Here is a 57,671-nt window from a genome sequence, read left to right as displayed (position 1 = left end):
GCTGCATTACTTCAACCAATAGAAAGTACTGTTGAATATGATGGAATAAAAATGGAGATCGTTTCAGCAATGCAAGATGAAGATATGGCAGTAGTGTATGTGACATTGCAGGATGTTGAAGGAAACCGTATTGATGAAACATTGGATATTTATGATTATTCCATATCAAAAGGACGGTCTTTTACTGTTGAAAGAATCGGTTATGATGCTACAACGAAAACAGCCTTAGTTCGATTTATGTCATTTAATGGGAGTAGTACAGATAATTTTAAGTTAAAAATCCGTTCTTTTTTAAGTGATAAATCAGTGTTAGAGGATGTAACATTCCCTCTAGATTTACAAGATGTTAAAGAACAACAAACAGAGTTTTTGCCAGATGGGACAATTCGAGGTGGAGCATCTCCTGAAGAGGATGTATATGTACTGCCTGCAGGTAAATTGAATATTCAACCCCAACTATATGACGGAATACGAATGACAAATATAGGACTTCATAATGATAAACTCTATGTGCAAATAGAGTGGCCAGCCAATAATGCGATTGAACACGGACAATTTTATTTGGTAAATCAAGCCGGGCAGAAGATTCATCCTATAGAGAGTTATTCCTATGGGAGAGATGAACAAGGAGCACCCATTTATGCTTATAATTATGAGGAAAATATATTTGATGTTAAGGATATCGATCTAGCTGAGTATGGGTTACAGGCCAAGATTTATACAGCTGGTCAATATGTGGAGGGTGATTGGGAAGCAACCTTTAAACTAAAAGAGATGAGTGGGCAGTCAGTGCCATTTGCTAAGAATTTTGGTGACTGGAAAGCGAAAGAGCTGAAGATTTCTCCGCTGGGTTTAACAGTCATAGGGGAAGGCGATGCGACAGAAACAGAAGAATTAACGGCTACAATTGTTAATAAAGACGGAAGTCATAAGGAATTGACAAGTTTAGTTTCTTTCACGGATGAAAATCAAGTAAAACTAAAGTTAATGTCAGAGGAACCATTAAAGCCCGAACAAATTAAATCCATTATAATTAATGGATTTAAAGTGGATTTTTAACATAAGAGGACGTTTCTAGTATCGGAAATAATGAATTATAGCTTGGTATGAGGGAAGTGCCATTATAGAAAATTCTTTGGAATGGAAGTATTCAACAACGTTTACAGAGTTATTTAATTTATGATGGTTAGTGTACTCTACATTCGGAGTGTAATTGGCTACTATTTAATAAAACGCAATACTAAATGTGCAGTTGGCTTTTGGGGATTAACAGGTGGTTTATGTGTTTTACTTAGTGGTTTAAGTTTTTAATTCACCAACTAGTGGAGGGAGAATTTTTTTCGGTTAAGTATAGCAGTTACCGTTATAGTATGGTTAAGAAAGTCAAAGCATTATCTGATGGCAAAAATAAAAAATTTGTAAAGAAATGTATTTAAAGTAACGAGTGTTTTATTTCAATAGGGCTCCCCATTTTTCATCAATCCCTAAATATATTATGGAAACAAAGCATGTTAAATTAAAAAACTGCATCCACTTGGATACAGTTTTATTTTTTTCTAATCAGTGTATCCCCAAGAGGGATGCCAACCACAACAACCAAAACCGTTAGAATAAGCAGTCCTTGAAAAATAAAATACGCAACTTGATCGAACATCGTATCTCTCCTTCTTTTTTAATAATTCCGACCTATTCTGTAACTAAACGAATAAAGAACAAAATCATTTGTGCTTTTAATAATATAGTTTACTTCATTACAACGTATGTATGCAGCCGTTATTTTTTATATTTTGTGATCTTCAACAATAGGACGCGGCTCTTTGGGGACAAATGCTTATCCTAAAAATGAGATTTTGCACCAAAATTCATCATATAGGGCAGCTGTCTTGTACCCGCTAATTATAATAGGTAGAGAATTAAAAAAGGTAAGGGCTGTTAAAAGAAGGCCCTTACCAATTAATGTGTTAATCATAATAAAATGGATCCTACTCTCCATTTTATTATTTTTGTTTTTGTAGTAATTCTACAGCAATATCAGGTCGATCTGTAATAATACCTTTTGCACCGTTGTGAATTAATTTATTCATTGTTGCTGCGTCATTGATTGTCCAATAATGAACAGGAATGTTTAAATTATTCAGAAACTGGATAAACTTTGGAGATTCCAGTGTGATTACTCCTGATTTAGGCGGTATCTGGAATACGTCTACCTTTGGATGATATAAATGTCCAAATTGGCTTGAGAAAGAGGCGAATGCTTTACGAATATCTGATTCACCTGCACCGAGCGCTACTTTATTTTGTGCATATAAATTAAAGCGATCGATTTGTTCACCGTAAAAGCTTGTGACAACTACTCGATTCTCAGCACCAAGCTCTTCAATTAAACGCCATAGTTTAGATGGCATTAAACTTCCTTCATACGTATCTGGTGCATCTTTAATATCAATATTTATTAACATATTTGGATAAGCTTCTAATAGTTCACGTAATGATACAACGTCTATTTTTTCATCTCGATAAGGATATTCCCCATCTAAATCTTTAAATTGATAACCGTGGTTTAATGCATTTATTTCCGCAAAAGTCATATCTGCAACAAGTCCATAGCCATCTGTCGTACGATCGACAGTATCATCGTGGAAAACGATAATTTCCTCATCTTTGGTTAGGCGAATATCTATTTCAAAGCCGTCAACACCTAGCTGTGCGGCTTTTTCAAAAGCAGGCATTGTATGCTCAGGTGCTAAATGAGCACCGCCACGATGTGCGAGAATAATTGGGTGATCAAATTGTAATGCTTGTTTACCCTCTCGTTGTTGAGGTTTAGAAATAGCTTTACTACCTGCCCAAGCAGCTGCACTTGCCGCTGCGATTGCAAGAGCAATCTTTGTTTTCTTACCCATATTTGTCCTCCTTAACAATTAAATTAATATAAATAGTACTGGCAATTTGACTTTTTCAGAGCAAAGCATCAGCTACAATTATGCCGATGCATAATTGATTTTTCAGTGAGCAATCTAACGTAAACTAGTACTCTATAACTTGCATAAGTGAATGTAAAACGTGTAGTCAAAGTTGTATGCTTTTCCATTATAACGGAAAATTGAGCGTTCTGTCAGCTAAACTCTGTTGCTATCATTTTCCGGTCTATGGTATTCTTTTATGTAAGAAATGAGGGGAATACTATGAACGAACGCCAAGGACTAATCGTTTACGTCCATCAATTAAAACATGCGAAGTCTCTTCGAAAGTATGGTCATGTTCTTTATATTTCTCGGAGGCAAAAATATGTAGTGATTTATTGCGAGCGAGAGGAAATTGAATCGATGACAACAAAACTACAACGCCTTCCATTCGTGAAAGACGTTGTAAAGTCTTATCGTCCATTTGTTAAAACTGAGTATGAAAATGCAAAACCAGATAAAGCGAAAGAATATGACTACAAAGCGGGTCTATAATACTATGTTAACGACGGAATATAGTGATGAAGTCTCATTATTCCGATCAAGTATTGATAAAATAGTTTTGATTCCGAAAATATAGAAGAGTGCTTTATTTCTACAACAACCGCTTTTCGATCTAGTCGTTTAATACTTTCTTCAAACATTTTTTGTCGCTGCGAAGGCTGCTCTTCATTATAAGGGATGCCTTCTCGACAAATATAAATCGGCATGAATTTACTTTCACCGACTGGTTTTAAAGCGACTGCTAAAGAGGCAACCTTTTTTTCTTCTTTAGTGGATGTTAGTATAAAGGCTTGGTGGAAGCGATCTTGATTGGTTTTCACTATTTCAAGTAGCTCATAAACATCACCATAGCCTTCACCTAATTCTATAAATTGTTGTGGCATAAAAATTGCACATCCTTTCCAATACACATAGTATCATGCTGCGGGAGGTCAAGCACATGAAATTTGCAATGAGTTTTTTTTCTATTTTAGCACTAATCATTACCGGAACGTTATTTTTTCAGTACCATGCTTATTCTTCTGACTTAGAGACAGGCAATGGCGAATTCCGTTATTCACAAGAGATAGAAATTGTCTATCGAGAAAATAGCTTGGATATTCGTCAACATTTTAAAAATTTACCCAACCAAAAAGTGAAGATAGAGTGGCCAGAAAATGCGATTAATCCTAGTTGCTTTATCGATAACGAAAAAAGTTGTGATCGCCTATCAAAAGAAGTCTCGTATTTTAATAAAGGGGAGACTAAATCACAATCTGTTTCATACATAATTCCAATTAAGGGTGGCTTACAAGATAAAATGCTCATCCAAAATGCTTTCGCCACATTAACGAATGGTGAATCATCTTACTCTGTTGTACATATTTCAACAGATAGTAAAACTGTTGGTCAGTGGGTAACGGGCTTGCCTTTAGTAGGTCAGCAAAAACTATCACTTGTTAACTATACAATGTTTAGTGGATATGGTACAGTCCGTGATATTTATTGGCAAACGGGTAATTTAAAAGTACAAGAGCAAACTCCTGTATTGTCTATTTATGCCCCGGGTGCTATTTCGAAAGATTTCTTAAAAGCATTGGAGAATTTTAAGTTTTTGAATGATCAACATATCGCTATTATTCAAGAAAAGAATCCAGTGAAAGAACATGATGACCGACTTTTATTTTTACCAGAGCTAACTGAACAAGCTGTTGAACAGGAAGTTATACTGTCGCAAATAAAGTCGCAATATAAGTTTAAAGATTCACCGACATGGTTGCCGGAAGTGGTGGCATCCTATTTAGTGAAAGATACGATTGGCTCAGATAAAGCTAAGAAAATCGTGAAGACGTTAAAAGAATATATGACAGCTAATCAAGAGTCGACGTGGCAGGAAGCTTTGAATAAACTTGGGGAAGAGCCGATTTCCCCTGCATCAATGGACGAGCTTTTATCCGAGGTATTAGATGCAAAAACATCTTATTTTAAGTTAAATGCTGCCCAAGAAAATGGCACATATCCACTATTATTTGAGGATGAACGAAGTGTTTACGTGAATGATGTTTTGAAAAAAGACGTTCGTGTAATACTTTATGAAGGGCAAGTATTATATAATGCTGATAAATTGTTACCTTATTTAGGCTATACTGCTGGTGAAGGTGAAAATGGGTATTATATCAATAGTGATAATCGTACCTTCCGATTCCCGAAAGAACCAGGATTTTATGTCTTTAATCAACGTAGATATTCGACGATTTCAGCACCGATTATTAAAATTGCCAATAATTATTATGTAGAAGAAGCTTGGCTACAACGATTATTTTTAGTAGAATTACAAAAAAGTGATGGTCGTATCAATATTAAGTTATTAACACAAGAACAAGAATAAATTTTTTGCAGCGGAGGTTCGTCTTTCGCTGCAAAAATGCTTTTATCTTCAATCAGCCTGTTGTTGCTGCGGCGACAACAGGGTTTTGACTGTGTGAAAGCGAAGCGACAGCATCAGCAACACCAACAATAATTAAGTCAAGGCGAAATTGATTTATGGAAAAAGAAAGTACGGTGATTTACCTATGAGAGTTGTAGCAGGAGAACGTAAAGGGATGCCTTTAAAGGCAATTGCAGGGAACACGACGAGACCTACAACTGATAAAGTAAAGGAATCCATATTTAATATTATTGGCCCATTCTTTGATGGAGGTACGGCGCTCGATCTATTTGCAGGGAGCGGTGGCTTAGGTATCGAATCTTTAAGTAGAGGGGCTGAGCACGCCGTATTTATTGAAAAAGATGCAAAGGCGTTCCAAGTACTACAGGATAACATAAAAAAATGTCGTTACGAGGATTGCTCTGAGCTTTTTCGTATCGATGCGAAGCGTGCTGTGAAAGCGTTATTAAAACGTGATATTACGTTTAAATTAGTATTTTTAGATCCACCATATCATCATAAAGAATATTATGACTTAGTGCAGATTCTTGTTGACAATGATAAAATTCAACATGATGGCATTATTTTATGTGAGCATGCAAAAGAAGTAGAATTACCACAAATATTTGGGGACTTTGTATTAAAAAGACAAGAAACATATGGCGGAACGATTATATCCGTGTATCTTCATTCGGAGGGTGTCTAAGACCCCTTGGACATTGATCGTTGCATAGAGGAAGAGGGAGAATAAGTTGTCAGAGAAGATTGCTGTAGTTCCTGGAAGTTTTGATCCAGTGACATTTGGTCACTTAGATATTATTAAACGGGCGGCAGATGTATTTGACACAGTTTATGTTGCTGTTTTAAATAATTCATCCAAGCAGCCGTTATTTTCAGTGGAAGAGCGCATGGCATTAATGGCAGAAGTCACTAAAACATTGCCTAATGTACGTATTGAAAGTTCATCGGGGCTATTAATAGACTATGCTAAGGAAAAAAAAGCAAAAGCGATTGTCCGTGGTTTACGTGCTGTTTCGGATTTCGAATACGAAATGCAAATTACTTCGATGAACCGTTTTCTTGATGAAACTATTGAAACGTTTTTCATTATGACCAAAAATCAATATTCATTCTTAAGCTCAAGTATTGTGAAAGAGGTTGCGAAATACGGTAGTGATGTTAGCGAGCTTGTTCCTGCTTGTGTTGTAGAAGCTTTGAAGGAAAAGTACTAACTTTTTTCAGCCCGTGTTCAAACGGCTGTACCTGTTGCTAAACTTTCGGTACAAGACATCCGCTGAAATAAGGGAAATCAGTCTAAGATCGCTACGCAAGCGACAGCAACGAGGCATAATTGTTAATAAACTAAAAGAGTGAGGCTGGGACAAAAACTAAAGCCTTAAAAAGCGCGGGAAATCAATTTTAGAAACGTTGATTTCCCGCGCTTTTTTGACGTAAAATTTAAAATTGGATTTAGGAATTATCATCATACTTTCTGCGAAACTAGAGTAGGGGAAATGATTGATGTCCTCTACTGTGCTTACTCGTCCAGTCTTTACTCCTAAACCTTATCTTTACTCTAAAGAACGATTATTTATTTTAAGAAAAAAAGAGCATAAATAGTGGGTACAATGATTATGCTAAGTAGGCGGAATTTTATATATGGTCGAACGGAAAGCTTGGCTGATTTCGCAATGACGAAAATTTGTAAATGAATGCTTATACTTTGCATAGTTAACAACATAACAACTAGTAATGGTAAATATGGGAGATCTGGAAATGCTGAGACGGTCATTTTAAGTCCATTTGTAACTTCAAGAATGGCTGCTATGGAAAGCTCGGCTGTATAGGGAAGTTTAGGTAGCAGTGAATCTAAGCCTTGCTGGACGATCGTCTGGATGGTAGTGAAAAAAATTATTGTAGTGCCAACTAATAGTATTGTCGGTGCTGTTTCTTTAATACTTTCAGAAAATGGTGCTGTATGCAAAGGTGTATTGTGTATGGAGATGCTAGGAGGATCCGTTTTACGAAATAAGAAATAACCAGTTATTAAACAGCAAATATTAAAACTATGTAGTAAACATAAAAACATCCATCCGAACGTATTACTGTGTAATAAATCAAGGCTTACAAAGCCTAGTACGAAAAGAGGACTAGGTGCGTGACATACGGCTAATAAAAAATTTGCTTCTTTTGGATGTAGTTGCCCACTGTTTTTTAAGTAAACAATCGTTGTTGCTCCAGATGGATACCCTCCGAGTGCGCTAATAATGTAGGCTTGTACGTATAAAGAAGCTCTTTTTGTTTTAGTTCGCATAGGAGCTGTTAAACGAAGAAGCCATTGCGTTAAAATAAGGTAAGGTAATAAATACGGGAAAAGGGCCTCCATAAAAAGGTTTAAACCTAAATCAGTACCGTTATGAGCAGTTTGTGGGAATAACAAGAGTAATAGAATAAGAACTATGCAAATCGCTATTTGAATTATCGCATACATGTTATCATCTCGTTTCAACTTTTTGTCATTCACATAGGCAAATGCTAAAATCAATATATGTAAAAAAGGCAAAAACATGAACGTATGGTTTTGCGAGCGTCCTAGGAGGTGTTTTTCTTTGAAGAAAAAAATTAGTATTTATGCAGTGTTAATAGTCGTCATTTGTTTTTTAATGTTATACCGACTAGACGCTTATATCATGAAGCCGGGAAGTGCTTACGATGTCAGTAAATTCGTTAACGTTGAAAATAGTCACACCGATGATAAAGGATCAATGAGCTTAATGACGGTGGCTATGCAGCAAGCAACGCCTTTTTCATATTTATGGGCGAAAACTCAAAAATATCAAAAACTAATGGATATTGAGCAAGTTCGAAATCCATTAGAGGATGAAGAGGAATATAATGTTCGACAGTTTAAATTAATGTCAGATTCTCAATTTAATGCAAAGTATGTAGCTTTTCAGAGGGCTGGTCTCCAAACAAAAATTATTTTTAATGGTGTTTTTGTATTAAATGTCCTAGATGGCGGTGCTTCGGATAATTTATTAAAAGCTGGTGATGAAATTATTGAGGTTGATGGACAAAAAATTAAAAATCAACAAACACTTGTAGATCTTTTAAAGCCAAAGCAACTTGGAGATAAGGTGACAATTAAATTTAATCGTAAGACAAAAGAACAAGAGGTAACGATTACATTAAAGGAAATCCCTAAATCAGAGGAGAAAAGGGCAGGATTAGGTATTACTTATACTGAAAGTAAATCTATTGAAACAAATCCAAGTGTGTCTATGAAAACGGAGGATATTGGTGGTCCGTCTGCTGGACTAATGTTTACCTTAGAAATTTTAGATCAACTTCTCGAAGAAGATTTAACGAAAGGTTATGCTATTGCGGGGACAGGTGAAATGCTGGTAGATGGCTCTGTTGGAAGAATTGGTGGAATAGACTATAAAGTCATTGCTGCTGATCGTGATGGTATGGAAATCTTTTTTGCACCAGATGATGAAATTACGCCAGAAATGAAAGCTAAATATCCTGAACTGGAATCTAATTATGCTACAGCAGTAAAGACTGCGAAAGAAATTGGAACAAAAATGAAAATAGTTCCGGTTAAAACTGTGGATGATGCAATCGCATATTTAAAACAGTTACAGCCGAAATAGGTTTTTACTGTAACGATGGTTAGTTTCCGTTGCGGCTGGGTTCTTTCCTGGGAGTGTCCAATGAGACCTTGAGCAATTAAAGAGGTTTGTCTAGCAACAGCGGCAGTACGAAGGCGTATTACAGGGAGTAGCTCCTAGCCTTCGTTCCTCTAATCGCTTACTTACGCTATGGAAAAAATGATAAAAAAGCCCGTGCTCAAAATTAATTGAGTAACCAGGCTTTTTTTGTTTATCTTGATGTTTAAAAATTTAACTTAATTCTCTGCTACAAGTTTTATTATTTCTCCTTCTTCATTAACTACGGCAATCGCTTTTAAAGTATCTATGTTGTTAATAGCATAAATTTTTGTTCCAACTGGATAAATATTTGAAGACAATTCTTTACTGTCTTGCTCTTTGTTGAGGTCGTATTTTACTTCGCCTAACTTTTCGCCAAGTTGGTTATTTTCTAAAACTTCTTCAGTCATAATGTAATGTGTATTATTGTACTTTACGAATTGAAATGCCCAAGAAGATGAAGAATTGCATCCTATTAACAAGAAAATGATCAAAAAATAATAACAAAATAAAGAATACTTCAAAGCCATACCCCCGAAGAATTTTTTGTGGTTTTCCATTTCTTAAAAACGAATCGGTGGTGTTTGATAATCTTTAGGAAGACTTTGCCTTTTTGTTCCTTGTTCTATACTTAAATTGTATACCTCTGCTGCATGTATATCTACAGCAAGCATAGCATCATCCATAGCAGCTACACGACTGATTAAAGGTAAAGGTATATCTTTTTTATGCATGCCTAAATATCGTTGTCCCTTCGTGCTCATACCAAGTAAACGTATGCTAGATGGGGCGTCAAAGCTTTGCAACTGTTCCTTTGTAAACCCAGTATAAATGTGTGTGAGCATGCGTTGAAGTCGCGTCCAAGTGTAGCGTTTTGATTTAATTTTCTCCATAAAGCTACTGAATGAATGACTTGTTTTCGCTGCTTTAATTAGAGCGTTTTCAATGCCTTCTGTTACTTCTGCATAGCGCGTAAGTTCGTGAGGTGTGTGACGAATAAGCGTAAACTGTAACAATGGCCAAAAAGTTTCCCAACTTGCAAATTCACCATGTTTTTCGTACCAATCCGCTAAATAATCAAACGATGCTTTAGGGAGAAAATCTTCCACACTTTGAAGCGTGTTGGTTGATGCTAGAGCCTTGCGTATTCCTGTGGCACTAGCTATGGATGCCCCTTCTTGCAAAGCGTCATGGTAGCCTGCAACAATGCGAGGGATCGTAAAAGGTTTAATGTTACTACCTAGAGTCGTGGCAGCCTCAATATAATGAAAACCAAGTATATTGTTTGGTTGTCCCAAATCAATGTATGCTGCAGGGAATTTTTGAGAAAGCTGTTCATAGGCGTAATGTAGACTTTTGGGATAGCTTGCACCCGTTTTAAGGCTTTCTTTAATAAGAGTGTTATAGTCAGCGCGATGATTATTAATGAGCTGAAACGTATTCATAAAGGGTTGAATGGAACCGTCTTCGCTTCCAAAGGCAAAAGAATCGCAACCAATTGCAGATAGTAAGGAAATTGCTCCTTTTGCGAAATCAGTTGCAGGTGCGGTACTATAAACGTAGGGTAGTTCAATGACAATATCAACACCACCTGCAAGAGCCATTTTTGTACGTGTCCATTTATCAACCATGGCTGGTTCACCACGCTGCAAAAAATCTCCACTCATGACTGCAATGGCAATATCCGCTTGTGCTACTTTTTTTGCCTGCTCCAAATGATAGGCGTGTCCGTTGTGAAAAGGATTGTATTCAACAACTATTCCGACTGCTTGCAAATTTAAGCCCCCTTTACCAATGTCATTTGCTTCTCGTTCTTACTTAGAATATAGAACGGTTTGGAGCAAATACAGTTTTTATAATATTTAATTATAGGTGGGTTTTATTGTGGTGACAAGAAATTATCTTGACATCTATTTTTACACATTATATAATCAACAGTGTTGTCTCGAGGTGATTAAACGAATGAAATGGTCAATTCATCAATTATCTAAATACCGCCAAAACGGGATGCCAATCGATGCCTATGTCCAACTGGACGAGGTGATGGAGCGAAACCAGGATATTCGAGCAATTTCGCCCGTTCATGTAAAAGGGCTATGTACTTTCGGTGCATCGCAAATGACATGTCAGCTAACTGTGGCAGCGACGTTAACATTACCATGTGCACGCACATGGGAAGATGTTGAGTTTCCTATCGAAGTTGAGACAGTTGAAATTTTCAGCTGGATTGACGAGGAAAAACGAGGGGAAGATGACGGAGATATTCACTATATTAATGGTGAAGTAATCGACATGAAGCCGGTTATTGAGGAGTTAGTGCTTCTTGAAGTACCTATGCAAGTGTTCAAGGAAAATTCCGAAGGGCAAGTGCATGGTGGGAAAAATTGGACTTACGCGACGGATGAAGACGTTGAACTACACAAAAAAGCTGACGAACAAAAAGTGGATCCAAGACTTGCTAATTTAGCTAAGTATTTTGATCAAACAGACGAATAGACGATCTGTAAGGAGGTGCCATCAATGGCTGTACCATTTAGAAGAACTTCTAAAACTGCAAAAAGAAAGCGTCGTACGCATTTCAAATTATCTGTACCTGGTATGGTAGCTTGCCCAAACTGTGGTGAAGCTAAATTATCACACCGTGTTTGCAAAGCTTGCGGACAATACAAAGGTAAAGAAGTAGTAAGCAAATAATACAGTGTTTGCTCACTTAAAAGGCTAGTAGAGAGACCATGGCTCTTTACTAGCCTTTTTGTTGGTTTGAAGAGACGGAATTTTCCGGCAATAACGAAAAGATATATAGTACTATAATAATTGTATGATACAATTTATCCATCGGGACAAAGGGGGAAATAGTATGGCTTACATAATTGATAACAAAGAAGGTATTATGACGTTTACGATTAATCGAGAAGAAAAACGGAATGCGGTAAATGATGAGGTTATGGATGGGTTACAAGAAGTCATTACATATATTCGAAATCATGATGATGTTCGTTTTTTAGTCGTTACGGGAGTAGGGGATAAATCATTTTGCTCGGGAGGCGACTTATCTGAATTCCATACGCTCGAAACAGAGGATGAAGCGTTTGGGATGTTAAGTAAGATGGGCGAAATATTATACGAGCTTGCAACGTTGCCTGTGCCAACAATTGCGTTGATAAACGGAACAGCGGTTGGTGGAGGTTGTGAAATTGCAACAGCTTGCGATTTTCGTCTAGTGGCAAGTCATGCGAAGTGTGGTTTTATACAGGGGACATTAGCAATTACGAGTGGCTGGGGAGGCGGTACATACTTATTCGAACGAGGATTACGCCATGATCGTGCGATGAAGATGCTAGTCGATGCGAAGCCATATTCAGCAGAATTACTATATGAGATTGGTTGGGCAATGCGCGTTTTTGAAGGTTCAAAAGAAGAGGCATTGAATAATTTTATCGAACATATGCGTAAAATTCATCCTTCTGTTCATAAGGCTTATAAAGAAATTGAGCTTCGTAAGTGGCGTGAACGTAATATGTATGAACGTGTTATGGAGGAAGTTCGAACATGTGCGAAATTGTGGGAAAGTGAAGCTCACCACGAGGCAGTTGCTAATTTCCTAACAAAGAAAAACAATAAATAATGTATAACGGCAGTGATTATAACAAAACATAATCACTGTCTTTTTTAATTCGATGATTCTATTTTGCTTGCTCACGCATATAGTAGTAAAAAATGCGAGGGTGATAGATTATGGAATTGAAAAAAAGAAAAGATCAATGGACAAAGGAAGACGATGAAAGATTAGCAGAAATTGTGTTGCATAATGTGCAAAATGGCAAAACACAGCTAGAAGCTTTTGAATTGGCTGCTGCTGAACTAGGTCGTACAAAACAAGCTTGTGGTTTCCGTTGGAATAAAACATTACGTAGTCAATATAGTCAGTCACTACTAGCTGTCCGAAATCAGCCACAACAATCGATGCGAAGTCATTTGAAACTGGCATTAACAAGTTTTGATGAATTAACAGAAGCCTATCAAAGTCTCGAAGTAAGGCATCGTGAATTACAAAATGAGCATGATAAACTAGTGAAATGGTTGCAGCAAGGGTATTCTTTAATGAAAGATTAAATAAGGATGCTGCCAAAAGTTAAACGTGCTGTAGAGTAAGTACTTAGAAAAAATGTAAACTTGAATGAAAACATAATGCTGTGTTTCAAAAAAATATTTATCCCTCATTAACGGTCCGATTCCAATAAGTGAAGGCTGATAATTAGTGAGAAAAAACGACTGATTAAAGTTTCACTTTTTATATTATCGTAAACACTTAGTCAATCCTGTATAATAAAAGAACCTGCATAGGAGGTGCCTTAGAGATCATTCTAAGGCACCTCCTTCTGTAGAAAGGGACGACATGGATCATTTAACTTCTATCAGTAGGTGTCTTTTGTGCCGAAAGCGAACGACAGGTGCATGTGCCACAAAATAGAAGAACTCAGTTTAAGAACGCCACGTCCTGTGGCATTTATCTGTGAGAAAGCAAAGAGTCAGCAACAAATGTTTTCTGTGCGAAAGCGAAGCGACAGCAACAAATGTTTTCTGTGCGAAAGCGAAGCGACAGCATCCGTTATATCGAGGTGAAATTGATTGATGGTCTTTAGCAGCTATAATGTAATCGCAGTAGAACTGTTTAGGAGGGCGTTCTCTTATGTTAGATCGTCCATTGTAAATGTGGGAGGTGTAATGAGTTGTGGATGTAGCGATTATTGGTGCAGGTGCTGTAGGTCTGTTAACGGCAAGCTTTTTAGCTGAGTCTGGTATGTCTGTAACGTTGGTTTCAAGAAGGCGGGAACAGATAGATGAACTAAATGCGAAGTATTTAACACGAGTGAATGTTGATGGAACGAAAACTGAACAAAAAGTTGCTTCAACTACGAACTTAATGGAGTTATCGCAGCAAGATTTAATTGTAATTGCTGTTAAGTATGGTCAATTACAAGAGCTTTATGGACAATTATCTGCGTTACCAAGTACAGTTTCGTTGTTGTTTATGCAAAATGGTTTAGCGCATTTTGATGAAGCTCTTCGTTTGCCACAAAAAAATATTGCCTTTTGCTCTGTATCATTTGGTGCTCAAATGATAGATCGGGCAACCGTACAACATAGGGGTGTGGGTGTTTGTAAAATGGCGATAGAGCGAGGGAACGGTGATGCGTTTAACAATTTGCTACAATTGAATAATTCCTTGTATCCGTTTGAGTTGGTTGCTAATGCTGAACAAATGTTATTTGAGAAAGCGGTATTTAACTGCTTGATTAACCCATTAACGGCAATATTGCAAGTGAGGAATGGAGAGTTAGTAACGAATAAGCAAGCGTTTTTATTGATGCAAACTATCTATCGAGAATTAACGGATGCTTTTGAAGGCATAGAACAAGCTATCCCTTTTTCAAAAGTGATAGAGTTATGTGAAATAACAGCGAGCAATACATCATCTATGCTAGCGGATCGGTTACGTGGGAAAAAAAGTGAGATTGACACGATTGTAGGGGTAATTTTAGAAAAAGCTCTAGCGAAAGGTCATAATTTGCCTACTTTACGCACTTTATACTACCAAGTACTTGCGATAGAGGAGAGCGGTGAAAGACGTTGAAAGATTTTTTACATATAGTAATAAGTATCATTATTTTTTGTCCAATCCTCCTTTTTGTGATTGTCTATTTAATTAGTCGAAAGGTTAAAATTCGAGGCACTCATGCTTTTGGAGTCGCATCGGACGTGACAACAGTGTGTTTGTTTTTTTCAGTACCACTAGCAATTGGTGTGCTGTGGAATGTCGATGTTAGTGCACTATTAGTAACGTTTGCGATAATGATGGCGATGATTTTTACATATATTGATTGGCGGACGAAAAAGGAAATTGAAGTGAAATCGCTCCTTAGGAAAATTTGGCGCTTTCAATTTTTAGTGTTAAGTACAGCATATATTGTTATTTGTATGGTAGGTGTTATTCAATCTGTTATTGAATATTTACAAGCTGTCTAAGCATTTTCTTTTGATGTTGATGCCATAAGCGTTAAAATAATAGCATTAAAGATTGTAATAACTCTATATTGCAAATAAATTAAATAAAATTCCTATGTACGACAACGTTTGAGTATCTAACAAAAATCGTATACCGTTTTTTTTTGAATATTTGTTGGAGTTTGTCGATTTGATAAACCGTTCAAATTGCTTAGTAGTACCAAAAGGGATTTATTTTATTACAAGTTTGCTTATGAAGAGTAAGAAGATGATTTAGTGAGTAGAGGAGTTTGTGTTAAATGAAACTGGAGTCAATCCAAGTACCCATAAAAAATCGTTTGCTAGCAGATTATTGGTCGTCAAATACTGCTATCCATGAGTTTTTTGAATACGCATACAACGATAAATCTTTTGAAAAACGAGCGCAATATTTAGATCAGCATGCATATGATCAAAAAGAATTAACAGCCATCATACGTCAATTTATGGAGCCGCTCGGATTATCGAAGAAAGCGAATGAACATTTGCAGCAACTAGAGCAAGGGGCTGTTGCAGTTGTCGGTGGGCAACAAGCGGGTATCTTAACAGGCCCTCTTTACTCAGTGCATAAGGCGATTTCGGTCATTGCATTAGCGAAAGAGCAAAGTGTAAAACTTCAGCGACCGGTTGTTCCTATTTTTTGGATAGCTGGTGAAGATCATGATTTAGAGGAAATTAACCACACGTATACAGTGTGTGGTGAAGGTATTAAAAAACGTGTTTACGGTGAACGTTCAAGACGCAAAACGATGGCTTCTGAAACAAGTATAAACAAAGAATCCATGACACAATTAATCAATACGATTGCGAAGGATATGGGCGAAACAGCATTCACTGAAATGCTTGTGAAACAATTAGTAGATACTCTTAATGAGTGTGAAACATTTACGGATTTCTTTGCGCAACTTATGAATCAATTGTTTAAAGATGAAGGTTTATTGATGATTGATGCAACGGACTTTAAATTCCGCCAATATGAGCGTGATAAATTTACCCGCATCATTCATAAAAATGAAGAAATTGCTAGAGTGGTGACAGAAAAAGAAGCGGAGCTTGAACGTGCAGGCTATGGCAATCCTATTTTGGCCTCAAATGAGGCGGCCAATTTATTTTATGTAGAAGATGGGGAGCGCCATCTTTTAGAAAGAAAAAATCAGCAATTTGTAAATCTAGCTGCAAATATCAAGCTATCGCGTGAAGAAGTTTTAGAAATTGCCGAAAAACATCCTGAGCAATTAAGTAATAACGTTGTGACTCGTCCGCTAATGCAGGAAATGACATTGCCTGTGCTTGCGTTTGTTGGTGGACCAGGGGAGCTTGCGTACTGGGCGACATTGAAAGATGCGTTTACGGTATTAGGCTTACAAATGCCGATTTTTGCTCCACGTCTTCATATCACGATTGTCACTAGACATGTAGAACAACTTTTACGTGAATATCGTTTAAGTGTTGCCGATGTTTGGGGTGGAAAAGCGGTACAGCTTAAAGAACAGTTTATTGCTGAAATACAGGATGCTGAAGCGAAGCATCAAATTCAGGCGATGCAACAAGAACTTTTAGAAAAGTATGAGGCCCTTCAACTTTATTTAGAAGAGCAACAACTATTACTAGATAAAATTCTTGTGAAAAATAAAGAGAATCATCTAAAGCAATTTGAGTATTTACAGCGAAAGGTTGAACAAACAGTCCTTAACAAGCATGAAACGACAATTCGAAAATTTATGACGCTACAAAATGAGTTGTATCCGAATGAAGGATTCCAGGAAAGAACTTATAATCCTTATCAATATTTTAATGAGTTTGGACCTATGCTAATTACTGAAATGCTGAAACAAAATTACAGCATTGGCAATCACCACTATTTAATTTATTTATAATCCTAATATTTGTAACTTTATACCCAATTAACAGTTTAATACAATATTAACTTGATGAATGATGACGACATAAATAGTAAATGGAGAGCTATCCTACTAAGGGTAGCTCTTTTTTTGTGTCATTTATCATGGGTTCGAAATGTTGTTAAAGGTCTATTCACGTATTAAGTGTTAAAATGTCAAGTTTTTTTTAAAAAAAGTGGTGGAAAGTGGGGGGATGTGGTACATTATTTAATAAAGTGGGGTGAATAGCATGTTCATGGGAGAATATCAACACTCTGTTGATGCGAAAGGACGATTAATCGTGCCCGCAAAATTTCGTGACGCCTTAGGCGAAACATTTGTTGTGACGCGCGGACTTGATAATTGTTTATTTGGCTATCCTATGAATGAATGGCGAAAACTCGAAGAAAAATTAAAGGACTTACCGATGACCAAAAAGGATACACGTGCTTTTGCAAGGTTTTTCTTTTCTGGAGCAACGGAGGTAGAAATAGACAAGCAGGGGCGCATAAATATTCCTTCAACTCTTATGCAGCATGCACATCTTGTGAAAGAATGTATCGTGTTAGGCGTTTCGAATCGAATTGAAATATGGGCGAAAGATGCTTGGGAAGCTTACTTTAGTGAGTCGGAACAATCCTTTAATGAAATTGCAGAAAATATGATTGGCTTTGATTTTTAAAATTTATTTAGTTAAGGCCCGAAGGGAGCGAGTGGTATGTTCGATCATACAACCGTGTTATTAAAAGAAACTGTTGATGGGTTGAACATCGATCCTGATGGTGTATATGTGGACTGTACGTTAGGTGGAGCAGGACACAGTGAATATTTAGTACAACAATTATCTGAAAAAGGGCGTTTAATTTGCTTCGATCAAGATATGACAGCTATTAACAATGCAAAAATTCGATTGGCGCCATATATTGAGCGTGTGACATTTGTTCATTCGAATTTCCGCTATTTAAAAGAAGAGCTATTAGCGCTTGGTATTGAGCAAGTTGATGGTGTTTTATATGATTTAGGCGTATCTTCACCACAGCTAGATACACCAGAACGTGGCTTTAGTTATCACCATGATGCACCTCTAGATATGCGCATGGATCAAACAGCAACACTTACAGCATTTCATGTTGTGAATGAATGGGCATATGAAGATTTAGTACGTATATTTTTCCGTTATGGAGAAGAGAAATTTTCCAAGCAAGTTGCTCGTAAAATCGAAGAAGCACGTAAGGTGGCACCGATTGAAACAACCGGCCAACTTGTAGAACTTATTAAAGAGGGTATTCCAGCAGCGGCTCGCCGTAAAGGTGGACATCCAGCGAAGCGCATATTCCAAGCAATACGAATTGCTGTTAACGATGAGCTAGGCGCGGCAGAGGATTCGTTAGTCGATGCGATTGATATGATAAACGTAGGTGGACGCATTAGTGTCATTACGTTCCATTCATTGGAGGACCGCCTATGCAAGACTATTTTTAAGGAAGCGTCATCATTACCGGAATTACCACCGAATTTGCCAGTGATTCCAGATGACATGAAGCCAACTTTAAAGCTTATTACGAGAAAGCCGACTCTTCCTTCTGATGAAGAATTGGCAGTAAACAATCGTGCTCGTTCAGCAAAGCTTAGAGTGGTTGAGAAAATTAACGACAAAGGGCGTGAGTAAATGGCAGCAGTTCGTGTAAGGCAGCACCAGCAACAACAAGTGCAACAACCGATAACACCCCCTAGTCCACAACCCACTATTATCCGTCGTAAAAAAACGAACCAGAAGTTTGAAAAAACAATGCTAATTGTTTTAGTTAGCATTGTTGCTGTATTATCGGTACTCGTTTTGAACAAGCAAGCAGCAATTCAAACGACAAGCATGGACATTCAAAAAATCGAAACTGAAGCAGAAGAGATTGCTAAACAGAATGTTGACTTGACAGTTCGTGTAAGTGAACTTTCTACATACGATAACATATGGAAAAAAGCTAAAGAACTCGGTTTAACTCAAAATGAGAAAAATGTAAAGGTAGTGCCGGGAGAATGAAAAAAAAGAGATTTCGATTCCAATGGGGAGCCTTTCTATTATTAATTTTTTATGGAGGGCTCTTTTTTCTATTGTTTTCAAGAATGTTTATGTTACAGGTGACGGGTGAAGTGGAAGGACAAGAGCTTGCGGCAAGAGCAGCTGCAAAATATAGCAAAGAAAGTGCAATATCAGCAAGCCGTGGGAAAATTTACGATACAAATGGACAAGTCATCGCGGAAGATACACTTAGTTATCGACTAATCGCCGTCGTCAATGAACAAGCAACGACGGATGAAAAAAAACCTCGCCATGTAGTAGATGCTGAAAAAACTGCAAAAATATTAGCAGAATATATTCCTATGGACGAAGAGAAAATCTATAAACAGCTTACTAGGGTAAATAATAAGGGCAAAAAGCCTTATCAAGTTGAATTTGGAAGTGCAGGCCGTGGGATAAGTCATGATACTATGAGTAAAATCAAAGCGGAGAAATTACCAGGGATTGTATTTATCAACGATTTAAAACGTTATTATCCAAATGGTATCTTTGCCTCGCACTTAATTGGTTTCGCACTAAAAGAGGAAAATAAGGATGGTACGTTCACGACAAAAGGAAAAATGGGTCTTGAGCTTACTTATAACAAAGAACTAACCGGAAAAGACGGTAAGGTTGAATATGAGACAGATGCATTCCATTATTTATTGCCGAGTAGTGAAAAAATGGTGACGCCTGCGAAAAATGGTGATGACATTTATTTAACATTAGATAAAACAATTCAAAGCTTTTTAGAGGAAGCAATGACAGCGGTTGAAAAGGAATATAATCCTGAATCGATGACAGCTATCGTAGCAGATCCGAAAACTGGTAAAATCCTAGGGATGTCACAACGACCTACGTTTAATCCTGATACACGAGAAGGCAATAATATGAAATGGCTGAACGAAGCTATTGAAGAGACTATTGAACCAGGGTCAACGATGAAAACGTTCACGCTCGCCTCGGCTATTGATACAGGTGCGTGGTATCCAAATGAAAGTTATATGTCAGGAACATACTGGGTTTTTGGCGAGCCTATTAGAGACCATAATGGTGGGAGAGGTTGGGGTCCAATTACTTATTTAGACGGTTTCCAACGTTCATCCAATACAGGGATGGCTCACCTTTTAAAGAAAATTGGTAACGATGTATTTTTTGATTATTTAGATCGATTTGGATTTGGTAAGAAAACAGGCATTGATTTACCAAATGAAGCGTCGGGTACACTTTTATCGAAATATCCAGTAGAACGAGTGACAACAACGTTCGGTCAAGGTTCTACGGTAACACCGATTCAGTTAATTCAAGCAATGACAGCGATCGCGAATGGTGGAAAGATGATGCAACCTTACGTTATTGATCGAATTGTCGATTCCTCAACAGGGGAGGTTATCCAAAATCATGAGCCCGTTGTCAAGGGACAACCAGTTTCAGCCGACACGGCGAAGCAAGTAAAAGAAATCCTTGCATCTACGTTAACAGCTAAGAATGGTACAGCGAAGGATTTTATCCTTGATGAATATGAAGTTGCAGGGAAAACAGGTACTGCCCAAATCCCGCTAGGAAATGGTAACTATTCATGGGGAGCAAATGAATTTTTATATTCTTTCTTAGGGATGGCTCCTGCTGATGACCCTCAGCTCATTATGTATGTTTCTGTAAAAAGGCCAAAGCTAAAGAATGAACTTGGTTCTGTACCAGTTTCAAAAGTATTTAACCCCGTTATGTTAAATAGCTTAAAGTATTTAAATGTTAATCCGGAAGATGTAAAGCATGTTGACGAGACTAAAATACAAGATTATACAGGTCAAAGTGCTGAGGCTGTACAAGTAGAGCTTGCGAACGATGGTTTAAAGCCTGTTATTGTTGGTAATGGCGGTAAAATTATTGACCAATATCCAAAAGGTCCTCAAAAACTAGTAAAAGGTAATTTTGTATTTTTAAAGACTGAGGGTAATATAACGTTACCAGATTTCACTAATTGGTCGTTACGTAATGTACTTGCTTTTAAGACGATGGCAAATTTAGAAATTGAAGTAGTCGGAGAGGGCTTTGTAGCTAGTCAGAGCGTTTCGGCAGGAACGGTAATTTCAGATAGTTCACCGATTGTCGTGAAGCTGAAAACGCCAGCTGAAAGCTTTAAGCAAGATGTAGAGACCCCGCCCGAGGGTGAAACAACTGAATAAACCCTGAATAGAAACCCACTTTTTTTCATACGTTGTAAAAAACAAGGTGTGATGTCGAATGAAGTGGATTTCTATCCATTCCAAAAAGCGATTGCGTATATTATACGTATTGTTTATGTTTGTAGCGATTGCGGTTGTTATTAGGCTTGTCTTCTTGCAAGTATTAGATCAAAAAGATCTGACAAAGAAAGCCGAAGAGAATTGGGACCGAGAAATTCCTTTTGCCAATGAGCGAGGGCATATTACTGACCGTAAGGGGAAAAATATTGTCACAAATAAGCTTGCGCCAACTTTGTATTTCATGCCTTCGCAAAGTAAGGATATTGAAGGAGCAGCAGCGAAAATTGCGCAAGTTTTGGGAGCAGATGAACAGAAGCTGTTGAAAAAAATGAAGGAAAAAGCATACTTAGTAAAGCTGGCACCTGAAGGGAAAAATATTTCGTATGAAAAAGCAGTGGAGTTACAAGGTATGCAGATTGAGGGATTATATAGCGGTGTCGATTATTCAAGGGATTACCCATACGGTACCCTACTATCTCGTTTTTTAGGCTTCACAGGTTATGATGCTCAAGGTTTAGCAGGAATTGAATATGAATACGATAAGTTGTTAAAGGCTAATTCTTCTGCAATACGGATCTTTACAGATGCGAAAGGGAATAATTTACCGAACGTAAAGAGCGCCTGGAAGGCTGGTGAAGATGGCGCAACGATCGAGCTAACGGTAGACGTAGATGTACAACAGGTCGTCGAGCGTGAACTGTCACAGGCAATGAAGCGTTATGATGCTGACCAAGCAATGGCGATTGCTATGAATCCGAATACTGGCGAGATTTTAGCGTTATCCTCATATCCAACCTTCGATCCGGCAGCATATCAAACGGTAGAGCCTGCTATCTACAATCGGAATTTACCAGTTTGGATGACATATGAGCCAGGGTCAACGTTCAAAATTATAACGCTTAGTGCTGCTTTAGAAGAAAATGTAGTGGATTTAGAGAAGGATACTTTTTATGATCCAGGCTATTCAATGGTTGCAGGAGCAAGATTGCGCTGTTGGAAGCGTGAAGGTCATGGCTCTGAAACCTTCCTTGAAGTTGTAGAAAATTCTTGTAACCCTGGCTTTATTGAATTAGGTCAACGAATAGGGAATGAAAAACTACTACAATATGTTAAAGATTTTGGTTTTGGCAAAAAAACAGGTTCTAACATCGCTGGCGAAGCTTCAGGGATTTTATTTTCCAAAGATTCTTTTGGACCTGTTGAGCAGGCCACAACTTCATTTGGCCAAGGTGTTGCCGTTACACCAATTCAGCAAGTGCAAGCAGTAGCCGCAGCAGTAAATGGGGGCAAGCTTTATACGCCATATGTTGTGAAGAAAATTATTAATCCTAATACTGGAGAAGTTATAGAACAGACTAAACCAGAAGTTAAAAAACAGGTTATTCGTGAGGAGACGTCTGCAAAGGTACGAGGTGCATTAGAATCTGTTGTAGCAAAAGGCTCAGGACGTCAAGCTTACCGAGATGGATTACGGATTGGTGGCAAAACAGGTACAGCACAAAAGGTGGAAAATGGGCGCTATAAAGACGGTGAATATATCGTATCGTTCATTGGCTTCGCACCTGCAGATAATCCGCAAATTGTCGTTTATGTAGCAGTAGATAACCCGAAAAAGGGAACACAGTTTGGCGGTGTGATCGCAGCTCCAATCGTTGGACAGATTATTGAAGACGTTGCACCTTTTGTTGGCATTGAAAAATCGAAGGAACAGCTTGAAAAGGATTATCGTTGGGGTGACCCAATTACTGTGAAGGTACCAAGTTTTATTGGTCAAACGAAGGACGATATTGCCAAGCAACATTATCCATTCCGTATTGAGTGGCATGGAGAAGGTACTAAAATTGGCAATCAACTGCCTGAAGTGGATAGTGTTATTAAACAAGATGGCATCATTCACCTTTATTTAGAGAACTAATATAACTTTACCTTTAAAAAATGGGAAAGAACCACTATTATAATGAAGGGTAGTAATAAATACATGAAAGTTTGTGCTTTTTTCTTCAAGAAGAAAGTGAAACAAGATTTAAAGGAGATTTTTCAATGAAACTCGCAACAACACTTACCATTTTAGCTATTGCTTTTATAGTAACAGTTATCCTGGCACCAATTAGTATTCCACTTCTTCGCCGATTAAAGTTCGGTCAAAGTATTCGTGAAGAGGGACCACAATCCCATATGAAAAAAGCTGGTACACCAACAATGGGTGGCATTATTTTCTTACTTGCTATTATCCTCACTACTGTTGGTGTAGGTAGCTTTTTAGATTTATTTACAACACAAACCGTCGTACTGTTATTAGTATTAATAGGGTTTGGGTTAATCGGCTTGTTTGATGATAGCTTAAAGGTTGTTTTTAAACGTAATTTAGGACTAACATCGCTTCAAAAGCTTATTGGTCAAATTGTCATTGCCATTTTGGCCTATTTCTTACTACATGTAGGATCGTTTGATACAACACTTGCAATACCATTTACAGATTGGACGATCGATCTTGGTATTTTCTATGTAGCCTTTTTAATTTTCTGGTTAGTAGGCTTCTCGAATGCAGTGAATTTAACAGACGGATTAGATGGACTTGTGGCAGGTACTGCATCTATTGCCTTTGCAGCATTTGGTGTTATTGCTCTGTTCCAAGATCAAGCTGACATCGCCTTATTTACATTTGCGGTAACAGGTGCATTATTAGGATTTTTACTTTTTAATGCGAATCCTGCAAAGGTATTTATGGGGGATACGGGTTCGTTAGCATTAGGTGGAGCTTTAGCCATGGTCTCTGTGTTAGAAAAAGCAGAATTCCTATTGTTATTAATTGGATTGGTATTTGTTATTGAAACATTATCCGTTATTTTACAGGTAGGTAGCTTCAAACTTCGTAAAAAACGTATTTTTAAAATGAGTCCTATTCATCATCATTTTGAATTATCAGGTTGGTCAGAATGGAAGGTAGTACTTGTCTTTTGGTCAACTGCTTTAGCAGTAGCATTGATTGCAGTTTTATCGGAGGCGTTCTTATGAGAAACTTTTTAGATTTACAACATAAAAAAGTCCTTGTTTTAGGTCTAGCTAAAAGTGGTGTGGCTGCAGCTGAGATTTTACATGAGCTTGGCGCCTTTGTGACGGTCAATGATTCTAAACCATTTGATGAAAGCCCAGATGCGCAAGGTCTATTGCAAAAGGGAATTACGGTTATTTGTGGCCGTCATCCTGAGGATTTACTCGATGAAGGCTTTGAATTATTAGTGAAAAATCCAGGGATTCCTTATAGTAACAAAATAGTAGCAGATGCAATAAACCGTGGAATCCCCGTATGGACAGAAATTGAGCTTGCCTATTTAATTAGTGAAGCGCCGTTTATCGGTATTACAGGATCAAACGGTAAAACAACAACGACAACAGTAATTTTCGACATGCTAAATAACGGTGGTTTACAACCGTTAATTGCAGGGAATATAGGGACAGTTGCATGTGGTGTTGCAAGAGAAGCACAAAAGGATAATGTAATTGTTACAGAGTTATCATCTTTCCAATTAATGGGTATTAAAACTTTTAAGCCAAAAATTGCTATATTAACAAATCTTTATGATGCTCATCTTGATTATCATGGGACGTTTGACAACTATGCAGAGGCAAAGTTTGGTGTTACACGTAATCAAGATGAAAGCGATTATTTTATCTATAATGCTGATCAGCCGATCGTTGTTGGCTATGCAACACAATCAAAAGCTAAAAAGGTACCATTTAGTTCTAAGGGACGTACGGATGAAGGAATTAGTGCGGATGATACAACAATTTACTGGCAAGGTGAGCCTTATCTAGATCGAGCAAATATCGCTTTGCCTGGTAAGCATAACTTAGAAAATATTTTAGCGGCTGTCGCAGCTTGTATTTTAGTCGGCTGTGACAAAGCTAAAATGGAAGAAGTTTTAGCGAAGTTTGGGGGAGTTCGTCACCGTACTCAGTTCGTGCGCGAATGGAACGGCCGCAAGATTTATAATGACTCAAAAGCAACAAACTGCTTAGCAACAAAAAGTGCTTTAGATGCATTCCAAGCACCTGTTATTTTACTGGCAGGTGGCTTAGATCGAGGACATTCGTTTGAAGAATTACGTCCATGTATGAGCCATGTAAAGGGTGTTGTTGCCTTTGGAGAAACAGGACTACGCTTTGTAGAATTTGCAAAGTCATGTGGTGTACAACAAACTGTCATTGCCCAAAATGTTGAGGATGCAGTACATTACGCGGCGCCAATGTCAGCAAAAGGCGATGTTATTCTATTATCTCCAGCATGTGCAAGTTGGGATCAATATGACAGCTTTGAAATACGAGGCGATGTTTTTATTGATGCTGTAATGAAGCTGTAATGAGCCTGTAATTATTTTAGAATATACTTGACTTGGAAGGATGGCAATACTGAGAGGGAAAGAAAGCTATTTATTGCTCGTCACAACATTGATGCTTTCTATAATCGGCATTATTTTCGTCTATTCTGCAGGTACCTATTGGAGTGCCGTTCATTATAGTGGAAAAATGCCGTTTTATATGAAGCAAAGTCTATACTTTGCGGTAGCTATTGTAGTGTTTTTAATCACTATTCGATTAAATATTTTAAAAGAGCAGTCCTTTTGGAAAATGGCCTATATATTTTCGTTAATTTTACTAGTCCTTGTACTTATACCAGGAATTGGACTAGTTCGAAATGGTTCTCAAAGCTGGATTGGCGTAGGTCCTTTAACAATTCAGCCAGCAGAGCTAACGAAAATTACAGTCATTGTATATATGAGCCATATTTTAGCACAGCATAAAACAGGCACGTCGATTGTTAATTGGCGGCATGGATTGATTTTATTATTGCCTGTAGTACTTATTATGCTTCAGCCTGATTTTGGTTCAGTTTTTATTCTCGTTGTGTCTGTGTTTTTATTGCTTTTTGTGGCAGGGTATCCTTTAAAGCTTTATGCAATGTTTTTGATAGCTGGAATTGCTGGATTAGTAGGCTTGATTGTTACAGCACCATACCGACTAAAGCGGATTGAGGCATTTATTGATCCGTGGGTCGATCCTTTAGGTAGTGGATTTCAGGCTGTACAATCATTAATGGCTATAGGCCCTGCTGGAATTTTCGGGCATGGTTTTGGACAAAGTAGGCAAAAGTTTTTATATTTACCTGAACCACAAAATGACTTTATTTATGCAATCATTCTAGAAGAGGTTGGATTACTTGGTGGACTTGTTATTTTAGCACTTTTCGTACTGGTGATTTATGCAGGCTATAAATTTGCAGTGCAAGCTAAAACAAGAACAGCATATTACGCAATCATCGGACTTGTAACGATGCTTGCCGTACAAGCATTTCTAAACATAGCAGTAGTGATTGGCTTAGTTCCTGTAACAGGTGTTACATTGCCTTTTATCAGCTATGGGGGAACATCTTTAGTAACAATGTGGCTAATAATAGGTATTATTTATCAATTAGCGAAATAAATATAAAGGAGGAGTACTTTTTTGGAGAAAGTAATTGACATAGAAGATCGCATACCTACGCTAAAAAAGCGACGAAAAAAGCGTACAAATCGGAAATTTATAGTGCTAATATTACTTTTCTTTACTGTGTTAGCAGTACTCCTTTATTTTCAATCTCCTTACAGTAAAATCAACAAAATAACAGTCAACGGTGCTCGATTAGTAGAAGAACAATATTATATAAAGACAAGTACTCTTACAACGGGGAAGTCGATGTGGGGATTTAAAGTAGAAGACGTAGAGAAAATATTACTAAAGGATAAATGGGTGAAAGAAGCACATGTTAAGCGTAATTGGCTTCGAGGTGTGACCATAGATATTAAAGAATGGAAAAAGGTTGCGTACTTAGCCGGTGACGGTACTTATTATCCATTGCTTGAAAATGGTAAGCGCTTTGAACAAGTTGGGGATGATATCCCGATTGATGCACCTGTATTTATCGGCATAACTGGTGAAAAGACAATTAAGAAGCTCGTTAAGCAATTAGCACAATTAAACCCAGAAGTATTAGCATTAATTTCTCAAGTCAATACAAATAGTAATGAAACAAATCCTAATGCAATCAAGCTCTATATGAACGATGGCTATGAAGTTCGTGCCGTTATTCAAACTTTAGCAGAAAAACTAAATCATTACCCTTCGCTTGTGGCACAAATTCCAAATTTGGAGAAGGGGGTTATCGATTTAGAGGTCGGCTCGTATTATCGTCCTTTCAATACGGAGTACAACCAAAATATTGATTTAGATCAAGATGCGGCCAACCAGGAAGTGAAAAAAGATGAACAACAAGAAAAAGAATAGCAAAGAAAATTTCTTTTCAAGAAAACAATTTCAGTTGCTTATCGTTTGTGTAACTATGGGGTTTATCATTGGCTATTCCTACAACCAGGCAAAAGAGAATCGAGATACAGGTTCGACTAATAAGGAGCTTTTCGAGCAAGAGGATTCTTATCGTGAGGAGTTAATTGCACAACAAGAGCGCAATAAAGAATTATCAGAAGAGGCGAATGCTTTGCAAGAAAAAATTCGCAAGTATGAAAAATCGTTTGTCGCTAGCAAAAAGGATTATACAAAGCTTGTTGAAGAAGCAGAGGATTTACGCTTGTTGTTAGGTGATTTAAATTCAGAAGGAAAAGGGATACGTATTACCCTTCAAGATGGTGATTACAATCCAAAATCCGTTAATCCTAATGATTATATCGTGCATGAAAGTCATATTTTTAAATTGCTCAATGAACTTAAAATTTCTGGTGCGCAAGCAATTGCTATTAATGGTCAACGTGTTTTAGCGAATTCTTATATACGCTGTAATGGACCAGTCATCACTATTGATGGCAAGCAACACCCAGCTCCATTCGTCGTCGAAGCTGTAGGAGATTCAGCAACATTAATAGCTGCCTTAAACTTAACTGGTGGCGTTGTGGATCAATTATTAAATGACAATATAGTTGTATCATTAGAAGAAGATCAAAAGCTTGCAATGCCAAAAGCAAAAGTAGAAAGTTAAACGATTTCAAGTCAATATTTACAGATTAAATTTGGTTATAGCCTCTAGGTAGCTTATAGATATGCAAAGTTCAAGGTCTAAGGCGTAAATCTGTGAGGGGTTACGATACGTCTAGGAGGGGCTATTTTGAAAAAAAATATGTTTACCCGAATAACGATCGTGCTATTTATTATCGGTTTGATGATAGCGGTACAATACAATACCATAAAGCAACCAGCTGAGCGAGATACACGAGATATTTGGGCCATAAGAGAGGAATTAGCAGAAGAGAAGCAAAGGCATTCCGCGTTATTAGCAGAAATTCGCTCACTTAATGAAGTAGTGGGTCGCTATGAGCAATCTGAGAAAGCAAATTTACAGTCAGCATTAAATGAAACGCTGAATCGTTTAAAACTACAGGCCGGGCTAACGGAAGTCACAAGTCCAGGAGTTATACTTCGAGTTGAACCAGCACCCGAATTAGTTGAAATGGGGTATGAAATTAAAGAAATTACACCTGATTTACTAACCCAATTACTAAATGCTCTGTTTAAAAACAATGCAGCGAGTGTCTCGATAGATGGAAATCGCGTTGTTCAGACGACAGCCATTCGAGACATAAATGGAAAGACTACAGTGAACAGTGTACCACTGTCCTCACCACCCTTTGAAATTTATGTTGGGACAAGCTCTTTTAAAGAAGCTCAAAAAATGTACAACTCGTTACAAGCTTCTACATTTATCGATTCCTTTTATTTGGATAACTTTAATTTAATAATAGAGGAACCATCTGAGCATTTAACAATCCCAGCATTTGATCAGCCATTGACAAATGATTATTTAGCAGAGGTGGAAAAAGGAGAATAATATATGTGGCTACCATTTTTAGGTTTGATATTTGGACTTGCCCTTGGCTTGTTAACAAATATACAAATACCCTCTATATATGAAAATTATCTGTCAATAGCTGTTTTAGCAGCTTTAGATACATTATTTGGCGGTATTCGTGCTCAATTACAGCAAGTATATGACGATAAAGTATTTGTGTCAGGATTCTTTTTTAATATAGCTTTGGCAGCAGGATTAGCCTTTTTAGGTGTGTATTTAGGGATAGACTTGTATTTAGCTGCTATTTTCGCTTTTGGAGTACGTTTGTTCCAAAATATAGCAATAATTAGGCGTATTCTACTAACTCGTTTAGATGAGAAACGTCATAAAAAGAACAAAAATTCCATAGAATGAGAGAAAAATTGAGCAAAATGCTCGATTTGCTTAGACATTATGCTGAATTTACAATAGAATGAGAATAAGAGCATTTTTTCAAGGAGGTGCAGCTAATTGAATCAGCAAGATTTATATATTTCCCTTGATATAGGATCCTCCTCTATCAAGGTATTAATAGGTGAAATGAGCGACGGGCAATTACATGTAATTGGCGTCGGAAATGTAAAATCGAATGGAGTTCGAAAAGGTGCAATTGTTGATATTGATGCAACAGTTCAATCGATTCGAAAAGCAATAGATCAAGCTGAACGAATGACAGGGTATCAAATTAATGAAGTCGTTTTAGGTGTTCCTGCTAACCAGACGATGTTACAGCTAGTTAAAGGTGTTGTCGCTGTAAATAGTGAAAATAGAGAAATTACAGATGATGATTTAGATAGAGTGGTAGAATCTGCACAAGTCATGTCAATACCTCCTGAACGTGAATTAGTAAATATTATTCCAAGACAATTTATTGTGGATAATTTAGATGAAATCAAAGATCCGCGAGGTATGATTGGTATTCGTTTAGAAATGGATGCCACAATGATCACAACTTCCAAAACACTTTTACACAATGTTTTACGTTGTGTAGAACGTGCAGGTCTTAGTATTCGAGAAATCTATTTACAACCATTAGCAGCAGGTTACTTTGCATTAACAGAGGATGAAAAAAACCAAGGTACCGCTTTCATTGATTTAGGAGGCGGTTCAACGACTATCACAGTATTCGAAGAAGGCCTGTTAACTCATACGGGTGTCATTCCAGTTGGTGGCGATCATATTACGAAAGATATTTCAATCGTCTTAAAAACACCAACAGAACAGGCAGAACAAATTAAACATCAATTTGGACATGCCTTTTATGATGACGCATCAGACGATGAGCTCTTCGAAGTACCAGTTGTAGGGACAGATTCAACAGATCAGTACAGTCAGCGCTTTATATCAGAAATAATTGGCGCTCGTTTGGAAGAATTATTTGAGTTAGTCATCGACGAGTTAGCCCGTCTAGGTGTAAGAGATTTACCAGGCGGTGTTGTTTTGACAGGAGGCGTTGCAAAGCTTGAGGGAATTGCTCAACTGGCACGCCAGATACTGCAAACACGTGTTAGAATATATACACCTGACTATATTGGCGTTAGAGAGCCTTCATTTACGACGGCAGTTGGACTTATTCGTTACGCCTATTTAGAAGATGATTTTTATGGGAAAAGTACAAATACGCAGCCTATCGAATATGCAGTTGTAGGATCCCCTACAGCAACACCTAAGAAGCAAGAATATGCTGCACCTTCAGAATCAAAAGGAAGCGTAATCGGAAGAGCAAAAAAATTATTTGATAAATTTTTTGATTAACTTCTTTCAGCAAATCTCTTTTGTAGCGAAAGCAAAGCGTCAGCTACAGAAGTCTCCACCTCTATAGGTGGTGAGATAAATTCGGATTTAAGCTACTTTTCAGCAGATGTCCAAACACCTGCTGAAAGAAGGTAATGCCTCCGGCGGATGTCACGGAATCGGAAATGAGTTCTTAGTGGATGTTAGCCTAAAATCATCGCATCCATGCGATAAAGGCTAACTGACCTGCGTCATGCAGGCCTAAGCACAAAGCCGATTCCGGACGAATTATACCGAGGCATAATTGATCTTGAATGCGTAATGAATGATACAGAGTCGAGTTACCGTGGGAGGAAAAAGAAATGTTAGAATTTGATACAAGTGTTGATCAACTTGCAGTAATAAAAGTCATTGGTGTTGGTGGCGGCGGTAACAACGCTGTCAATCGAATGATAGAACATGGTGTACAAGGTGTTGACTTTATCGCAGTAAACACAGATGCACAAGCACTAAATTTATCGAAAGCAGAAATAAAGCTACAGATTGGAACAAAACTTACACGTGGATTAGGTGCAGGTGCAAATCCTGAAGTAGGGAAAAAAGCTGCTGAAGAGAGCCGTGAACAATTAGAAGAGGTTCTACGCGGTGCAGATATGGTATTCGTTACAGCTGGAATGGGCGGGGGAACTGGTACTGGTGCCGCGCCAGTAATCGCTCAAATTGCTCGCGATTTAGGAGCTCTTACAGTCGGTGTTGTAACGCGTCCATTTACGTTTGAAGGTCGCAAACGACAAACACAAGCTATCGGCGGTATTGGTGGCATGAAGGAGTCTGTTGATACTTTAATCGTTATTCCGAACGACAAGCTGTTACAAATTGTTGATAAATCTACGCCAATGCTAGAGGCATTCCGTGAAGCAGATAATGTTTTACGACAAGGTGTACAAGGCATTTCGGATTTAATTGCAACGCCAGGTCTTATTAACTTAGACTTTGCAGACGTAAAAACAATTATGTCTAACAAAGGTTCAGCGTTAATGGGTATTGGTATAGCTACAGGTGAAAACCGTGCTGCAGAAGCAGCTAAGAAAGCTATTTCAAGTCCTTTACTTGAATCATCAATTGATGGCGCTAAAGGTGTCCTCATGAATATTACTGGTGGCTCAAATCTAAGCCTATTTGAAGTACAAGAGGCTGCAGATATTGTAGCATCAGCATCAGACGAAGAAGTAAATATGATTTTCGGTTCTGTTATTAACGAAAATCTAAAGGATGAAATTATTGTTACAGTTATTGCGACTGGTTTCTCAGAGGAAGCATTACAGCAACAGCGTAATACTACACGACCAACGTTAAATACAAATAGACAAGCTGCACAACAACAGCAAGCGCCGATTCGTGAGCAACGTCAAGATGTGCATGTACAGCAAGAACAACCACGCCAAAATCAACAAAATTATGTACAGGATGACATGCTTGAAGTACCAGCATTTTTACGTAACCGTAAAAATCGCGGATAAATTAGCATCCAAACTTTAAAAAGTAAAGCTCGTATTTTACATTATGTGAAATACGAGCTTTTTTGTGTTGTTGAAAAACTATTATGTTATGAATGTTGTTGCTACTGTCGCTACGCTTTCGCACTGAAAATACTTGTTTTCTTTAAATTAGAGATTGACATCCCCAGAAGATATATTCTATGAAGTGGTTGATTGGAGTGGAGACTGGCGACTTCTTGGGGGGAAGCAATAGAGGAACGAAGGCTAAAGGTATCACATCCTGTGATAACGCCTTCTTGACCAAGTGCTGCTGTCGCTACGTTGCACTCACGCTTTCGCGCAAAAAACATCTGTTGGCCCGAGACCCTGCAGCGAGCAACGCGAGTTTAGGCGGCTCATCGAACGCCCCCAGGATGCTTTGCTCTGTGCGAAAGTGAAGCGTCGGCAACAAATGTTATTTCTGTGCGAAAGCGAAGCGTCAGCAACAAATGTTATTTCTGTGCGAAAGCGAAGCGTCAGCAACAAATGTTTTTCTGTGCTGTGCGAAAGCGAAGCGGCAGCAGCAAAGCGCCCAGTCGGAACGAAATCACCCCCTCGCCTTGCAGAAAAGCTTTAATATGCCAGCATAATTTCATTCATATTCCATTGATATTTTCAGTGACTAAAAAATTAATTATGTTCAAATGTGTAAGGAAAAGATGTATTTTGTCAAAACATTTTAATAAAATGATGCGATTGTTTGACAATATTTGTGGGAGTAACATGCTAACTTTGTATGTAGGAGGCGGCTGTTATGTATGGAGAATGGCTGGTGCTCATTAATACACTTTTTAATCTAGCGATACTCAAGTTTACGGCAAAAGTAACAGGGGTTTTTGTAAAGAACACGAGATTATTAATGAGTTCTATTTGTAGTAGTTTTGTAGCTGTAATTGGTGGACAAATGCTGTTAACGATGCTACTGAGCTTTATCTTACTGATCGGACTAGCTTTTCGCTTCAAGATTCGAAGCTTTCAAAAGCAAGGACCAATCGTTTTAACAGCAACAATTATTATTGGTGGATTATTAACTGCATTACAACCGTATTTAAAGAATCTTTCTGTTGTCCATTTTATAATGATTTGCCTACTACTAGCTGTTGGAAATCTTGTAGCTTTTTATAAGCAATGGGGATTTGTAAAGCTTGAGCGGTTAAGTGGTCAGTTTGTGTTTGATACGACGTTAAAAATTTTTGATGTAAAGATACCGCTTTCTGCATTTGTGGATACGGGAAATCAAGCGATTGAGCCACTATCGGGAAAACCTGTACACTTTGTCTCTTATGCAGCATTACGTCCACACTTACCTGCAGCATTTTGCAAGTCATTATTAGAATGGCAAGAAACTGATCCGTATAATGTATCCATGTTTTCAGAAGATTATCAGCGTTATATTCGATTTATTCATGTCAATACAGTACAACAGCAATCGGTTGTATTAGGTTTTCGCTTTGAAGAGTGGCATATAAAGGGGGAGGACTCACAAGTGAAAACGAATGAATATATCGTTTTAACAAAAAAGGCTAAAAATTTTCCACATAGCACAGCAGCAATTTTGCATTTTTCAGCGCTTTCAAATAACTCATAGAGGGGGAGAACTATTGCTTCTTAGGCTACTTGCTAGCTTGAAAAAATTTTGGAGTAAGTTTCGGAGTCGTGAAACGTACTATATAGGGGGAAATGATTCATTGCCAGTGCCATTAAGTCGAGAAGAAGAAGTTACAGTCATTGCATCCTTTATGAATGGTGATTTACGAGCTAGAGATACACTAATTGAACGTAATTTACGTCTTGTTGTTTATATTGCTAGACGTTTTGATAATACGGGAACGCCGATTGAGGATTTAATAAGTATTGGCTCAATCGGTTTAATAAAGGCGATAGAAACGTTCAATACAGATAAAAATATTAAGCTTGCCACATACGCATCTCGTTGTATTGAAAATGAGATTTTGATGCATTTACGTAAAACAAGTCGCATGAAGGGTGAAGTTTCACTAGATGAACCATTAAACTCCGATGCTGATGGAAACGAGTTGTTATTGTCTGATATTTTAGGTACTGAAGAGCATATTATTTTAGACAATGTAGAGAAGAAAATTGAGCGTCAACATATGTTTCATGCCATTAATTTACTAGGTGCGCGTGAACGATATATTATGGAATGTCGTTTTGGCCTCAATGGAAAAATTGAAATGACTCAAAAAGAAGTTGCTGATCATTTAGGTATTTCGCAATCCTATATTTCCCGATTAGAGAAGAAAATTATTCAAGATTTACGTGAAAATCTGAATCAGCCAATATCTTAGAGAGGGAAATTTAACCTACCTAAAATTGGTCTTGGCTTTTGTGCATATTCTCGTTTCTCTCGGACAAACTGATGTAACGGTTTAGTCAGAGAATAACATCCGGAGGAATCGAATATGCGAACTAAAGTAGATCTTTGCGGCTTAGATACATCGACTTTGCCAATTTTAAAGCACGAGGAAATGAAAGAACTATTCATTCGTTTACAAGCTGGAGAAAGTGAGATTAGGGAAGAGCTTGTAATGTGCAATTTAAGGTTAGTGCTCAGTATAGTCGGTAGATTTGCCTACAGGGGTGAACAGGCAGATGATTTATTTCAGGTAGGCTGTATTGGCCTCATGAAAGCTATTGATCATTTTGATTTGAAGCATAATGTACGTTTTTCAACATATGCTGTTCCAATGATCATTGGTGAAATTCGTCGCCATCTGCGTGATCATCATGCATTGCGCGTTTCTCGTTCTTTAAGAGATATTGCATATAAGGCAATGCAGGCAAAAGAACAATGGATAACCGATAATTTACGAGAGCCAACAATTGAAGAAATTGCTGAAATGATTGACATGAAAAAGGAAGATGTTTTATTTGCTCTAGATGCCATTCAAGATCCAGTTTCCTTACAGGAACCCATTTATTCAGACGGTGGAGACGCTGTTTATATGATGGACCAATTACGTGATGATGATGTATCGGAAGATCAATGGGTTGCCTACGTGTCAGTAAAGGAAAGTTTGCAAAAGTTAGATGATCGTCAACAAATGATTGTTGCAAAGCGTTTTTATTACGGTGAGACACAAACTGAAATTGCAAAAGAATTGGGGATTTCTCAAGCGCAAATTTCACGTCTAGAAAAAAATGCAATTGAAACAATGCAGAAAGATTATAAGTAAAAAACAATGCGCACCCGAATGCTCGGTGCGCATTTTAATTTATATCAATGGTATAAATTAAGTAGGGCTCCTCGGTAAAATGAGGGGGTGATTTCCGTTCTGACTGGGCGCTTTGTAGCTGACGCTTCGCTTTCGCACAGAGCAAAGCTTCCTGGGGGCGTCCGATGTGCCGCTTCGCTGCGCTGCAGGGTTTCATCTGTGACGCTGATCCCCAAGGAGTCGCCCAATCTCCACTCCAATCAACGAATTCACATAGCATAAATCCACTTCCATAAGCAATAATTTAAGTGATAAAAAAACGTTACTTTAGCAAAAGGGTTTTGTCTATGTGTCAGCGGCAAATGTTTTCTGTACGAAAGCGAAGTGTTAACGTAGCGGCAGCAATAATAGATATACAATCACGTCATTGTTATAAGTCTATTCTGTTCGGTTATAGCGTCCACTATTGAAATAAATAAAATTTATAAAAATTCTACGCTATGCTGATTGGAGTGGAAGGCTACTCGACTCTCGCCCACAGGAAAGCGAGTAGCCTGGAACGGAAATCACCTCTTCTTTTTGCCAAAGAGAGATTCCTTAATCATTTCATTTTCATTTAAACAACAATAAACACATAAATATAAAGAGAAAACATAGTTTGTTGAGATAAAACGATGTTGAGAGTAATTGATTTAGGGAGGGATAAAATGCGTTTCTCGATATTACAGCAAAAAGAAGTTATTGAAGCAGGCAATGGACGCTTTTTAGGATTTGTGGTAGATGCAGAGGTATCCAAAGAAACAGGCTATGTAACGGCTTTTATGATTGCAGAACCCCGTAAATATCTAGGGTTTTTTCGCGGAGAAGAATCTGTTAGGAAAGTGTATATGAAAGATGTACTTGTAGTGGGAAAAGATGTAATTTTAGTAAAAGCACTATCCTAAAGAGAAAAATATCTAGACAAAGTAAGCAATTTTAAAGCATAGACGGGGTAAAAGTACTTTCACATAGGCCAGGCTATTCATTGATAATTCAAGCATTGCTTGTTACAATAAAAGAAACTATTGTTGTAAAGTTGGGAAAAACAGTGACAAAAATCTTAGTAAATTTGAAGAAAATTAATGATCTTATACAAACAGCAAAAAAACGTGCAAATCGTGAAACAGAAAAAGTCCAAGTTATTGCAGTGACAAAAGAAGTTTCTGTAGAAAGAACACAAGAAGCAATTGATGCGGGGCTTATACATTTAGGTGAGAACCGTCCTGAAGGCTTAAATCGTAAAATTGAAACGATTCAAGCTGATGTACATTGGCATTATATCGGGTCTTTACAAACTCGCAAGGTCAGACAAGTTATTAACAGTATTGATTTTTTACATTCATTAGATCGTTTGAGTTTAGCACAGGAAATTGAAAAAAGAGCAGACAAACCTGTCAAATGTTTTGTACAAGTTAATGTATCTGGCGAGGAAGCAAAACATGGTTTATCGATTGAAGAAGTCCTGCCTTTTATTGAATCATTAAAGGATTTTACAAAAATTCAAATTGTTGGTTTAATGACAATGGCACCAAACACAGATGAGGATACAATTATTCGCTCTGTTTTTAAGCAATTAAAACAATGTCAACAGCAAATAGCCGAGCAAGGATTCGCGCACGCTCCTTGTACCGAGTTATCAATGGGCATGTCTAATGACTTTGAAATTGCGGTAGAAGAAGGGGCTACATTTGTTCGAGTTGGAACGGCTCTTGTTGGAAATGAAAGAAGGGAACAGGATGAGCATGAAAAATAAAATTAAAAATTTCTTTTATCTTGAGGAAGAACTAGAAGAAGAAATCACGCAAGCTCCTATTCAACAGCAACAACCCGTACAACAACAGCAACAGATTCAATCTGCGAAGCCTAAAAAAATGATGAAGGAGCGTAAAGCGCAAGTTCAGGAAATTTTTCCACAAAGTACAACACCTACAAACAACATAGTAAGTTTGCAGGCAGCAATGAATTCTAAAGGCGCAAAAGTTATCTTAGTTGAACCTAGAGTTTATGCCGAAGCACAGGATATTGCTGAACACTTGAAAAATAAGCGTGCAACGATCGTCAATTTACAACGTATTGAGCGAGAGCAAGGTGTACGAATTATTGATTTTTTAAGTGGCACAGTGTATGCACTTAGCGGTGATATCCAAAGAATCGGTAAAGACATTTTCCTATGCACACCTGATAATGTAGAAGTGTCTGGCGAAATTTCAAATTTTATTTTAGACGATAATTAATAGCGAGGATTGTAGTTTATATGGATTTATGGATAATTCTAAGTTATATATCATTAGCATTTAACGTGTATTCTTATATGTTAGTTGGATATGTTTTAATGTCATGGGTACCTGCTATACAAGATTCAGCAATTGGCCGTTTCCTTAAAATAGTATGCGAGCCTTACTTAAGTATTTTTAGGAAATTTATCCCTCCCATTGGGATGATTGACATTTCACCGATTGTGGCGATTTTTTTACTTAATTTTATTAAAAATGGGCTTTTTATTGTTATTCAAAAAATATTCTTTATGTTTTAATAAAAGAAATCCTCACGAACGGTGGGGATTTTTTATTTATGGGAAATACTAAATTTAAAAATATTTAGTGCTGATTTCCCTAGAACTCCACAGCAGAAGCAGCAAGACCCTGAGCGAAGCGGCTTGTTGTATGCCCTAGGAATGCAATAAGCCGGAACACATTTTGATTTTTTTATAAATCCTTAAAATACCAATGAAATGATACAAATAAAAGAGTGATAATAGAGGTGAAGTTATATGGAGCATTTAATACAGCATTTTAGGAAAGATGAACAGCCTTTCATTGAACAAGTTGTGGGCTGGCAGCATGAGGTAGAGGATCGATATGCTCCAAAGCTTACTGATTTTCTAGATCCCAGACAGCGCTTTATTGTAGCATCGATAATTGGGCAGTATGATACATTAAAAACAGCTAGTGCTGGGCTCTTTGATGAAGCAGAAAGACAACGCATGCTAATTTATCCTACTTATTATGAGCCTATGGAGGAAGATTTTCAGCTTACAGTATTTACGATTCAATATCCTGTGAAATTTGTCCAATTACGACATCCAGATGTCCTTGGAGCTTTGTTATCTTTAGGGTTGGATCGTGGCAAATTCGGTGATATTCGTGTCAATGACCATCTTGTACAATTTGTAGTAGCGATTGAGGTAGCTGAATATGTACGCTTACATTTAACAGGCATTGGCAAGGTAAAGGTACATGTAGAATCGATTAAAGAGACGGAGCCTTTGCTACAAAACGAGGATGAGTGGCTAGAAGAATCTCATACTGTTTCTTCTATGCGTTTAGATGTGATTATTTCAACGATTTTAAAAATTTCTCGCCAAAAGGCACAAGCATTAATTACAGGTAATAAGGTACGTGTCAATTGGACTGAACGAGATTCAGTTGCTTTTGAATTACAAGAAGGAGATATTTTATCTGTACGTGGAAACGGTCGAATAAAAATTATGATGACTGAAGGTCGTACAAAAAAAGATAAAATTCGTTTACAAATCGGTCGATTGACCCAAAAAAGCTAAAAATCAAGTGAATTCCATTAATTTTTACTGCTAAGTTGTTGGAACAATTGTATAATAGAAAGTACGAATGTACATGTAAAGGAGAGAAGGATCGTATGCCATTATCACCTATTGATATACATAATAAGGAGTTTACTAAATCTTTCAGAGGTTATGCTGAAGATGAAGTAAATGAATTTTTAGATCAAATTATCAAAGACTATGAAATTTTGTTACGTGAAAAAAAGGAAGTAGACAGACAACTAGAAATTTCCTTAGAACAAGCGAGACATTTTAACTCATTAGAGGAAACGTTACAAAAATCAATTGTTGTTGCACAAGAAGCAGCTGATGAAGTACGAAGAAATTCTCAAAAAGAGGCTAAACTCATTGTGAAGGAAGCAGAAAAAAATGCTGATCGTATTATCAATGAGGCTTTAACCAAGGCCAGAAAAGTGACAATTGAAATTGATGAGCTGAAAAAGCAATCAAAGGTATTCCGTAATCGTTTTAAAATGCTTGTAGAAGCACAGCTGGATTTATTAAATGCAGACGATTGGGACCATTTGCTACAATATGATATTGACCTTACTGAAATTCAAGCATCTGTTGAAGAAGCACAGGAAGCTGATCAAGTTTAATCCTATAGTAGGTAGCAATAAGTGAAACTTGACGTGATAGTATGATTTTCATATACTAATGTAATAGTAATTATTTAGAACACATATGCAAAATAGGCAGAGACGAAGACAGTATTTGTTAGGCGTAGTTAAGCGATTTGGGGATAGTGCGAGCCCGAACAAGCAATTAACAATGAACATCACTTCTGAGCTAAAATAACTGAATGCAGTAAGTTATTTCGTGATGCACGACGTTAACGTGCTTGAAGAGTGGTAGTACGATTTTGTGCTACAATTAGGGTGGTACCGCGAGTATAAGCTTCTCGTCCCTTTGAGGGATTGAGGGGCTTTTTTTATGTTCAAATGGCGGAAGGCTTCCATTGGCCCTATACTTTCGTTATTGAAAAGTATTGATTTTGCTAATAACTTTTCTCAAAACGACTGCCGTGAATATAAGTTATGCACACCCCTTAGAAAGTGAAATCAACCCTGCGTTATGGTGATGAGTCTAATAATTGTCGTTTATTGAACGCCTAAGTGCATATGTTCTTTGTTTGTAAACATAAAGGAGGAATTGAAAAATGGTTGAGTACAAAGATACTTTATTAATGCCAAAAACAGATTTCCCAATGCGTGGAAATTTACCGGCAAATGAACCGAAGATGCAAGAAAAATGGGATGAAATGGACATTAATAAATTACAGATGGAGCGTACTAAAGGTTACCCTGAGTATGTATTACATGATGGGCCTCCATATGCAAATGGTGATATCCATATTGGCCATGCATTAAACAAAGTGCTGAAAGATATGATTACACGTCATCGCTCGATGACTGGCTACCATGTAAACTATATTCCAGGCTGGGATACTCATGGTTTACCAATTGAGCAAGCACTTACGAACAAAGGTGTAAAGCGCAAAGAAATGTCTGTTGCTGAATTCCGTAAATTATGTGAAGAGTATGCTTACGAGCAAATCGACAACCAACGTACACAATTCCGCCGTTTAGGTGTTCGTGGTGATTGGGAAAATCCATATATTACATTAAAGCCTGAATTTGAAGCTCGTCAAATTGAAGTTTTCGGAAAAATGGCTGAAAAAGGCTATATTTATAAAGGGTTAAAACCAGTTTACTGGTCTCCATCATCTGAATCTGCACTTGCAGAAGCAGAGATCGAATATAAAGATATTAAATCGCCTTCGATTTATGTAAGCTTTGCGATTAAAGATGCTAAAGAGGTTGTCCCAGCAGATGCTAAAATTATCATTTGGACAACAACACCTTGGACAATTCCGGCAAACTTGGGGATTTCTGTAAACCCTGAATTTATCTATGTAGTTGTTGCAGTTGCCGATAAAAAATTCATCATTGCAAAAGAATTATTAGCAACAGTTGCAAACGAACTTGAGTGGGAATCGTATGAAGTTGTTCAAGAAGTTAAAGGTGAAGCATTAGATCGAATTGTTGCACAGCATCCATTCTACGACCGTGAATCTCTTGTGATGGTTGGAGAGCACGTAACTGCTGAAGCGGGTACTGGCTGTGTTCATACAGCACCAGGACACGGGGAAGATGACTATCATATTAGTAAGCAATATGGTCTACCAATTCTTAGCCCTGTTGATAATAGCGGCTGCTACACAGATGAAGCACCTGGTTTTGAAGGTGTATTCTACAATGATGCTAACAAATTAATTACAGAAAAATTAAAAGAAGTCGGTGCATTAGAAAAGCTTAGCTTCTTTACACACTCTTATCCACATGACTGGCGTACAAAAAAACCAGTTATTTATCGTGCAACACCACAATGGTTTGCGTCAGTTGATGCATTCCGTGATGAGTTACTAGACGCTGTAAAATCAACAACATTTACACCTGCTTGGGGTGAAACTCGTCTTTATAATATGATTCGTGACCGTGGAGACTGGGTAATTTCACGTCAACGTGCCTGGGGTGTGCCAATTCCAATTTTCTATGCTGAAAATGGCGAACCAATTATTACACCAGAAACAATTGCCCATATCTCTGCATTATTCCGTGAGCATGGGTCAAATATTTGGTTCCAAAAAACAGCTAAAGAATTATTACCGGAAGGCTTCACGCATGCAGGTAGCCCGAACGGTGAATTTACAAAAGAAAACGATATTATGGACGTTTGGTTTGACTCAGGTTCTTCTCACCAAGGTGTATTAGTAGAACGTGGTATGAAATATCCAGCTGATCTTTATTTAGAGGGCTCTGACCAACACCGTGGATGGTTTAACTCATCATTAATTACTTCTGTAGCTATTAATGGCTATGCACCATATAAGGGACTATTAACTCATGGTTTCGTGCTAGATGGTGAAGGTCGTAAGATGAGTAAATCGTTAGGGAATGTAATTATCCCGAAAAAAGTTATGGATCAATATGGAGCAGATATTCTTCGTTTATGGGTTGCTTCTGTAGATTATACAGCCGACGTTCGTATCTCAATGGATATGTTGAAGCAAGTATCTGAGGTTTATCGAAAAATCCGTAACACATTCCGTTTCTTACACGGAAATATAGCTGATTTCGATGCAACGAAAGATCGAGTAGCATATGAGGATCTTCGTGAAATGGATCAGTATGTTTATATGCGTCTACAGGATGTATTAAAAACTGTACGTGCTGCATATGATCGCTATGATTTCGCAGCTGTTTATCATGCAGTGAATAACTTTGTTGCAGTAGAACTATCTTCATTCTATTTAGATATTGCAAAAGATGTAGTGTACATCGAAGGCCATGACAACAAAGATCGCCGTGCGATGCAAACAGTTATTTATGATACATTAATGACATTAGTAAAAGTAATGTCACCTATTATTCCTCATACAAGTGACGAGATGTGGTCTTACTTACATGCTCAAGGTGTTGTAGAAGAGGTATCTGTACAATTAACAGACTTCCCAGAGGTAGATGAACATGCAAACTTCGAAAGTCTACGTGCAAAATGGGTGAAAATTATTGATGTTCGTGACGATATTTTAAAAGCATTAGAGGAAGCTCGTAATGCAAAAACAATTGGTAAATCACTTGAAGCAAAAGTGACAGTTTATGCGAAAGAAGATGTGGCAGCATTATTAAATGATGCAAGCATTGATTTTGCACAGCTTTCAATCGTTTCTGCTTTTGAAGTAGCGTCAATTGAAGCCGCACCTGCAGATGCATTAGCTCTAGAGCATGCATCGATTGTTGTAGAAAAAGCAACAGGTGAAAAATGTGAGCGTTGCTGGTCTATTTCTGAAACAGTCGGTTCAAACGAAGCACAACCAACAGTGTGTGCGCGTTGTGCAGAAGTTGTAGAAAAGTATTACGTTTAAAATAACAATAGTAATGCAAACTAAAATAAAAATTTCTAGGTAATGAATAACGCAAGTCTCCTTGGTAATAGGGGCTTGCGTTTTTTTGAAGGCCGAGAGCGACGGATGAAAATCAAAGGGACGGAAAGAACAGAAGAAGCGACGGATAGAGCAGCCAAAATCGTGGATAGAATGGTCAAAATCGTGGATAGAACCACCAAAGTCGTGGATAGAGTAGCCAAAGCGACGGATGAAAACCAGAGCAACGGAAAGAAGAGTCGAAACGATGGATAGAGAAGCCAAAGTCGTGGATAGAACCACCAAGATCGTGGATAGAGTAGCCAAAGCGACGAAAAGAAGAGCCGAGAGCGACGAAAAGAAGAGCCGAAACGATGGATAGAACAGCCAAAGTCGTGGATAGAACCACCAAAATCGTGGATAGAACCACCAAAGTCGTGGATAGAGTAGTCAAAGCGATAGACAGCACACCAAACATCAGCAGGGAGCGCCGAGTAGGAACGAAAATCCCTTCACACAATGGTATTGATCTATATTTTCATGCTATATTAGTTATTCTGAGATGGGCTGTTATGGTAGAATAGGTTAGATGTTGAGCGAACGGAGGAGTGTCTGTGTATAAATATTATGGATTGGCCGCATTTGTAGTTATTTTAGATCAGTGGACAAAATGGCTAATTGTGAAAAATATGGAGTTTGGTGAACGAATTTCAGTATGGGATCCGTGGTTTGGGATATTGTCTCATCGAAATAGAGGAGCGGCATGGGGAATGTTAGAAGGACAAATGTGGTTATTTAGCATTGTCACGATAGGCGTTATTTGTGCGATCCTGTACTTTTATCATAAAGAGGCTAAAGGTAAACCTATTTTTCAAGTAGGCTTAATGTTTTTATTAGGTGGGGCTGTAGGTAATTTTATTGACCGTATTTTTAGAGGTGAAGTGGTCGATTTTGTAAATGTCTTAATACCAGTAATTAATTATGATTTCCCAATTTTCAATATTGCAGATGCTGCTTTAACAATGGCGGTAGTGATATTAATGATAGGCTTAATCGTTGAAGATAAAAAAGGAAAGAAACAGGTGAAAGAATGATGCAAGTATCATATACAATGGAAGAACAACAACAGGGAGAGCGCATTGATAAGGCGCTTTCGGGTGTGCAATCAGAGTGGTCGCGTACACAAATCGGGAATTGGATTACTGAGGGTATTGTCAAAGTAAATGGAGAGACTGTTAAGGCGAAGTATAAGGTAAAAGTAGGGGATATTATAGAGATTGATGTACCCGAAGCAGAGCCATTAGATGTGATTGCTGAAAACTTAGACCTTGATATTGTTTATGAAGATGCAGATGTCCTTGTTGTGAATAAACCAAAAGGTATGGTTGTCCATCCAGCACCTGGACATATGACGGGTACGCTTGTAAACGGCTTAATGTATCATTGCAAGGATTTATCGGGCATTAATGGAGTTATGCGACCAGGAATTGTTCACCGTATCGATAAGGATACATCAGGATTATTAATGGTTGCTAAAAATGATGCAGCTCATGAATCGTTAGTGAATCAGCTAGTCAATAAAACAGTGACACGTAAATATACTGCGCTAGTTCACGGGCACATTGCACATGACAAAGGCACAATTGATGCACCGATTGGTCGCGATCAAAAAGATCGTCAAAAACAAGCAGTTGTCGATAAAGGGAAGCATGCGGTAACTCACTTCCAAGTTATCGAACGCTTTGGTGAATACACGCTTGTAGAATGTCGCTTAGAAACGGGACGAACTCATCAGATTCGTGTGCATATGAATTATATTGGATTCCCACTTGTTGGTGACCCAAAATATGGACCGAAAAAGACAATCGACTTTGGTGGACAAGTATTACACGCGGGTGTATTAGGCTTCGATCATCCTACATCAGGTGAATATTTGCAGTTTGAAGCACCAATTCCTGCTGATTATGAACAATTATTAAATGATTTAAGAAATAGGCATTGACGTATAGTAAAAGAAGGTCTATACTAACGAAAGTGAATGAACAACTTAACTAAATATTCACCTTTAAAGACAGTCCAGAGAGGCTGAGAAGGTACATGTGAATGTGTTGTAAAAAATTTGTGCTGCAAATTTTTCAACATACTATTTAAACACGTATATAACCCTCTCAGGCCATTCGCCTTGAGAGGTTTTTTTATGGACACATGGCCAACAATAAATAAAAGAGAGGAGGAAACTACATGGCACAAAATGAGCTATTAGATGGCCCATCTATGGCAAGAGCGTTAACGCGCATTGCACACGAAATTATTGAACGTAATAAAGGAATCGATGAATGTATTTTAGTTGGTATTAAAACACGAGGTGCCTTTCTTGCAAGACGTCTTGCAGAACGAATTGAAAAAATTGAAGGTAAACCGATCCGTACAGGGGAGTTAGACATTACCCTTTATCGAGATGATTTAACGACAAAGCATGATAATGAACAGGCACATGTTGAACAAGTAGATATTGATGATGTGGTCGTTAATCAAAAAATTATTTTAGTCGATGATGTACTTTACACAGGACGTACAGTACGAGCAGCACTTGATGCAGTAATGGATTTAGGGCGACCTTCACAAATTCAACTTGCGGTACTGATCGATAGAGGTCATAGAGAACTACCAATAAGAGCTGATTATGTTGGCAAAAATGTACCAACATCTGGCGCTGAGCGTATTATCGTAAATTTACAAGAGGTAGACGGAGAAGATTGCGTCATTATTTTTAAAGAAGACTAACTATAAAGTGAGGAAACCTTATGTCAAATGCAGTATTAGATATTAAAGATAAACCGACCCCAGTCCAACTAGTGACATTAAGTTTCCAGCACATGTTTGCCATGTTTGGGTCAACGATCTTAGTTCCTCAGTTGGTTGGTCTGAGTCCTGCGATTGCCCTTTTAACAAGTGGAATTGCTACACTGTTCTTCTTATTAATTACGAAATTTCAAGTGCCAGCCTATTTAGGTTCATCCTTTGCTTTTATCGCCCCAATTCTACTTGCCGCAGGGGGTTTAAATAAAGATGGTTCAAGTGTAAATCCAGGTCATGCGATGATTGGTGCGATGGCAGTCGGGATTACATATGGTATCGTATCCCTAATCATCTGGAAAAGCGGCTACAAATGGATTATGAAAATTTTACCGCCGATTGTAGTAGGACCTGTCATTATGGTAATTGGTCTTGGACTATCAGGGACAGCGGTAAATATGGCGATGAATGTAGATGATAAATATAGCTTTTTACACTTCTCAGCAGCGTTAGTAACATTATTTACAGCTATTATTTTCACGATTTTCTTTAGAGGTATTTTAAGCACAATGCCAATCTTAATTGGCTTAATCGTGGGATATATTTACTCAATGATGATCGGAATTGTAGATTATTCACCAATTGCCAAAGCAGAGTTCTTTGCAAAGCCTGATTTTTTAATCCCAGGAGTTCACTACAACTTTGAAATCACAACGAAGCTACTACTAACAATGGTGCCAATCGTTATCGTAACTATTTCAGAACATATTGGTCACCAATTAGTATTAGGGAAAGTGGTTAATCGAGATTATATTAAAGAGCCAGGCTTACACCGTTCACTTTTAGGTGATGGAGTTGGAACATTTATAAGTGCATTAATCGGTGGTCCACCGAAAACAACTTACGGTGAAAATATCGGTGTTCTTGCTATCACACGTGTTTACAGTGTGTATGTCATCGCAGGTGCGGCAGTCGTAGCTATTTTACTATCATTCTTCGGGAAAGCAATGGCAGTGATTGCAACGATTCCAACAGCTGTACTTGGTGGGGTTTCCATCTTGCTTTTCGGTATCATTGCAGCAAGTGGATTACGAATGTTAGTGGATAATCATATCGACTTTGGAAATAGTCGTAACTTGGTCATCGCCTCTGTAATTTTAGTCATTGGCATCGGTGGTGCGAAGTTCGTTATTTCGGAATCACTAAGTATCGAAGGTATGGCATTGGCAGCGATTATCGGGGTTGTTTTAAATGCTATCCTACCAGGTAAAAAAGAAGCGGAAATACCAGTACCGTACAATCAAAATAAAAATTCATAGAAGTACCTTTTAATGAATTGTCCAGAGAGGCAAAAAAAGGGAAGTTGTAGATAAGCTAGTAGTAGGAGTGTATCCTGCTGTAGTTTGTCACGCCTCCTTATGCCTCGTTGATGACATCAACGAGGCTTTTATTATCTCACCCCTGAAGGTGAGATGAATGAAGATCCTCCGGCGGCTGTCGCAGATTTTTGAAAGGAATGAATAAAGGATGTTCGCCTAAAGCCCTCGCTTCCTGCGAAAACGGCTAACTGATCTACATCGTGCAGGCTTGAGCACAATTCAAAATCCGGACGCAATTACGCCAAGGCGAAATTGATTTTATAAAACGTTAGTTATACATAACGTTCATGAAACACAACCAAGTGGAGGTACATGATGAAAAACTTATTATCGATGGAACATTTAACAATTGAAGAAATTAACCACATTCTAGATCGTGCGCAAGCTTTTGAGAATGGTGAAGCATCATCATTATCTCGCCCACACAATGTCGCAAATTTATTTTTTGAACCAAGTACACGTACGAAAACAAGCTTTGAAATGGCAGAGCGCAAAGTTGGTTGCATCGTTATCCCGTTTGATGGAAGCTTTTCGAGCGTCTCTAAAGGGGAGACATTGTACGATACGGTAAAGACGCTAGAAATGATTGGCATGGATGCAGTAGTCATTCGCGCAAAGGAAGATGCGTATTACAATGAACTACTTGAAGATATCAATGTATCGATCATTAATGGAGGTGACGGCACTGGTCAGCATCCGTCTCAATCATTATTAGATCTTTATACAATCAAAAAAGAGTTTGGTTCTTTTGAAGGGTTGAATGTGACAATTGCTGGAGATATATGCCATAGTCGTGTAGCGAAATCGAATGCATTAGCGTTACAGCGCTTAGGGGCAAATGTTCATTTCCTTTGTCCAGAAGAGTGGCAAGGCAGTTTTGAAGCACATCATTCTTGGGATGATTTAATCGAAATAAGCGATGTCATTATGTTACTTCGTGTACAGCATGAACGCCATAAGGTAAATAAAAGCTTCTCAAAAGAGAGCTATCATCAAGAGTACGGTTTAACAATTGAACGTGAGAAACAAATGAAAGAAAAGGCAATTATTATGCATCCAGCACCGGTCAATCGTGATGTAGAAATTGCGTCAGAGCTAGTAGAATGCGAGCGATCTAGAATTTTCGAGCAGGTTCGTAACGGTGTCTATACACGGATGGCTATTGTTGAAACAATATTAAAGGGGAGAGAGTAACATGACAAAGGTTCTTCAAAATGTACAAATGCTAAATGAACAAGGCGAGTTGCAAACAGTAAATATCGCTATGGCGGATGGCAAAATTACGGCAATAGGTCAAAACGTCAATGTAGTAGGCGCAGAAATAATCGAAGGAAATGGTTTAGTTGTTGCACCAGGCTTTGTCGATGTTCACACACATTTACGTGAACCGGGCTTTGAACATAAAGAAACAATTGCTACAGGGTCAGCATCAGCAGCAAAAGGCGGCTTCACAACAATTTGCGCGATGCCAAATACAAAACCAGTGCCAGATTCAGTAGAAAATATGCAGCTGATTAACGGTCTTATTAAAGAAAGTGCAGTTATTCGAGTACTTCCATATGGCTCCTTAACAAAAGATATCTCAGGTGAGGTTCGTACAAGTATTGAAGAATTAAAAGCACATGGGGCTGTCGCATTTTCAGACGATGGTGTTGGGATTCAGCTTGCATCCACAATGTATGAGCAAATGAAAGATGCCGCACAGCACGATATGGTAGTTGTCGCACACTGCGAAGATAACTCATTAATTTACGACGGAGTGATGCATGAAGGGAAGCGTAATCAAGAGCTTGGTTTACCAGGAATTCCATCGATTTGTGAATCTGTTCAAATTGCACGAGATGTTCTACTGGCAGAAGCAGCTGGAGCACGCTACCACGTATGTCACGTATCTACGAAGGAATCTGTACGTGCAGTACGTGACGCGAAGGCAGCGGGTATTCGTGTCACTGCAGAAGTTTGCCCACATCATTTATTACTTGAAGAAATGGATATCCCATCAGATGATGCGAACTGGAAAATGAATCCTCCATTACGTGGAGCAGATGATAAAGACTCACTTCACGCAGCTATGCTAGACGGCACAATCGATTGTATCGCTACAGACCATGCTCCACATACAGTAGAAGAAAAATGCTGTGGTATGGTTGGTGCTCCATTTGGCATTGTAGGCTTCGAAACAGCGTTCCCACTGCTTTACACACAGTTTGTAGAAACGGGAAAATGGTCGTTAAAACAGTTGATTGACTGGATGACTGTTAAGGCAGCTCAAATTTTTGATTTACCATATGGCACATTAGAAGTTGGTGCTGCGGCTGATATGATTTTAATTGATTTAAATAAAGAGCAAACAATTGATGCAGAGGGCTTTGTATCAAAAGGGCGCAATACACCATTCAATGGTTGGGTTGCAAAAGGGTGGCCGGTCCTAACAATTTTTGAAGGCAATATCGTATACCAGGAGGTAGAGTAATGAAAAAACGTTTACTTATTTTAGAAGATGGCACAGTATTTACAGGTACAGCATTCGGTAGTGAGCGAGCTTCGCAAGGTGAGGTTGTATTCACAACAGGGATGACAGGTTATCAGGAAACAATTTCAGATCCTTCATTCTACGGACAAATCGTAACGTTAACTTACCCTTTAATCGGGAATTACGGTATTAACCGTGATGATTTTGAATCAATCTCACCAGCTATTCGTGGATTTGTAGTCCGTGAATTAGCAAAAACACCTTCAAACTTCCGTTGTGATTTAACGGTAGATGAGTATTTAACTGCAAAGGATATTCCGGGGATTGAAGGAATCGATACACGAAAATTAACACGCATTATTCGCAGTAAAGGTTCAGTAAAAGCTATTTTAACAGCGGCTGATGAAGAAGTGAATGTGGATGAGGTCGTAGCAAAATTACAGGCAACACCAGCGATTACACATCATGTTCGTGAAGTATCACCGAAAGCAGCCTACCCATCACCAGGTCGTGGCAAACGAGTAGTATTAATTGATTACGGTATGAAGCACGGTATTCTTCGTGAGTTAAACAAACGTGATTGCGATGTGCTCGTTGTACCTTACAATACATCGGCAGAAGAAATTTTAGCATGGCATCCAGATGGCATTATGCTGTCAAACGGTCCAGGTAACCCTGAGGACGTAGTAGAAGGCATTGAAACTGTACGAGATTTAATCGGAAAAGTGCCAATGTTCGGTATTTGCTTAGGTCACCAAATCTTCTCGCTAGCATGTGGTGCACAAAGCTTTAAATTACCATTCGGTCACCGAGGCGGTAACCATCCGGTAAAAGATTTACGCACTGGTCGCACAGACTTGACATCTCAAAACCATGGTTATGCGATCGACATCGAGTCGTTAAAAGATACAGATTTAGAAATAACGCATATCGCATTAAATGATGGTACTTGTGAGGGTGTACGTCACAAGAAATATCCAATCTTCACGGTGCAATATCACCCAGAAGCATCACCAGGTCCAGAAGATTCAAATCACCTATTTGATGAATTTATCGAAATGATGGAAGTAGAAGCAGGGAAGGGGAAACAACATGCCTAAACGTACAGATATTGAAACTATTTTAGTAATTGGATCAGGTCCAATCGTGATCGGACAAGCAGCAGAATTTGACTACGCAGGAACACAAGCTTGTCTTTCTTTAAAAGAAGAAGGCTATCGTGTTATCTTAATAAACTCAAACCCTGCAACAATAATGACAGATACAGAAATTGCCGACAAAGTATATATTGAGCCAATTTCACTAGAGTTTGTATCACGTATTTTACGTAAAGAGCGTCCAGATGCAATCCTACCAACACTTGGTGGTCAAACAGGTTTAAACATGGCTATTGAATTGGATAAATCAGGAATTTTAGATGAGCTTGGTATTGAAATTCTTGGAACAAAATTAGAAGCAATCCATAAAGCGGAAGACCGCGATTTATTCCGTAATTTAATGTATGAGCTAGGTGCTCCGGTTCCTGAATCAGATATTATTCATAACTTAGACGAGGCGAAAAACTTTGTAGCGAAAATTGGCTACCCAGTAATCGTTCGTCCTGCCTTCACACTTGGTGGAACAGGCGGCGGTATTTGCTACAACGATCAAGATCTAGAGGAAATTGTGACATCTGGTCTAAAATATTCTCCAGTAACACAATGCTTACTAGAAAAATCAATCGCTGGTTATAAAGAAATCGAATATGAAGTAATGCGTGATGCTGCCGACAATGCTATCGTTGTATGTAACATGGAAAACGTTGACCCAGTGGGTATTCATACAGGTGACTCTATCGTAGTGGCACCTACACAAACACTCTCAGATCGAGAAAACCAAATGCTACGTAATATTTCATTAGATATTATCCGTGCCTTAAAAATTGAAGGTGGCTGTAACGTCCAGTTAGCGCTTGATCCATATAGCTTCAATTATTATGTGATCGAAGTAAACCCTCGTGTATCGCGCTCATCAGCGTTAGCATCAAAAGCAACAGGCTATCCAATTGCTAAGCTAGCAGCAAAAATCGCAGTTGGTTTAACATTAGATGAAGTCAAAAACCCTGTAACAGGTTCTACGTATGCTTGCTTCGAACCGGCTCTAGACTACATCGTGGCGAAAATTCCACGCTGGCCTTTCGATAAATTCGAATCAGCAAAACGTAATCTAGGTACACAAATGAAAGCGACTGGTGAAGTAATGGCACTTGGTCGTACATTTGAGGAAGCTATGCTCAAAGCAGTGCGCTCACTTGAAACAGGTCAAGTTCACTTAGAGCTGAAACATGCAGAAGAAAACACAGATTCTTGGATCGAAAAACGTATCCGCAAAGCAGGTGACGAGCGTTTATTCTTCATCGGTGAAGCACTGCGCCGCGGTGTAACTATTGAGCAAATCCATGAATGGTCTGCTATCGACTTATTCTTCTTAAATAAATTCAAAAACATCGTAGATATGGAGCAAACACTTGCTGACCATAAAAACGATAAAGAAATATTACGTACAGCAAAACGTCTAGGCTTTGCAGATAAGAAAATTGCCGAGCTTTGGGCAACAACACCAGAAGAAATATATGCATATCGTAAAGAAAATGGCATTATTCCTGTCTATAAAATGGTTGATACATGTGCAGCTGAGTTTGAATCTGAAACACCATACTTCTATGGCACATATGAAGATGAGAACGAATCGATTAAATCAGATAAGCCGTCAGTTGTTGTACTTGGTTCCGGTCCAATCCGCATTGGTCAAGGGGTTGAATTCGATTACGCAACAGTACATTCAGTATGGGCAATTCAAGAAGCGGGCTACGAAGCAATTATTATTAACTCGAATCCAGAAACAGTATCTACTGACTTCTCGGTTTCAGATAAATTATATTTTGAGCCATTAACAATCGAAGACGTTATGCATATTATCGACCTTGAGCAACCAATTGGAGTAGTTGTACAATTCGGTGGTCAAACAGCTATTAATCTAGCTGATAAATTAGCTGCCAACGGGGTGAAAATACTAGGTACAACGCTTGAAGATATCGACCGTGCAGAAAACCGAGATAAATTCGAGCAAGCATTACGTGACTTGGACATTCCGCAGCCACAAGGTGAAACAGCTGTATCTACGGAGGAAGCTCTTGCGATTAGTGAACGACTAGGCTTCCCTGTACTAGTTCGTCCATCATACGTGCTAGGTGGTCGTGCGATGGAAATCGTCTACAACCAAGAGGAATTAAAACATTATATGGAGAATGCAGTAGAAGCATCTCCAGATCATCCAGTATTAGTAGACCGCTACTTAACAGGTCAAGAAATCGAAGTAGATGCTATTTGTGACGGTGAAAATGTCTTAATCCCAGGTATTATGGAGCATATCGAACGCGCAGGGGTTCACTCTGGTGACTCTATCTCTGTATACCCGCCACAAAAATTAACGCAAGCACAAAAAGATACGTTAGTGGATTATACAACTCGCCTTGCAAAAGGTCTTGGCATCGTAGGCTTAATGAACATTCAATATGTAATTTCACAGGGCGAAGTATTTGTCATCGAGGTTAACCCGCGTTCATCTCGTACAGTACCGTTCTTAAGTAAAATTACAAACATTCCAATGGCAAATATTGCAACGAAAGCGATTCTTGGTAAATCAATCGTAGAACAAGGTTACCCGACAGGCTTAGCGCCAGAGCAAAAAGGTGTCTTCGTTAAAGTGCCAGTATTCTCATTCGCTAAATTACGTCGTGTAGACATTACACTCGGGCCTGAAATGAAATCAACAGGTGAAGTAATGGGGAAAGATGCAACATTAGAAAAAGCACTTTACAAAGGCTTAGTTGCAGCAGGTATGGAGATTCGTACGGAAGGAACAGTATTGTTCACTGTGTCCGATAAAGATAAAGAAGAAGCAATTGCACTTGCAAAACGCTTCTCAACAGTAGGCTATCGTATTGTTGCAACTGAAGGTACAGCTAAAGCGTTTGAAGATGCGGGCGTACGCACAGATATAGTTGGCAAAATCGGTGCAAAAGGTGAAACATTAATCGATTTAATTCAAAACGGTGAGGCACAGCTTGTTGTCAACACTTTAACAAAAGGCAAGCAGCCGGCACGTGATGGCTTCAGAATTCGTCGTGAGTCTGTAGAAAATGGCGTACCTTGCTTCACTTCATTAGACACAGCGGAAGCGATGGTTCGAGTTATTGAATCAATGACATTCACAGCAGAACAAATGCCAAAAGCGGAGGTAGTACATTAATATGATTCGTCAAGAGAAAATGACGGTCGTCTCTCAAAAGCAAATTGCGACAAGCATTTTCGAATTGACACTTCGTGGAGAACTGGTTCAGGATATGACACCTGGCCAGTTTGTCCATGTAAAGGTGTCAGATTCAATGGAGCCGCTTTTACGTCGACCTATTAGTATTGCAAATATAGATAAAGACAACAACGAATTTACAATGATTTATCGTGCGGAAGGTCGCGGAACAAAAGTGCTAGCGACAAATCGTGAAGGGCAACTTGTCAATGTCCTTGGTCCAATCGGTAATGGATTCCCTGTAGAGGCAGTAAAAGAGGGAGGCACAGCTCTCCTAGTTGGTGGGGGAATTGGCGTACCTCCATTACATGAGCTTTCCAAGCAATTGAATGCACGTGGTGTTAAAACAATTCATGTGCTAGGCTTTCAATCGGAAGATGTATGCTTCTATGAGGAACAATTCAGTGCCCTTGGTGAAACGCATTATGTAACGGTTGACGGTTCTAAAGGAACAAAGGGCTTTGTGACAAATGTTTTAGAGTCACGAGCACCTAAATTCGATGTCTTTTATTCTTGCGGTCCGCTACCAATGTTAAAAGCACTTGAAGGCTTTTATCCAGAAAAAGAAGGTTATTTATCATTTGAAGAGCGTATGGGCTGTGGTATTGGTGCTTGCTTTGCATGTGTATGTAAAACAACAGATCAAGTAGCAAAAGACTATGTCAAAGTATGCTCTGACGGTCCAGTTTTCCCGAAAGGTACGGTGGCATTATGAGTCGTTTAAACATTCAATTACCAGGCTTAGATTTAAAAAATCCAATAATGCCGGCATCCGGTTGCTTTGGCTTTGGACGTGAATATGCACAGCTTTATGATTTATCCAAGCTTGGCGCTATTATGATTAAAGCTACGACTGTGGAAACACGTCCTGGCAATCCAACCCCACGCGTAGCAGAAACAGCAGCAGGGATGTTGAATGCCATTGGTTTACAAAATCCTGGAATCGAAAAAGTAATGAATGAAGAATTAAAGTTTTTAGAAGCGTATGATGTGCCAATCATTGCAAATGTCGCAGGTACAGAGACAGCGGATTACGTAGAAGTAGCGCAACGCATTTCTACAGCACCAAATGTGAAAGCATTAGAGCTTAATATTTCTTGTCCGAACGTTAAATGTGGTGGTATTCAATTTGGAACAGACCCTGCAACTGCACGTGAGCTAGTGAAAGCTGTCAAAGCTGTTTCTGAAGTGCCAGTATACGTGAAATTGTCTCCAAACGTAACGAATATCGTAGAAATTGCACAAGCTGTTGAAGCGGGTGGGGCAGATGGCATTACAATGATTAATACACTAATTGGTATGCGTTTAGACGAGCGTACAGGTAAGCCCGTGATTGCCAATGGTACAGGCGGCTTATCTGGTCCTGCCGTAAAGCCAGTAGCGATTCGTATGGTCTATGAAGTGTATAAGGCTGTCAATATTCCGATAATTGGGATGGGTGGCGTGACAGAAGCACAGGATGTTATTGACTTTATGTCGGCTGGCGCATCTGCAGTTGCTGTTGGAACAGCGAACTTTGTCGATCACTTCGTTTGTCCAACTATTATTGATGAACTACCAGCAAAGCTCGATCAATTAGGAGTGGAGCATATTTCAGAAATTATCGGAAGGAGCCATCGTTAATGAATACAAAACCAATACTTGCACTTGATTTTCCTGGGGAAGCAGAAGTATTTAACTTTCTAAAGCACTTTAACGAGCCTCTTTTTGTGAAAATTGGTATGGAATTATATATGCAGGAAGGGCCAGATATTGTACGAAAAGTAAAAGATCTAGGTCATGATATTTTTCTAGATTTAAAATTACACGATATTCCTAATACAGTGGGCTCTGCTATGAAAGGTTTAGCAAAATTAGGGGTAGATTTAGTCAACGTTCATGCGGCTGGCGGACGTCCGATGATGGAGGCAGCACTTGAGGGTCTTGAAGCGGGTACCCCTTCAGGACGTGAACGTGCGGCATTAATTGCCGTAACACAGCTGACGTCTACAACAGAAGAGCAAATGCAGGCAGAGCAAAAAATTGCTTTATCTTTACAGGAGTCTGTATTACATTATGCAAGCTTAACGAAACAAGCTGGTTTAAATGGTGTTGTCTGCTCCGTACATGAGGCAAGAGCTATTGCTGAAGTGTGCGGTGAAGATTTCTTACGTGTGACACCGGGTATCCGATTAGCAGGTGGCGATGCACACGACCAAAAGCGCATTGCAACACCAGATGGCGCAAAGCGTGACGGTTCTTCATTAATCGTCATTGGACGTGCCGTTACAGGTGCACAAGATCCAGTAGCAGCATATAAAATCGTAAGTGAATTATGGGAGGCATAACTATGACATTACAAAATGAAATCGCACACGCTATGTTAAAAGTAGGTGCAGTAGAATTAAATCCAACAGAACTATTTACATGGGCATCAGGCATTAAATCCCCAATCTACTGTGATACACGTCTGACAATTTCTGACCCTGTAATTCGTAAGCAATTAGCAAACGGTCTAGCATCTCTTATTAAAGAAAACTTTGGCGCAACAGAAATCGTAGCAGGTACAGCAACAGCGGGCATTCCACATGCAGCTTGGGTAAGTGATATTTTAGAATTACCAATGGTTTATGTACGCTCTAAAGCAAAAGAGCATGGCCGTGGTAACCAAATCGAAGGAAAATACGCAGCAGGTCAAAAAGTCGTAGTAGTAGAGGACATCGTTTCTACAGGCGGCTCATCCATTACAGCTGTGGAAGCCTTACGTGCAGCAGGCTGTGAAGTACTAGGCGTTGTTTGCGTCTACACATACAACCTTCCACGTGCTGAACAAGCATTTGAAGAGGCAGGCATAAAATATGTATCTCTAACAAATTTTGATTATTTAATTGAAGCAGCTAATGAATCAGGCGCTATTAAAGAAGAAGATATTCCATTCTTAAAAGATTGGCATGGAAAATTAAAAGCAGGAGAGCTTTAACGGGTGTCACGGAGTCGGAAAGGCATTCTTATAGGATGTTAGCCATCCATGCGATAACGGCTAAGTGACCTGCATCGGTCAAAGGCCACGGCTTGTGGCATTACCGAAATGATCGACCTCATGTCGGCCCTCTTGCAGGCCTAAGCACAAAGCCGATTCCCGACGCAATTATGCCGAGGGATAATTGATATAAAAAAGGGTGGTATGAATTTTTTCATACCACCCTTTCATGTTGTTCTATTATGTCAAACTAATAAAGCAGGGCTCTTCGGCAAAACGAGGGGGTGGTTTCCGTATCGCTGATAAAATGCCGAGAATCGCTGATAACATTGAGAAAATCGCTGATAAAATGCCGAGAATCGCTGATAACATTGAGAAAATCGCTGATAAAATGCCGAAAACCGCTGATAAAATGCCAAGAATCGCTGATAACATCGAGAAAATCAGTCAAGTCCTTAATATTGTGTAAAAATATTATACAAAGTTTTCAACCCTGATTTTTATCTAAACGTCTGATTGATAAATGAATTGGGCTT

At 38.4% G+C, this 57,671-nt stretch carries 56 protein-coding genes and 1 other annotated feature (1 of these 57 running past the window's edge); of the genes, 50 read left to right on the top strand and 6 right to left on the bottom strand.

Translation table 11 applies throughout. The features are described from left to right. Positions 1-1,059: the 3' portion of a hypothetical protein gene (locus tag ACIQ7N_RS10860; protein ID WP_402931908.1), read on the top strand. It extends 213 nt beyond the left edge of the window; 1,059 of the gene's 1,272 nt are visible here — the last part of the coding sequence; its start codon lies beyond the left edge, outside the window; the stop codon is at positions 1,057-1,059. Positions 1,060-1,093: 34 nt separating this feature from the next. Further along, positions 1,094-1,183, top strand: a complete 90-nt coding sequence (locus ACIQ7N_RS10855; protein WP_402931986.1) for a DUF4306 domain-containing protein — start codon at positions 1,094-1,096, stop codon at positions 1,181-1,183. A gap of 814 nt (positions 1,184-1,997) precedes the next feature. Here ACIQ7N_RS10855 and ACIQ7N_RS10850 read toward each other — a convergent pair. Beyond that, positions 1,998-2,903: a glycerophosphodiester phosphodiesterase family protein gene (locus ACIQ7N_RS10850; RefSeq protein WP_402931907.1), complete on the bottom strand. Its 906-nt coding sequence runs from the start codon at positions 2,901-2,903 to the stop codon at positions 1,998-2,000. Positions 2,904-3,185: 282 nt separating this feature from the next. Between ACIQ7N_RS10850 and ACIQ7N_RS10845 the strand changes: the two genes are divergently transcribed. Then, positions 3,186-3,458, top strand: coding sequence for a YlbG family protein (locus tag ACIQ7N_RS10845; RefSeq protein WP_132357596.1), 273 nt, complete (start codon positions 3,186-3,188; stop codon positions 3,456-3,458). 2 nt (positions 3,459-3,460) lie between these two features. On the opposite strand, the gene ACIQ7N_RS10840 is transcribed toward ACIQ7N_RS10845, so the two are convergent. Continuing rightward, positions 3,461-3,850 carry a DUF7147 family protein gene (locus ACIQ7N_RS10840; protein WP_132357594.1) on the bottom strand — a complete coding sequence of 130 codons (390 nt, stop codon included), beginning with the start codon at positions 3,848-3,850 and terminating at the stop codon, positions 3,461-3,463. 56 nt (positions 3,851-3,906) lie between these two features. Here ACIQ7N_RS10840 and ACIQ7N_RS10835 point away from each other — a divergent pair, with 56 nt between their 5' ends. From ACIQ7N_RS10835 to coaD, 3 genes are all read left to right on the top strand, one after another. After that, the gene (locus tag ACIQ7N_RS10835) at positions 3,907-5,334 is read left to right on the top strand and encodes an RNA polymerase II (RefSeq protein ID WP_402931905.1); all 1,428 of its coding nucleotides are present in this window, start codon (positions 3,907-3,909) and stop codon (positions 5,332-5,334) included. 184 nt (positions 5,335-5,518) lie between these two features. Beyond that, positions 5,519-6,079 carry a 16S rRNA (guanine(966)-N(2))-methyltransferase RsmD gene (gene rsmD, locus ACIQ7N_RS10830; RefSeq protein WP_132357590.1) on the top strand — a complete coding sequence of 187 codons (561 nt, stop codon included), beginning with the start codon at positions 5,519-5,521 and terminating at the stop codon, positions 6,077-6,079. A 46-nt stretch (positions 6,080-6,125) separates the two neighbouring features. Continuing rightward, the gene (gene coaD, locus ACIQ7N_RS10825) at positions 6,126-6,605 is read left to right on the top strand and encodes a pantetheine-phosphate adenylyltransferase (RefSeq protein WP_132357588.1); all 480 of its coding nucleotides are present in this window, start codon (positions 6,126-6,128) and stop codon (positions 6,603-6,605) included. Positions 6,606-6,964: 359 nt separating this feature from the next. Here coaD and ACIQ7N_RS10820 read toward each other — a convergent pair whose 3' ends face one another. Further along, positions 6,965-7,864, bottom strand: a complete 900-nt coding sequence (locus ACIQ7N_RS10820; protein ID WP_323652862.1) for a hypothetical protein — start codon at positions 7,862-7,864, stop codon at positions 6,965-6,967. A gap of 118 nt (positions 7,865-7,982) precedes the next feature. Here ACIQ7N_RS10820 and ACIQ7N_RS10815 point away from each other — a divergent pair, with 118 nt between their 5' ends. Next, positions 7,983-9,029, top strand: a complete 1,047-nt coding sequence (locus ACIQ7N_RS10815; protein WP_402931902.1) for a SepM family pheromone-processing serine protease — start codon at positions 7,983-7,985, stop codon at positions 9,027-9,029. A gap of 254 nt (positions 9,030-9,283) precedes the next feature. Here ACIQ7N_RS10815 and ACIQ7N_RS10810 read toward each other — a convergent pair whose 3' ends face one another. Next, positions 9,284-9,610, bottom strand: coding sequence for a hypothetical protein (locus ACIQ7N_RS10810; RefSeq protein WP_402931901.1), 327 nt, complete (start codon positions 9,608-9,610; stop codon positions 9,284-9,286). Positions 9,611-9,649: 39 nt separating this feature from the next. Continuing rightward, a complete protein-coding gene (locus ACIQ7N_RS10805; RefSeq protein WP_402931899.1) occupies positions 9,650-10,861 on the bottom strand; it encodes a nucleotidyltransferase in 1,212 nt (403 codons plus the stop codon). Positions 10,862-11,048: 187 nt separating this feature from the next. Here ACIQ7N_RS10805 and ACIQ7N_RS10800 point away from each other — a divergent pair, with 187 nt between their 5' ends. The 43 genes from ACIQ7N_RS10800 (at position 11,049) to pyrE (ending at position 57,135) form a co-directional block, all read left to right on the top strand. Further along, positions 11,049-11,582: a YceD family protein gene (locus ACIQ7N_RS10800; RefSeq protein ID WP_402931897.1), complete on the top strand. Its 534-nt coding sequence runs from the start codon at positions 11,049-11,051 to the stop codon at positions 11,580-11,582. 24 nt (positions 11,583-11,606) lie between these two features. After that, the gene (gene rpmF / locus ACIQ7N_RS10795) at positions 11,607-11,780 is read left to right on the top strand and encodes a 50S ribosomal protein L32 (RefSeq protein ID WP_010858320.1); all 174 of its coding nucleotides are present in this window, start codon (positions 11,607-11,609) and stop codon (positions 11,778-11,780) included. A 163-nt stretch (positions 11,781-11,943) separates the two neighbouring features. After that, complete coding sequence (locus tag ACIQ7N_RS10790; protein WP_402931895.1) at positions 11,944-12,711, top strand: enoyl-CoA hydratase/isomerase family protein; 768 nt, start codon at positions 11,944-11,946, stop codon at positions 12,709-12,711. Positions 12,712-12,821: 110 nt separating this feature from the next. After that, positions 12,822-13,199 carry a transcriptional regulator gene (locus tag ACIQ7N_RS10785; protein ID WP_132357574.1) on the top strand — a complete coding sequence of 126 codons (378 nt, stop codon included), beginning with the start codon at positions 12,822-12,824 and terminating at the stop codon, positions 13,197-13,199. 619 nt (positions 13,200-13,818) lie between these two features. Further along, positions 13,819-14,721: a ketopantoate reductase family protein gene (locus ACIQ7N_RS10780; RefSeq protein WP_402931893.1), complete on the top strand. Its 903-nt coding sequence runs from the start codon at positions 13,819-13,821 to the stop codon at positions 14,719-14,721. Then, entirely contained in the window at positions 14,718-15,113 is a 396-nt protein-coding gene (locus ACIQ7N_RS10775) for a DUF3397 domain-containing protein (RefSeq protein ID WP_402931891.1), read from the top strand. The genes ACIQ7N_RS10780 and ACIQ7N_RS10775 overlap by 4 nt, the downstream gene beginning before the upstream one ends. A gap of 278 nt (positions 15,114-15,391) precedes the next feature. Then, on the top strand, positions 15,392-17,008 hold the full coding sequence (bshC, locus tag ACIQ7N_RS10770; protein ID WP_402931889.1) for a bacillithiol biosynthesis cysteine-adding enzyme BshC: 1,617 nt from the start codon (positions 15,392-15,394) through the stop codon (positions 17,006-17,008). Positions 17,009-17,261: 253 nt separating this feature from the next. Further along, complete coding sequence (gene mraZ / locus ACIQ7N_RS10765; protein ID WP_142507556.1) at positions 17,262-17,693, top strand: division/cell wall cluster transcriptional repressor MraZ; 432 nt, start codon at positions 17,262-17,264, stop codon at positions 17,691-17,693. A 36-nt stretch (positions 17,694-17,729) separates the two neighbouring features. Beyond that, positions 17,730-18,680: a 16S rRNA (cytosine(1402)-N(4))-methyltransferase RsmH gene (rsmH, locus tag ACIQ7N_RS10760; RefSeq protein ID WP_132357563.1), complete on the top strand. Its 951-nt coding sequence runs from the start codon at positions 17,730-17,732 to the stop codon at positions 18,678-18,680. Then, positions 18,681-19,049 carry a cell division protein FtsL gene (gene ftsL2, locus ACIQ7N_RS10755; protein ID WP_132357561.1) on the top strand — a complete coding sequence of 123 codons (369 nt, stop codon included), beginning with the start codon at positions 18,681-18,683 and terminating at the stop codon, positions 19,047-19,049. It abuts the gene before it with no gap. After that, positions 19,046-21,253, top strand: a complete 2,208-nt coding sequence (locus tag ACIQ7N_RS10750; protein ID WP_402931887.1) for a penicillin-binding protein — start codon at positions 19,046-19,048, stop codon at positions 21,251-21,253. Before ftsL2 ends, ACIQ7N_RS10750 begins: the two co-directional genes overlap by 4 nt. A gap of 58 nt (positions 21,254-21,311) precedes the next feature. Continuing rightward, positions 21,312-23,228: a stage V sporulation protein D gene (locus tag ACIQ7N_RS10745; protein ID WP_402931885.1), complete on the top strand. Its 1,917-nt coding sequence runs from the start codon at positions 21,312-21,314 to the stop codon at positions 23,226-23,228. A gap of 125 nt (positions 23,229-23,353) precedes the next feature. Then, a complete protein-coding gene (gene mraY / locus ACIQ7N_RS10740) occupies positions 23,354-24,328 on the top strand; it encodes a phospho-N-acetylmuramoyl-pentapeptide-transferase (RefSeq protein WP_132357555.1) in 975 nt (324 codons plus the stop codon). Then, positions 24,325-25,674: a UDP-N-acetylmuramoyl-L-alanine--D-glutamate ligase gene (gene murD, locus ACIQ7N_RS10735; RefSeq protein WP_402931882.1), complete on the top strand. Its 1,350-nt coding sequence runs from the start codon at positions 24,325-24,327 to the stop codon at positions 25,672-25,674. Before mraY ends, murD begins: the two co-directional genes overlap by 4 nt. A gap of 40 nt (positions 25,675-25,714) precedes the next feature. Beyond that, a complete protein-coding gene (gene ftsW, locus ACIQ7N_RS10730) occupies positions 25,715-26,794 on the top strand; it encodes a putative lipid II flippase FtsW (protein WP_132357551.1) in 1,080 nt (359 codons plus the stop codon). A gap of 21 nt (positions 26,795-26,815) precedes the next feature. Further along, positions 26,816-27,634 carry a cell division protein FtsQ/DivIB gene (locus ACIQ7N_RS10725; protein ID WP_402931880.1) on the top strand — a complete coding sequence of 273 codons (819 nt, stop codon included), beginning with the start codon at positions 26,816-26,818 and terminating at the stop codon, positions 27,632-27,634. Then, entirely contained in the window at positions 27,612-28,340 is a 729-nt protein-coding gene (locus tag ACIQ7N_RS10720; RefSeq protein WP_402931878.1) for a DUF881 domain-containing protein, read from the top strand. Before ACIQ7N_RS10725 ends, ACIQ7N_RS10720 begins: the two co-directional genes overlap by 23 nt. 126 nt (positions 28,341-28,466) lie before the next feature. Further along, on the top strand, positions 28,467-29,186 hold the full coding sequence (locus ACIQ7N_RS10715) for a DUF881 domain-containing protein (RefSeq protein WP_132357545.1): 720 nt from the start codon (positions 28,467-28,469) through the stop codon (positions 29,184-29,186). A 3-nt stretch (positions 29,187-29,189) separates the two neighbouring features. Continuing rightward, positions 29,190-29,561, top strand: coding sequence for a small basic family protein (locus ACIQ7N_RS10710; protein WP_132357543.1), 372 nt, complete (start codon positions 29,190-29,192; stop codon positions 29,559-29,561). 96 nt (positions 29,562-29,657) lie between these two features. Next, positions 29,658-30,941: a cell division protein FtsA gene (ftsA, locus tag ACIQ7N_RS10705; RefSeq protein ID WP_402931876.1), complete on the top strand. Its 1,284-nt coding sequence runs from the start codon at positions 29,658-29,660 to the stop codon at positions 30,939-30,941. A gap of 341 nt (positions 30,942-31,282) precedes the next feature. Further along, positions 31,283-32,440 carry a cell division protein FtsZ gene (gene ftsZ / locus ACIQ7N_RS10700; RefSeq protein WP_100544024.1) on the top strand — a complete coding sequence of 386 codons (1,158 nt, stop codon included), beginning with the start codon at positions 31,283-31,285 and terminating at the stop codon, positions 32,438-32,440. A gap of 772 nt (positions 32,441-33,212) precedes the next feature. Continuing rightward, positions 33,213-34,046, top strand: a complete 834-nt coding sequence (locus ACIQ7N_RS10695; RefSeq protein ID WP_248718106.1) for a sigma-E processing peptidase SpoIIGA — start codon at positions 33,213-33,215, stop codon at positions 34,044-34,046. A gap of 13 nt (positions 34,047-34,059) precedes the next feature. Then, a complete protein-coding gene (gene sigE / locus ACIQ7N_RS10690) occupies positions 34,060-34,767 on the top strand; it encodes an RNA polymerase sporulation sigma factor SigE (RefSeq protein WP_049668349.1) in 708 nt (235 codons plus the stop codon). A gap of 114 nt (positions 34,768-34,881) precedes the next feature. Further along, on the top strand, positions 34,882-35,655 hold the full coding sequence (gene sigG / locus ACIQ7N_RS10685) for an RNA polymerase sporulation sigma factor SigG (protein WP_132357537.1): 774 nt from the start codon (positions 34,882-34,884) through the stop codon (positions 35,653-35,655). 686 nt (positions 35,656-36,341) lie between these two features. Then, complete coding sequence (locus ACIQ7N_RS10680) at positions 36,342-36,578, top strand: PRC-barrel domain-containing protein (RefSeq protein ID WP_370045609.1); 237 nt, start codon at positions 36,342-36,344, stop codon at positions 36,576-36,578. Between the two features lie 143 nt (positions 36,579-36,721). Beyond that, entirely contained in the window at positions 36,722-37,426 is a 705-nt protein-coding gene (locus ACIQ7N_RS10675) for a YggS family pyridoxal phosphate-dependent enzyme (protein WP_305883988.1), read from the top strand. Next, on the top strand, positions 37,410-37,907 hold the full coding sequence (locus tag ACIQ7N_RS10670) for a cell division protein SepF (RefSeq protein ID WP_402931872.1): 498 nt from the start codon (positions 37,410-37,412) through the stop codon (positions 37,905-37,907). The genes ACIQ7N_RS10675 and ACIQ7N_RS10670 overlap by 17 nt, the downstream gene beginning before the upstream one ends. Positions 37,908-37,927: 20 nt before the next feature. After that, on the top strand, positions 37,928-38,206 hold the full coding sequence (locus ACIQ7N_RS10665) for a YggT family protein (protein ID WP_248718108.1): 279 nt from the start codon (positions 37,928-37,930) through the stop codon (positions 38,204-38,206). Between the two features lie 237 nt (positions 38,207-38,443). Continuing rightward, on the top strand, positions 38,444-39,232 hold the full coding sequence (locus ACIQ7N_RS10660) for a YlmH family RNA-binding protein (RefSeq protein WP_402931870.1): 789 nt from the start codon (positions 38,444-38,446) through the stop codon (positions 39,230-39,232). A gap of 95 nt (positions 39,233-39,327) precedes the next feature. Beyond that, on the top strand, positions 39,328-39,852 hold the full coding sequence (locus ACIQ7N_RS10655) for a DivIVA domain-containing protein (protein ID WP_132357526.1): 525 nt from the start codon (positions 39,328-39,330) through the stop codon (positions 39,850-39,852). 90 nt (positions 39,853-39,942) lie between these two features. After that, positions 39,943-40,165: a binding site (T-box leader), on the top strand. Positions 40,166-40,412: 247 nt separating this feature from the next. Beyond that, positions 40,413-43,181: an isoleucine--tRNA ligase gene (ileS, locus tag ACIQ7N_RS10650; RefSeq protein ID WP_402931868.1), complete on the top strand. Its 2,769-nt coding sequence runs from the start codon at positions 40,413-40,415 to the stop codon at positions 43,179-43,181. 611 nt (positions 43,182-43,792) lie between these two features. Beyond that, complete coding sequence (gene lspA, locus ACIQ7N_RS10645) at positions 43,793-44,272, top strand: signal peptidase II (protein WP_142507535.1); 480 nt, start codon at positions 43,793-43,795, stop codon at positions 44,270-44,272. Then, on the top strand, positions 44,269-45,180 hold the full coding sequence (locus ACIQ7N_RS10640) for an RluA family pseudouridine synthase (protein ID WP_402931866.1): 912 nt from the start codon (positions 44,269-44,271) through the stop codon (positions 45,178-45,180). Before lspA ends, ACIQ7N_RS10640 begins: the two co-directional genes overlap by 4 nt. A gap of 239 nt (positions 45,181-45,419) precedes the next feature. Beyond that, positions 45,420-45,962 (top strand): bifunctional pyr operon transcriptional regulator/uracil phosphoribosyltransferase PyrR, encoded by a 543-nt coding sequence (gene pyrR / locus ACIQ7N_RS10635; RefSeq protein ID WP_132357518.1) that lies wholly within the window; start codon positions 45,420-45,422, stop codon positions 45,960-45,962. Positions 45,963-45,982: 20 nt separating this feature from the next. Then, on the top strand, positions 45,983-47,293 hold the full coding sequence (locus ACIQ7N_RS10630) for a solute carrier family 23 protein (protein WP_132357516.1): 1,311 nt from the start codon (positions 45,983-45,985) through the stop codon (positions 47,291-47,293). 375 nt (positions 47,294-47,668) lie between these two features. Next, positions 47,669-48,547, top strand: coding sequence for an aspartate carbamoyltransferase catalytic subunit (locus ACIQ7N_RS10625; protein ID WP_132357892.1), 879 nt, complete (start codon positions 47,669-47,671; stop codon positions 48,545-48,547). A gap of 1 nt (position 48,548) precedes the next feature. After that, on the top strand, positions 48,549-49,826 hold the full coding sequence (locus ACIQ7N_RS10620; protein WP_248718114.1) for a dihydroorotase: 1,278 nt from the start codon (positions 48,549-48,551) through the stop codon (positions 49,824-49,826). Continuing rightward, positions 49,826-50,926 (top strand): carbamoyl phosphate synthase small subunit, encoded by a 1,101-nt coding sequence (locus ACIQ7N_RS10615; protein WP_402931863.1) that lies wholly within the window; start codon positions 49,826-49,828, stop codon positions 50,924-50,926. Before ACIQ7N_RS10620 ends, ACIQ7N_RS10615 begins: the two co-directional genes overlap by 1 nt. Next, complete coding sequence (gene carB, locus ACIQ7N_RS10610) at positions 50,919-54,116, top strand: carbamoyl-phosphate synthase large subunit (protein WP_402931861.1); 3,198 nt, start codon at positions 50,919-50,921, stop codon at positions 54,114-54,116. The genes ACIQ7N_RS10615 and carB overlap by 8 nt, the downstream gene beginning before the upstream one ends. A 1-nt stretch (position 54,117) precedes the next feature. Beyond that, on the top strand, positions 54,118-54,891 hold the full coding sequence (locus tag ACIQ7N_RS10605; protein ID WP_402931859.1) for a dihydroorotate dehydrogenase electron transfer subunit: 774 nt from the start codon (positions 54,118-54,120) through the stop codon (positions 54,889-54,891). Beyond that, positions 54,888-55,799: a dihydroorotate dehydrogenase gene (locus ACIQ7N_RS10600; protein ID WP_132357506.1), complete on the top strand. Its 912-nt coding sequence runs from the start codon at positions 54,888-54,890 to the stop codon at positions 55,797-55,799. Before ACIQ7N_RS10605 ends, ACIQ7N_RS10600 begins: the two co-directional genes overlap by 4 nt. Then, positions 55,799-56,503 carry an orotidine-5'-phosphate decarboxylase gene (pyrF, locus tag ACIQ7N_RS10595; RefSeq protein ID WP_402931857.1) on the top strand — a complete coding sequence of 235 codons (705 nt, stop codon included), beginning with the start codon at positions 55,799-55,801 and terminating at the stop codon, positions 56,501-56,503. The genes ACIQ7N_RS10600 and pyrF overlap by 1 nt, the downstream gene beginning before the upstream one ends. Positions 56,504-56,505: 2 nt before the next feature. Beyond that, positions 56,506-57,135, top strand: coding sequence for an orotate phosphoribosyltransferase (gene pyrE / locus ACIQ7N_RS10590; protein WP_132357503.1), 630 nt, complete (start codon positions 56,506-56,508; stop codon positions 57,133-57,135). Positions 57,136-57,375: 240 nt separating this feature from the next. On the opposite strand, the gene ACIQ7N_RS10585 is transcribed toward pyrE, so the two are convergent. Continuing rightward, positions 57,376-57,570 (bottom strand): hypothetical protein, encoded by a 195-nt coding sequence (locus ACIQ7N_RS10585; RefSeq protein WP_402931854.1) that lies wholly within the window; start codon positions 57,568-57,570, stop codon positions 57,376-57,378. Positions 57,571-57,671: the final 101 nt, after the last annotated feature.

The organism is Lysinibacillus sp. NPDC095746 (genome assembly GCF_044763535.1).
Classification (GTDB): Bacteria; Bacillota; Bacilli; order Bacillales_A; family Planococcaceae; genus Lysinibacillus.
The sequence above is the reverse complement of the archived record's forward strand: the minus strand, read 5'-3'. Positions and strand labels throughout refer to the sequence as shown.

Coding starts and splice junctions, on each gene's coding strand:
- ACIQ7N_RS10835 (WP_402931905.1), top strand. CDS start 3,907: ATGAAATTTGCAATGAGTTTTTTTTCTATTTTAGCACTAATCATTACC.
- mraZ (WP_142507556.1), top strand. CDS start 17,262: ATGTTCATGGGAGAATATCAACACTCTGTTGATGCGAAAGGACGATTA.
- ACIQ7N_RS10845 (WP_132357596.1), top strand. CDS start 3,186: ATGAACGAACGCCAAGGACTAATCGTTTACGTCCATCAATTAAAACAT.
- ACIQ7N_RS10785 (WP_132357574.1), top strand. CDS start 12,822: ATGGAATTGAAAAAAAGAAAAGATCAATGGACAAAGGAAGACGATGAA.
- ACIQ7N_RS10665 (WP_248718108.1), top strand. CDS start 37,928: ATGGATTTATGGATAATTCTAAGTTATATATCATTAGCATTTAACGTG.
- ACIQ7N_RS10670 (WP_402931872.1), top strand. CDS start 37,410: ATGAGCATGAAAAATAAAATTAAAAATTTCTTTTATCTTGAGGAAGAA.
- ACIQ7N_RS10625 (WP_132357892.1), top strand. CDS start 47,669: ATGAAAAACTTATTATCGATGGAACATTTAACAATTGAAGAAATTAAC.
- rsmH (WP_132357563.1), top strand. CDS start 17,730: ATGTTCGATCATACAACCGTGTTATTAAAAGAAACTGTTGATGGGTTG.
- ACIQ7N_RS10710 (WP_132357543.1), top strand. CDS start 29,190: ATGTGGCTACCATTTTTAGGTTTGATATTTGGACTTGCCCTTGGCTTG.
- ACIQ7N_RS10790 (WP_402931895.1), top strand. CDS start 11,944: ATGGCTTACATAATTGATAACAAAGAAGGTATTATGACGTTTACGATT.
- ACIQ7N_RS10655 (WP_132357526.1), top strand. CDS start 39,328: ATGCCATTATCACCTATTGATATACATAATAAGGAGTTTACTAAATCT.
- ACIQ7N_RS10750 (WP_402931887.1), top strand. CDS start 19,046: ATGAAAAAAAAGAGATTTCGATTCCAATGGGGAGCCTTTCTATTATTA.
- ACIQ7N_RS10850 (WP_402931907.1), bottom strand. CDS start 2,903: ATGGGTAAGAAAACAAAGATTGCTCTTGCAATCGCAGCGGCAAGTGCA.
- pyrE (WP_132357503.1), top strand. CDS start 56,506: ATGACATTACAAAATGAAATCGCACACGCTATGTTAAAAGTAGGTGCA.
- ACIQ7N_RS10840 (WP_132357594.1), bottom strand. CDS start 3,850: ATGCCACAACAATTTATAGAATTAGGTGAAGGCTATGGTGATGTTTAT.
- ACIQ7N_RS10720 (WP_402931878.1), top strand. CDS start 27,612: ATGAACAACAAGAAAAAGAATAGCAAAGAAAATTTCTTTTCAAGAAAA.
- ftsZ (WP_100544024.1), top strand. CDS start 31,283: ATGTTAGAATTTGATACAAGTGTTGATCAACTTGCAGTAATAAAAGTC.
- mraY (WP_132357555.1), top strand. CDS start 23,354: ATGAAACTCGCAACAACACTTACCATTTTAGCTATTGCTTTTATAGTA.
- ACIQ7N_RS10660 (WP_402931870.1), top strand. CDS start 38,444: ATGGAGCATTTAATACAGCATTTTAGGAAAGATGAACAGCCTTTCATT.
- rsmD (WP_132357590.1), top strand. CDS start 5,519: ATGAGAGTTGTAGCAGGAGAACGTAAAGGGATGCCTTTAAAGGCAATT.
- ACIQ7N_RS10630 (WP_132357516.1), top strand. CDS start 45,983: ATGTCAAATGCAGTATTAGATATTAAAGATAAACCGACCCCAGTCCAA.
- ACIQ7N_RS10745 (WP_402931885.1), top strand. CDS start 21,312: ATGAAGTGGATTTCTATCCATTCCAAAAAGCGATTGCGTATATTATAC.
- ACIQ7N_RS10620 (WP_248718114.1), top strand. CDS start 48,549: ATGACAAAGGTTCTTCAAAATGTACAAATGCTAAATGAACAAGGCGAG.
- bshC (WP_402931889.1), top strand. CDS start 15,392: ATGAAACTGGAGTCAATCCAAGTACCCATAAAAAATCGTTTGCTAGCA.
- ACIQ7N_RS10615 (WP_402931863.1), top strand. CDS start 49,826: ATGAAAAAACGTTTACTTATTTTAGAAGATGGCACAGTATTTACAGGT.
- pyrR (WP_132357518.1), top strand. CDS start 45,420: ATGGCACAAAATGAGCTATTAGATGGCCCATCTATGGCAAGAGCGTTA.
- ACIQ7N_RS10605 (WP_402931859.1), top strand. CDS start 54,118: ATGATTCGTCAAGAGAAAATGACGGTCGTCTCTCAAAAGCAAATTGCG.
- murD (WP_402931882.1), top strand. CDS start 24,325: ATGAGAAACTTTTTAGATTTACAACATAAAAAAGTCCTTGTTTTAGGT.
- ftsW (WP_132357551.1), top strand. CDS start 25,715: ATGGCAATACTGAGAGGGAAAGAAAGCTATTTATTGCTCGTCACAACA.
- pyrF (WP_402931857.1), top strand. CDS start 55,799: ATGAATACAAAACCAATACTTGCACTTGATTTTCCTGGGGAAGCAGAA.
- rpmF (WP_010858320.1), top strand. CDS start 11,607: ATGGCTGTACCATTTAGAAGAACTTCTAAAACTGCAAAAAGAAAGCGT.
- ftsL2 (WP_132357561.1), top strand. CDS start 18,681: ATGGCAGCAGTTCGTGTAAGGCAGCACCAGCAACAACAAGTGCAACAA.
- ACIQ7N_RS10585 (WP_402931854.1), bottom strand. CDS start 57,570: ATGTTATCAGCGATTCTTGGCATTTTATCAGCGGTTTTCGGCATTTTA.
- ileS (WP_402931868.1), top strand. CDS start 40,413: ATGGTTGAGTACAAAGATACTTTATTAATGCCAAAAACAGATTTCCCA.
- ACIQ7N_RS10680 (WP_370045609.1), top strand. CDS start 36,342: ATGCGTTTCTCGATATTACAGCAAAAAGAAGTTATTGAAGCAGGCAAT.
- carB (WP_402931861.1), top strand. CDS start 50,919: ATGCCTAAACGTACAGATATTGAAACTATTTTAGTAATTGGATCAGGT.
- ACIQ7N_RS10640 (WP_402931866.1), top strand. CDS start 44,269: ATGATGCAAGTATCATATACAATGGAAGAACAACAACAGGGAGAGCGC.
- ACIQ7N_RS10820 (WP_323652862.1), bottom strand. CDS start 7,864: ATGTATGCGATAATTCAAATAGCGATTTGCATAGTTCTTATTCTATTA.
- ACIQ7N_RS10695 (WP_248718106.1), top strand. CDS start 33,213: ATGTATGGAGAATGGCTGGTGCTCATTAATACACTTTTTAATCTAGCG.
- ACIQ7N_RS10800 (WP_402931897.1), top strand. CDS start 11,049: ATGAAATGGTCAATTCATCAATTATCTAAATACCGCCAAAACGGGATG.
- sigG (WP_132357537.1), top strand. CDS start 34,882: ATGCGAACTAAAGTAGATCTTTGCGGCTTAGATACATCGACTTTGCCA.
- ACIQ7N_RS10600 (WP_132357506.1), top strand. CDS start 54,888: ATGAGTCGTTTAAACATTCAATTACCAGGCTTAGATTTAAAAAATCCA.